Source organism: Streptomyces cinnamoneus (genome assembly GCF_002939475.1).
Taxonomy (GTDB): domain Bacteria; phylum Actinomycetota; class Actinomycetes; order Streptomycetales; family Streptomycetaceae; genus Streptomyces; species Streptomyces cinnamoneus_A.
The window spans coordinates 6,416,430-6,463,510 of record NZ_PKFQ01000001.1 but is presented as its reverse complement, the minus strand read 5'-3'; the positions used below and the strand labels follow the sequence as shown (position 1 = coordinate 6,463,510).

Annotated in this window: 24 protein-coding genes (1 of these 24 only partly in view); 4 read left to right on the top strand and 20 right to left on the bottom strand. The window is 71.8% G+C overall.

From position 1 onward, the window contains the following. The 12 genes from CYQ11_RS28285 to CYQ11_RS28230 all read right to left on the bottom strand — a co-directional run. Window positions 1–13,651 (bottom strand): non-ribosomal peptide synthetase (locus CYQ11_RS28285; protein WP_104651111.1); only part of this gene is annotated, 13,651 nt, incomplete at its 3' end. A gap of 176 nt (window positions 13,652–13,827) precedes the next feature. Beyond that, window positions 13,828–20,475, bottom strand: a complete 6,648-nt coding sequence (locus CYQ11_RS28280) for a non-ribosomal peptide synthetase (protein ID WP_099198724.1) — start codon at window positions 20,473–20,475, stop codon at window positions 13,828–13,830. A gap of 11 nt (window positions 20,476–20,486) precedes the next feature. Then, window positions 20,487–20,759, bottom strand: a complete 273-nt coding sequence (locus tag CYQ11_RS28275) for an acyl carrier protein (protein ID WP_181143816.1) — start codon at window positions 20,757–20,759, stop codon at window positions 20,487–20,489. 68 nt (window positions 20,760–20,827) lie between these two features. Continuing rightward, window positions 20,828–22,645: a fatty acyl-AMP ligase gene (locus CYQ11_RS28270; protein WP_181143815.1), complete on the bottom strand. Its 1,818-nt coding sequence runs from the start codon at window positions 22,643–22,645 to the stop codon at window positions 20,828–20,830. Between the two features lie 120 nt (window positions 22,646–22,765). Beyond that, entirely contained in the window at window positions 22,766–22,978 is a 213-nt protein-coding gene (locus CYQ11_RS28265; protein ID WP_099198722.1) for an MbtH family protein, read from the bottom strand. A gap of 52 nt (window positions 22,979–23,030) precedes the next feature. Beyond that, window positions 23,031–24,614, bottom strand: coding sequence for an MBL fold metallo-hydrolase (locus CYQ11_RS28260; protein ID WP_099198721.1), 1,584 nt, complete (start codon window positions 24,612–24,614; stop codon window positions 23,031–23,033). 188 nt (window positions 24,615–24,802) lie between these two features. Then, window positions 24,803–25,480, bottom strand: a complete 678-nt coding sequence (gene dpgB / locus CYQ11_RS28255) for an enoyl-CoA-hydratase DpgB (protein WP_099198741.1) — start codon at window positions 25,478–25,480, stop codon at window positions 24,803–24,805. Further along, window positions 25,477–26,616: a 3,5-dihydroxyphenylacetyl-CoA synthase DpgA gene (gene dpgA / locus CYQ11_RS28250; RefSeq protein ID WP_099198720.1), complete on the bottom strand. Its 1,140-nt coding sequence runs from the start codon at window positions 26,614–26,616 to the stop codon at window positions 25,477–25,479. The genes dpgB and dpgA overlap by 4 nt, the downstream gene beginning before the upstream one ends. Window positions 26,617–26,680: 64 nt before the next feature. Then, the gene (locus CYQ11_RS28245; RefSeq protein WP_099198719.1) at window positions 26,681–29,158 is read right to left on the bottom strand and encodes an aminotransferase class I/II-fold pyridoxal phosphate-dependent enzyme; all 2,478 of its coding nucleotides are present in this window, start codon (window positions 29,156–29,158) and stop codon (window positions 26,681–26,683) included. Continuing rightward, window positions 29,155–30,174, bottom strand: a complete 1,020-nt coding sequence (gene hppD / locus CYQ11_RS28240) for a 4-hydroxyphenylpyruvate dioxygenase (RefSeq protein ID WP_099198718.1) — start codon at window positions 30,172–30,174, stop codon at window positions 29,155–29,157. Before hppD ends, CYQ11_RS28245 begins: the two co-directional genes overlap by 4 nt. Window positions 30,175–30,201: 27 nt before the next feature. Then, complete coding sequence (locus tag CYQ11_RS28235; protein ID WP_099198717.1) at window positions 30,202–31,002, bottom strand: alpha/beta fold hydrolase; 801 nt, start codon at window positions 31,000–31,002, stop codon at window positions 30,202–30,204. Window positions 31,003–31,447: 445 nt separating this feature from the next. After that, window positions 31,448–32,383: a ParB/RepB/Spo0J family partition protein gene (locus CYQ11_RS28230; protein WP_240003312.1), complete on the bottom strand. Its 936-nt coding sequence runs from the start codon at window positions 32,381–32,383 to the stop codon at window positions 31,448–31,450. 544 nt (window positions 32,384–32,927) lie between these two features. On the opposite strand from CYQ11_RS28230, the gene CYQ11_RS28225 reads away from it, so the two are divergent. Then, window positions 32,928–34,742, top strand: a complete 1,815-nt coding sequence (locus CYQ11_RS28225; protein WP_398780446.1) for an ABC transporter ATP-binding protein — start codon at window positions 32,928–32,930, stop codon at window positions 34,740–34,742. A gap of 187 nt (window positions 34,743–34,929) precedes the next feature. Here CYQ11_RS28225 and CYQ11_RS28220 read toward each other — a convergent pair whose 3' ends face one another. The 3 genes from CYQ11_RS28220 to CYQ11_RS29900 all read right to left on the bottom strand — a co-directional run bounded on the left by CYQ11_RS28220 (window position 34,930) and on the right by CYQ11_RS29900 (window position 37,141). Continuing rightward, entirely contained in the window at window positions 34,930–35,922 is a 993-nt protein-coding gene (locus CYQ11_RS28220) for an ABC-2 membrane transporter-related protein (protein WP_099198714.1), read from the bottom strand. After that, window positions 35,919–36,818, bottom strand: a complete 900-nt coding sequence (locus CYQ11_RS28215; protein ID WP_099198713.1) for an ABC transporter ATP-binding protein — start codon at window positions 36,816–36,818, stop codon at window positions 35,919–35,921. Before CYQ11_RS28215 ends, CYQ11_RS28220 begins: the two co-directional genes overlap by 4 nt. A 152-nt stretch (window positions 36,819–36,970) precedes the next feature. After that, complete coding sequence (locus tag CYQ11_RS29900; RefSeq protein ID WP_181143814.1) at window positions 36,971–37,141, bottom strand: hypothetical protein; 171 nt, start codon at window positions 37,139–37,141, stop codon at window positions 36,971–36,973. A gap of 120 nt (window positions 37,142–37,261) precedes the next feature. On the opposite strand from CYQ11_RS29900, the gene CYQ11_RS28210 reads away from it, so the two are divergent. The 3 genes from CYQ11_RS28210 (at window position 37,262) to CYQ11_RS28200 (ending at window position 39,625) form a co-directional block, all read left to right on the top strand. Continuing rightward, window positions 37,262–38,419, top strand: coding sequence for a sensor histidine kinase (locus tag CYQ11_RS28210; protein WP_205041787.1), 1,158 nt, complete (start codon window positions 37,262–37,264; stop codon window positions 38,417–38,419). Beyond that, window positions 38,416–39,075 carry a response regulator gene (locus CYQ11_RS28205; protein ID WP_099198712.1) on the top strand — a complete coding sequence of 220 codons (660 nt, stop codon included), beginning with the start codon at window positions 38,416–38,418 and terminating at the stop codon, window positions 39,073–39,075. Before CYQ11_RS28210 ends, CYQ11_RS28205 begins: the two co-directional genes overlap by 4 nt. Before the next feature lie 115 nt (window positions 39,076–39,190). Next, window positions 39,191–39,625 (top strand): nuclear transport factor 2 family protein, encoded by a 435-nt coding sequence (locus CYQ11_RS28200; protein ID WP_099198711.1) that lies wholly within the window; start codon window positions 39,191–39,193, stop codon window positions 39,623–39,625. Window positions 39,626–39,835: 210 nt separating this feature from the next. Here CYQ11_RS28200 and CYQ11_RS28195 read toward each other — a convergent pair whose 3' ends face one another. The 5 genes in view from CYQ11_RS28195 to CYQ11_RS28175 are tightly spaced (each overlapping or abutting the next) and all read right to left on the bottom strand, a layout consistent with a single transcriptional unit that may run on beyond the window. After that, window positions 39,836–42,340: an acyl-CoA reductase gene (locus CYQ11_RS28195; protein ID WP_099198710.1), complete on the bottom strand. Its 2,505-nt coding sequence runs from the start codon at window positions 42,338–42,340 to the stop codon at window positions 39,836–39,838. Further along, complete coding sequence (locus tag CYQ11_RS28190; protein ID WP_099198709.1) at window positions 42,337–43,494, bottom strand: LuxE/PaaK family acyltransferase; 1,158 nt, start codon at window positions 43,492–43,494, stop codon at window positions 42,337–42,339. Before CYQ11_RS28190 ends, CYQ11_RS28195 begins: the two co-directional genes overlap by 4 nt. After that, window positions 43,491–44,633 (bottom strand): GNAT family N-acetyltransferase, encoded by a 1,143-nt coding sequence (locus tag CYQ11_RS28185; protein WP_099198708.1) that lies wholly within the window; start codon window positions 44,631–44,633, stop codon window positions 43,491–43,493. The genes CYQ11_RS28190 and CYQ11_RS28185 overlap by 4 nt, the downstream gene beginning before the upstream one ends. Beyond that, complete coding sequence (locus tag CYQ11_RS28180) at window positions 44,630–45,925, bottom strand: MFS transporter (protein WP_099198707.1); 1,296 nt, start codon at window positions 45,923–45,925, stop codon at window positions 44,630–44,632. Before CYQ11_RS28180 ends, CYQ11_RS28185 begins: the two co-directional genes overlap by 4 nt. Next, on the bottom strand, window positions 45,922–47,081 hold the 3' portion of the coding sequence (locus tag CYQ11_RS28175) for a phenylacetate--CoA ligase family protein (RefSeq protein WP_099198706.1). 112 nt of this gene lie beyond the right edge of the window; 1,160 of the gene's 1,272 nt are visible here — the last part of the coding sequence; its start codon lies beyond the right edge, outside the window — the gene reads right to left on this strand; the stop codon is at window positions 45,922–45,924. The genes CYQ11_RS28180 and CYQ11_RS28175 overlap by 4 nt, the downstream gene beginning before the upstream one ends.

Sequence of the window (47,081 nt, the reverse complement as noted above, 5' to 3'; positions counted from 1 at the left end):
GCGCGTAATCCGCGTACTGCACCGGCAACGCCGACCACCCAGGCTCGCCACCAGCACACCGCGCCGCGTACGCCACCGACACATCCCGCGCCAACGGCCCCATCGACCAGCCGTCACCAGCGATGTGGTGCAACACCAGCACCAGCACATGCTCATCCGGCGCCACCGCGAACAACCACGCCCGCACCGGAACCTCCGCAGAGAAGTCGAAGGCGTACGTGATCGCCCGCGTCACCTCGTCCGCCAGATCCTCGGCAGCCACGTCCCGCACCGACAGCGCGAATGCGGCTTCATCGGCCGACAGCACCCGCTGGTACGGCTCGCCGTCCGCGATCGGGAAGACCGTGCGCAGTGCCTCGTGGCGGCCCACCACGTCCTGCAGGGCCGCGGTCAGCGCGTCCCGGTCCAGCTCACCGCGCATCCGTAGAGCCAGTGGAATGTTGTAGGTCGCGCTCGGTCCTTCAAGCTGCGCGAGGAACCACAACCGGCGCTGCGCGAACGACAACGGCACCCGCTCCGGTCGCTGCTCGTGCGCACTCAGCGCCACGCGGCCCGGGGCGGCCTGCTCCAGGAGGGCGGCCAGGGCTGCCGGCGTCGGATGCTCGAACAGCGTCCGCAGCGGAATCTCCGCCCCGAGCACGCTGCGCATCCGGCTCACCAAGCGCACCGCTGACAGGGAATGCCCACCGAGGGCGAAGAAGTCGTCATCGACACCGACGACCGGCAGGCCGAGCACCTCGGCGAAGGCATGGCAGAGCAGTTCCTCCCGCACGCTGCCAGGCGCACGCCCCGTGGAACCCATCGCCCCCGCGTAGTCCGGCGCGGGCAACGCCTTGCGGTCGAGCTTGCCGTTGACGGTCAGGGGAAGCGCGTCCAGTACCACGAAGGCGGCCGGCACCATGTACGACGGCAAGCCCTCGCCGGCATGCCGACGCACCGAGTCGACAAGGTCCTCAGTGCCGTGATCCGACGGCACGAGGTAGGCGACCAGGCGCTTGTCGCCGGGAGTGTCCTCGCGCACCGCCACGGCCGCCTGCGCCACACCAGCGTGCGCGCCGAGCACGATCTCGGCTTCGCCCGGTTCGATGCGGAACCCGCGGATCTTCACCTGATCATCCGCACGCCCGGCGAACACCAGCTGCCCGTCCACCGTCCACCGCACCCGGTCCCCCGTGCGATACATCCGCTCACCCGGCTCAAACGGACACGCCACGAACCGCTCACCCGTCAGCCCCGGACGGCCCAGATAGCCCCGCGCCAGACCCGAGCCCGTCACATACAACTCACCCACCACACCCGGCGGCACGGGATGCAACGAGCCGTCCAGCACATACACCCGGTTGTTGGCGATCGGCCGACCAATGGGAACGGCATCACCATCCACCAGGTCCGGACGGCAGGACCAGGAGGTGGCGTTGACGGTGGTTTCCGTGGGTCCGTAGCTGTTGAACATGACCCGGCCATCAGCCGTGCACCGCTCCACCAACTCCGGCGGACACGCCTCACCCCCGATGTCCAGCACAAACCCTTCCGGCAGCACCTCGCCCGGGGGAATCGACGCCACTACCGCCGTCGGCAACGTCGCATGCGTCACCCCCTCATCCCGCAAGAAACCAGCAAGCTCCGCCCCCACCCGCCGATCAGAGGGCACCACCACCAACGCCGCTCCCGACAACAACCCCAGCAGCAACTCCTCGCAGAACATGTCGAAACCCACCGACGCGAACTGCGCCACCCGACACCCCGGACCCACCCCGAACTTCTCATGGCTCAACGACAAATTCGCAAAAGCCCCATGCGAAACCACCACACCCTTAGGCCGCCCCGTCGACCCCGAGGTGTACAGCACATACGCCGGATGACCAGCCAACAGCACACCAAGCCGGTCCTCATGCCCAACCGGCGCCCCCGACAACCCCAGCAACTCGCCACTCACCCGGGGGTCGTCCATCACCACCACCGGCACGGCCCCACCCGCACGAACGACCCCAGCCGACGTCTGGTCGGTGAGCACCACCACCGGCGCCGCGTCCCCCAGCACGAACCCGACCCGCTCCACCGGCAACCCGGCATCCACACTCAGATACGCCCCACCAGCCTTGAGCACCGCCAAAATCGCCACCAACAACTCAGGCGAACGACCCAACACCACACCGACAACCGACTCCGGCCCCACCCCACGACCGATCAACAACCGGGCCAAACGATTCGCCCGCTCGTCCAACTCCCCATACGACACCTCACGACCACCACACACCACCGCAACCGCACCCGGCGTCCGCGCCACCTGCCCAGCGAACAAATCCGGGACCGTCACCGCCGGACCCGCCACCGCCGACTCGTTCCACTCCACCAACACCCGCCGACGCTCCACCCCACCCAGAACCCCCACCGCGTCGAAACGCGCCCCAGGGTCCCGCTCCAAAGAGGTGATGAGGTTGCCCAGTGCGGCATGCAGCATCGCGCACACGTGTGCCGAGTCGACCGAAGGCACCGCGTCCACCGTGATCACGAATCCGGTGCCGTCGTCGTCGACGGCGACATCGAGGGGGTAGTTCGTGTGTTCCCTGGAGAAGAGCGCTCTGACTCCTTCGAGCCCTGAATCGGCAGCCGACGTGGCCCGGTCGTAGCGGTAGTTGATCAGCGAGGTGAACAGCGGCCTTCCGCCAGTGACGCCGCTGGCCGCCTGGGCCAGGGACAACGGGGCGTGCTCGTGCACCATCAGGTCGGCTAGCTGTCCCCGCATCCCGGCGAGGGCCTCACCGACGCCCTGCTCCCCGACCCGAACGCGTACCGGCAGGGTGTTGATGAACAGGCCGGGGACACGGTCGGCGCCCGCACCCCCGTTCATCCGCCCGAACAGCACCGTGCCGAACACCACGTCGTCACGGCCCGAAACCGTCGCCAGCACCCGCGCCCACGCCAGGTGGAACACCGTCGCCGGGCTCACCCCCAGCGACCGCGCCACCTCCCGCAACCGCCCGGCAAGCGCGTCCTCCACCGGCAGGTGGGCCTGCACGTCCGCCGTACCGTCGCCGTGCACGTCCAGCAGGCCGTACGGGGCGGTCGTCTCGGTCACGTCCCCCAGCAGTGCGGCGAAGTACCGCTCGTGCTCCTCCCGCGAAACCCCCAGCCGGGCCTGCGCCACGAACTCACGGAACGGCAACGGCTCCGGCAGCGCCTCCTCGTTCCCCGTGAGGAACGCGCGCAGCTCCCCGAGCAGGACTTCGAGCGTGGTGTGGTCCTGCACCATGTGGTGGATGCGCAGCAGCGCCAGCCACCGGCCGTCGGCGCCCGGCTCGGCCGCGACCGTCATCCGCAGCAGCGGTGCGCAACGCAGATCCATCCACGAGCCAGCAGCGTGCAGCAACTGGTCGACCGGCTCGGGGCCCTCCTCGTCGAGGACGATCTCCGTCACCGGCAGGTCCACGTGCCGGGCCACGACCTGGACGGGCTCACGCAGTCCTTCCCACACGATCGCGGTGCGGTAGATGTCGTGGCGGTCCACCACCCGCTGAAGGCCGAACGTGAAGGCGTCGAGGTGCTCGCGGGTGTCGAAGGCCAGGGCCAGGGGGAGCACGTACACGTCACCTCCGCCCCGCTCGGCCATCAGGTGGTGGAAGAACATCCCTTCCTGTAGGGGAGCCAGCGGGTACACGTCCGCCACGTTCGTGGCACCGCCCGGTACGGACGCGGTCACGGCCGCGATCTCCGCCTCGGTCAGGTCCACCAGCGGCAACATCTCCGGCGTGACCTCACCCGCACCCTCAGGGATGCGGTTCGGCGGCACCACGACCTGCCCGGGCCCGGCCACCGCCGCCAACCCGGCCGGCGTCGGCGTCGCGAACAGCGCACGCATCGAAACCGACACGCCTCGGGCCCGCAGCCAGCCCACCAGCGAGACGGCCAGCAGCGAATGCCCACCGAGAGAGAAGAAGTCGTCGTCGACACCCACGACCGGCAGACCGAGCACCTCGGCGAACCCCTGGCACAGCAACTCCTCCCGGGCATCCGCCGGGGCCCTGCCCCCACCCACAGCCGCCGCGAAATCCGGAGCCGGCAACGCCTTGCGATCCAGCTTGCCGTTCACCGTCAACGGCAAGGCATCCAGCACCACCACCGCCGACGGCACCATGTACGAGGGCAACCGCTCCGCCGCGAACCCCCGCACCGACTCGCCCAGACCACGGGCCCCCGCACCCGCCGGCACCACATACCCGACCAGCCGGGCGTCACCCGGAACGTCCTCGCGCACCACCACGGCTGCGTGCTCGACACCTTCGTGCTCCGCCAGCACGGCCCGCACCTCGGCGGGCTCGATGCGGAACCCGCGGATCTGTACCTGGTCGTCCGCGCGGCCGGCGAACACCAGCTGGCCGTCCGCAGTCCACCACGCCCGGTCGCCGGTCCGGTACATCCGCTCACCGGGCTCGAACGGGCACGCCACGAAGCGCTCACCCGTCAGACCCGGCCGACCCGCATAGCCCCGCGCCAGCTGCGTCCCCGAGACGTACATCTCCCCGGCGACGCCCGGCGGCACCGGTTCCAGCGCCTGGTCGAGCACGTAGACGCGCAGGCCCGCGAGTGCGCGCCCGATCATGCTCCCGGTCGTGCTCCGGGCGGGAGCGTCCGAACCGAGAGGCACATGGGTGACGTGGACCGTGGTCTCGGTGATGCCGTACATGTTGACCAGCAGCGGGGTGTCACCCGGGGGCCGGTCGTACCACCCCGCCAGGCGTGCCGGGTCGAGTGCCTCGCCGCCGAAGACGATGCGGCGGAGTGCCAGTTCGTCGCGGCCCGCGCCGGGAGTGGCGGCCTCCGCCTGTGTGAGCTGGTAGAAGGCGCTGGGGGTCTGGTTGAGGACCGTGACGCGCTCACGCGCCAGCAGGTCGAGGAAGTCCACCGGGGACCTGGACGTCTCGAAGGGCACCACCACCAAGCGCCCGCCGTGCAGCAGCGCCCCCCACAGCTCCCACACCGAGAAGTCGAACGCGACGGAGTGGAACCAGGTCCACACGTCCTCGGCCCGGTACTCGAACCAGTCAGCCGTCGCGCGGAAGAGCGACACCACGTTCGCGTGCGGTATCACCACCCCCTTGGGGCGACCGGTGGAGCCGGAGGTGTAGATGACGTACATCGGGTGGTGGGGTAGCAGCGCTCCGCGCCGTTCGACGTCGGCCGGCTCGGTGTCGTCGCACTCCGCCAGCTCCCCGAGCGTCTCCGGGGCATCGACGACGACCACCGGCACCGCACCCGCGTCCGCCGCCGACGCGACTGACGCAGCAGTCGCCGCCTGCGCCAGCACCAGAGCCGGGGACGCGTCGCCGATCGTGAAGGCGATCCGCTCGGCCGGGTACGCCGGGTCCAGGGGCACGTAGGCGCCACCGGCCTTGAGGACGGCCAGCAGCGCGACCATCAGCTCGGCCGAGCGGTCCATCACCACCGCGACGAACGACTCCGGACCCACGCCACGGCTGATCAGCAGCCGGGCCAAACGATTCGCCTGTGCGTCCAGCTGCGCGTACGACACCTCGGCCGACCCGTGCGTCACCGCGATCGCGTCCGGAGTCCGGGCCGCCTGGGCGGCGAAGAGCTCGGGGATCGTGACCGCCGGGGCCGTCGCCACCGCCGAGACCGTCGCTTCCGGCCCCGGCGCCGCGGGCGCGTCGCCTCCCTCGACGAGCCTGCGACGCTCGGCAGGGTCCAGCACTCCCACCGTCGCGAAGCACGTGTCCGGGGCCTCTTCCAGCGCGGTCACGAGGTTGGCGACAGCGGTGTGCGTCAGAGCGCACACCAGACCGGGGTCGACCGGGGTCGATGCGTCGACGACGAGGACGAAGCCGGACCCCTCGTCGTCGACGGCGACGGTCAGGGGGTAGTTCGTCCGGTCCTGGGAGAACACGGTCCTGATGCCGTCGACCTGGTCGCCGGCACCGGGCGTGGGCCGGGTGTGCCGGTAGTTGAAGAGCGAGGTGAACAGCGGGGTGCCGCCGGGCAGGCCGCTGGCGCTCTGGGCCACGGTCAGCGGGGCGTGCTCGTGCACCATCAGATCGGCGAGCTGCCCCCGCATCCCCGCCAGGGCCTCCCCGACACTCTGCCCCTTCACGCGGACCCGTACGGGCAGGGTGTTGATGAACAGACCGGGGACGCGGTCGGCACCCGCCCCCGCGTTCATCCGCCCGAACAACACCGTCCCGAACACCACGTCGTCACGGCCCGAAACCGTCGCCAGCACCCGCGCCCACGCCATATGGAACACCGTCGCCGGACTCACCCCCAACGACCGCGCCACCTCCCGCAACCGCCCGGCAAGCGCATCCTCCACCGGCAGCCGCCCCTGGGCGATCCCAGTCCCGTCGCCGTGCACGTCCAGCAGTCCGAAGGGAGCGGTCGTCTCCTCCACATCGCCCAGCAGCTCGGCGAAGTAGCGTGCGTGCTCCTCGCGCGCGCCGCCGGAGCGTGCCTGTGCCACGAACTCCCGGAACGGCAGCGGCACCGGAAGCTCGTCGTCCGTGCCGGAGAGGAACGCACGGAGTTCCCCGAGCAGCACGTCCAGTGCGGTGTGGTCCTGCACCAGGTGATGGACACGAAGCAGCGCCAGCCAGCGGCCCGACGTGCCGGCCTCGGCCGCGACGCATACGGTCATCAGCGGCGCACGGCCGAGTTCCATGCGCGAGCCGCCCGCCGACAACAGCTGTGTGACCGCGTCGGCCTCGGGGTCCAGGACCACTTCCTCCACAGGGAGATCCACGTGCCGGGCGACGACCTGGACGGGCTCGCGCAGGCCTTCCCACACGATCGCCGTGCGGTAGATGTCGTGCCGCTCCACCACGCGCTGGAAGGCGGCCAGAAAGGCATCGAGGCGCTCACGCGAGTCGAACTGCACCACTGTCGGCGACGCGTAGACGTCGCTGCCGTCGCCGTTGCCCATGAGGTGGTGGAAGAAGATGCCTTCCTGGAGCGGGGCCAGGGGGTAGACGTCGGCCACGTTGGCCGCGCCACCGGGCACCGCGGCCACGACCCGTGCGAGCTCCGCCTCGGTCAGCTCCACCAGCGGCAGCATCTCCGGCTTGATCTCGCTCGTCCCGATGGGGATGCGGTTCGGCGGCACCACGACCTGCCCGGGCCCGGCCACCGCGGCCAGTCCGGCCGGCGTCGGCGTCGCGAACAGCGCACGCACCGACACCGACACGCCTCGGGCCCGCAGCCACTCCACCAGCGAGACGGCCAGCAGCGAATGCCCACCGAGAGAGAAGAAGTCGTCATCGACACCCACGACCGGCAGACCGAGCACCTCGGCGAACCCCTGGCACAGCAACTCCTCCCGGGCATCCGCCGGCGCCCTGCCCCCACCCACAGCCGCCGCGAAATCCGGAGCCGGCAACGCCTTGCGGTCGAGCTTGCCGTTGACGGTCAGGGGAAGCGCGTCCAGTACCACGAAGGCAGCCGGCACCATGTACGACGGCAACCGCTCCGCCGCGAAATCACGCACCGACTCGCCCAGATCGTTGATCCCCGCACCCGACGGCACCACATACCCGACCAGCCGGGCGTCACCCGGAACGTCCTCGCGCACCACGACCGCCAGCTGACCGACATGCGGATGGAAGCCGAGCACGGTCTCCACTTCGCCCGGTTCGATGCGGAACCCGCGGATCTTCACCTGGTCGTCCGTACGGCCGGCGAACACCAGCTGCCCGTCCACCGTCCACCGCACCCGGTCCCCCGTGCGATACATCCGCTCACCCGGCTCAAACGGACACGCCACGAACCGCTCACCCGTCAGCCCCGGACGGCCCAGATAGCCCCGCGCCAGACCCGAGCCCGTCACATACAACTCACCCACCACACCCGGCGGCACGGGATGCAGCGAGCCGTCCAGCACATACACCCGGTTGTTGGCGATCGGCCGACCGATGGGCACTACGCCGGGCTCGACCGCGCCCATGTGACACGGCCACGAGGTGGCGTTGACGGTGGTTTCCGTGGGTCCGTAGCTGTTGAACATCACCCGGCCATCAGCCGTGCACCGCTCCACCAACTCCGGCGGACACGCCTCACCCCCGATGTCCAGCACAAACCCTTCCGGCAGCACCTCGCCCGGGGGAATCGACGCCACTACCGCCGTCGGCAACGTCGCATGCGTCACCCCCTCATCCCGCAAGAAACCAGCAAGCTCCGCCCCCACCCGCCGATCAGAAGGCACCACCACCAACGCCGCACCCGACAACAACCCCAGCAGCAACTCCTCGCAGAACATGTCGAAACCCACCGACGCGAACTGCGCCACCCGACACCCCGGACCCACCCCGAACTTCGCATGACTCAACGACAAATTCGCAAAAGCCCCATGCGAAACCACCACACCCTTAGGCCGCCCCGTCGACCCCGACGTATACAGCACATACGCTGGATGACCAGCCAACAGCACACCAAGCCGGTCCTCATGCCCAACCGGCGCCCCCGACAACCCCAGCAACTCGCCACTCACCCGGGGGTCGTCCATCACCACCACCGGCACGGCCCCACCCGCACGAACGACCCCAGCCGACGTCTGGTCGGTGAGCACCACCACCGGCGCCGCGTCCCCCAGCACGAACCCGATCCGCTCCACCGGCAACCCGGCATCCACACTCAGATACGCCCCACCAGCCTTGAGCACCGCCAAAATCGCCACCAGCAACTCAGGCGAACGACCCAACACCACACCAACAACCGACTCCGGCCCCACCCCACGACCGATCAACAACCGGGCCAAACGATTCGCCCGCTCGTCCAACTCCCCATACGACACCTCACGACCACCACACACCACCGCAACCGCACCCGGCGTCCGCGCCACCTGCCCAGCGAACAAATCCGGGACCGTCACCGCCGGACCCACCACCGCCGACCCGTTCCACTCCACCAGCACCCGCCGACGCTCCACCCCACCCAGAACCCCCACCGCGTCGAAACGCGCCCCAGGGTCCCGCTCCAAAGAGGTGATCAGGCTCTCCAGGCAGGTGTGCAACAACTCGCCGACGTGGGTGGGGTCGGCCGGCGGCACCGCGTCAACGGTGATCGTGAACCCCGTCGTGTCGACGTCCACGGCGACGTCCACAGGGAAGTTCGTGTGCTCACGGGAGTAGAGGGTCTGGACGCCTTCGAGCATGTCGTCCATGTCGTCCGGCTCGGGTCCGGCCTGGGGGCTGTACCGGTAGTTGAAGATCGAGGTGAACAGCGGGCTGCCGCCGGACACACCGCTTGCCGCCTGGACCAAGGTCAGCGGGACGTGCTCGTGCGCCACCAGCTCCGCAAGCAGGCTGCGCATGCTCCTCAACGCGTCGCCGACCCCTGTCCCGTCGACGTGCACGCGGACGGGCAGCGTGTTCATGAAGAGGCCGGGGATCCGGTCGGCGCCCGCGCCCGCGTTCATCCGGCCGAACAGCACCGTGCCGAACACCACGTCGTCACGGCCCGAAACCGTCGCCAGCACCCGCGCCCACGCCAGATGGAACACCGTCGCCGGGCTGACACCCCAGGAGCGGGCCGCTTCGCGCACGCGCTGTGCAAGAGCGTCCTCGACCCGCATCCGTGCCCGCACGGACGCGCTCCCGTCACCGTGTACGTCCAGCAGGCCGTACGGGGCGGTCGTCTCGGTCACGTCCCCCAGCAGTGCGGCGAAGTACCGCTCGTGCTCCTCCCGCGAAACCCCCAGCCGGGCCTGCGTCACGAACTCACGGAACGGCAACGGCTCCGGCAGCGCCTCCTCGTCCCCCGTGAGGAACGCGCGCAGCTCCCCGAGGAGGACATCGAGTGCGGTGTGGTCCTGCATGATGTGGTGCAGACGGAGCAGGGCCAGCCACCGGCCGTCGGCGCCCGCCTCCGCCGCGACCGTCATCCGCAGCAGGGGTGCGCAACGCAGATCCATCCACGAACCGGCAGCTTGCAGCAACTGGTCGACCGGCTCGGGGCCCTCCTCGTCGAGGACGATCTCCGTCACCGGCAGGTCCACGTGCCGGGCCACGACCTGGACGGGCTCGCGCAGGCCTTCCCACACGATCGCCGTGCGGTAGATGTCGTGGCGGTCCACGACCCACTGGAGTGCCGTGAGGAAACCGTCCAGCCGCTCACGCGTGTCAAAGGCCAGGGCGAACGGCAGGACGTACACGTCGCCGCTGTCCTGGTCGGCCATGAGGTGATGGAAGAAGATGCCTTCCTGGAGCGGGGCGAGCGGGTAGACGTCGGCCACGTTGGCGGCACCACCGGGCACCGTGGCCACGACCCGCGCGATCTCCGCCTCGGTCAGGTCCACCAGCGGCAGCATCTCCGGCGTGATCTCACCCGCACCCTCAGGGATGCGGTTCGGCGGCACCGCCTTCCATTCGTGGCCCGCCACCGCCGCCAGCCCGGCCGGTGTAGACGTCTGGAAGAGGGCCTGCACCGAGACCGACACGCCTCGGGCCCGCAGCCACTCCACCAGCGAGACGGCCAGCAAGGAATGCCCGCCCAGCGTGAAGAAGTTGTCGTCGACACCGACTGTCGGCAGGCCGAGCACTTCGGCGAACGCCTCGCACAGCAGCTCTTCCTGAGCGTTGGCGGGGGCGCGGCCCGTGGTGCCCGCGGCGGTCGCTACGAAGTCGGGTGCGGGCAGCGCCGAACGGTCCACCTTGCCGTTGACGGTCAGCGGGAGCGTCGCAAGCTCCGTGAAGGTGGCCGGCACCATGTACGCCGGGAGCCGGTCCGCGACGTACGTGCGCACCGCGTCCGTCAACTCGCCGTCACCGACCCCGTCGACGGGCACCACGTAGGCGGCCAGGCGCTTGTCGCCGGGTGCGTCCTCGCGGACCACCACCGTCGCTTGGCCGACCTGCGGATGGGCTCCCAGCACCGCTTCGATCTCGCCGGGTTCGACGCGGAAGCCACGGATCTTGACCTGGTCATCAACCCGACCGGCAAACACCAACTGCCCGTCCGCAGTCCACCGCACCCGGTCCCCCGTGCGATACATCCGCTCACCCGACACAAACGGACACGCGACAAACCGCTCCGCCGTCAAACCCGGACGACCCACATACCCCCGCGCCACCCCCGCACCCACCACATACAACTCACCCACCACACCCGGCGGCACAAGACACAACGAACCATCCAGCACCAACACCCGCGTGTTATCCAACCCCCGCCCCATCGGCACCACATCACCAACCACCGCCGCATCCGACACCACCCACTGCGTCGCACACAACGTCACCTCAGTCGGCCCATACAAATGCCGCACCACCACACCCGCACAACACTCCAACACCCGACGCACCGCACCCGCCGGCACCACATCCCCGCCCGTCAACACCTCCCGCACACCCACAAAACACCCAGGATCACGCTCCGCCAACACACGCAACAAACCAGCCGTCACATGCACATGCGTCAACGCGAAATCAGCAACCCACCTACGCAACACACCCGCATCAACAGCCACCGGCGGTGCCACCACCACCGTCCCACCCGACAACAACGGCACCCACAACTCATACGACGACGCATCAAACGCATGCGGCGCATGAAACAACACCCGCATCGAACCCGACGCCCCCCAGCACCGGTCCAACGCCAACCGCACCACATCACCATGCGTAGCCACCACACCCTTAGGCCGCCCCGTCGACCCCGACGTATACATCACATACGCAGCCTGACCAGCCCGCACCACAGGCAGCAGCACCCCGGCATCGCACTCGACGTCCATCTCAGCATCAGCCGACACCACCCCCACCCCACCAGCACGAGCCCACCCCACCAACCCATGACCCACCAAACCCGCATCCACCACCAACACACACGCCCCGGCATCCCCCACCACCTCCTCCATACGCCCCACCGGCCACGCCACATCCAACGGCACATACACACCACCAGCCCTCAACACCGCCAACAGCACCACCACCACATCAACAGACCGCTCCATCAACACAGCAACCCGCGACTCAGACCCCACCCCAGCCGCCACCAAACACCGAGCCAACCGAGAAACCCGATCCCCCAACTCCCCATACATCAGCGACACATCACCACACACCACCGCCACCGCACCCGGCGCCCGACCCACCCACACACCAAACAACTCCGGCACCGAAACATCCGGCACCGACACCACACCCCCACCACCCCAACCACCCAACAACACCCCACGCTCCGCCGAAGACAACACCTCGACTTCGCTGACCCGGACCCCCGGATCCGCCGACACCGCCGTCAAGACCCGCACGAACCAGCTGGCGAACCGCTCCGCAGCCCCCATGTCGAACAGATCCGCCGACACCGTCAACCCACCCCGCAAACCCGCCGGAGCACCCTCAGCGTCGAAGACCTCGCCGATCATGACTTCGAGGTCGAACTTGGCCCCGGGCCGGCCGATCGACAGGGCGTCGGAGCGCAGGCCGGGCAGTTCGACGGCCGGGCCGACGTCCAGCAGGGACAAGGCGACTTGGAACAGCGGGTGGCGGGCCGGCAGCCGGGACGGGGCCAGGGCCTCGACCAGCTTCTCGAACGGCACGTCCTGGTGTGCCAGGGCGCGTACGGTCGTGCCGCGCACCCGGTCCAGCAGTTCCGTGAACGTGGGGTCGCCGGTCAGGTCGTTGCGCATGACCAGGGTGTTGACGAAGCAGCCGACCAGGTCGCCCAGGGCCTCGTCGGTGCGCCCGGCGACCGCCGCTCCGATCGGGATGTCGTCGCCCGCTCCCGCCTTGGACAGCATCACCGTCAAGCCGGCCTGGAGCACCATGAAGAGCGTGGCCCGCCGTTCCCGGGCCAGGCTGCTCAAGGCGCGGTGTACGTCGGCCGGGACGCTGAACCCGACCATGTGCCCGCGGTACGAGGCCTGGACGGGGCGCGGCCGGTCGACGGGCAGTTCGAGCCCTTCCGGGGCGCCCGCCAGTTCTTCGCGCCAGTGGGCGATCTGGCGTGCGAGCACACTGGTGGGGTCGGTCTCGTCGCCGAGCAGCTCGCGCTGCCACAGCGCGTAGTCCGCGTACTGCACCGGCAAGGGCGAGGGCCACCGTGGCTCGTCACCGGCACACCGCGCCGCGTACGCCCTGGCCAGGTCCCTGGCGAAGGGTCCGCTCGACCAGCCGTCGCCCGCGATGTGGTGCATCACCACGACGAGCACGTGCTCCTTCGGTGCGGCCTCGAAGAGCCAGGCACGGATGGGGATCTCCGTGGTCAGGTCGAACACGTACGACGCCGCGCGGGCGACGGCGCCGGCGAGGTCCTCGGCGGGCACTTCGGCGCCCGGCAGTTCGTCCGCCGGTTCGACCATCGGCAGGTCCAGTACCTGCTGGTGCCAGGGCAGGTCGTCCCAGGCGGCGAGGCGCTGCCCCGCCCGCGCCGGGCCGCCCTCTTCGGCGGCCACGCGGACCACCGCCAGCTCCCACGGCAGGTCGTCGAGCTCGACGACGCGCTGCTGCGGTTCGCCGTCGGCCTCGGGGAACACGGTGCGCAGCACCTCGTGCCGGCCGATGACGTCCCGGAGGGCGGCGCCCAGTGCCGCGCTGTCCAGTCCCTCCCCCGTGAGCCGCACGATCATCGGGATGTTGTACGTGGCGCTGGGTCCCTCGATCCGCCCCTGGAACCACAGCCGGCGTTGGGCGAACGACATGGGACTGGCCATCAGAACTCCCCGTTCTTCCGCGTCATCTCGTGCGTGTACGACATCTCGTGCGGGGACGACGTCTCGTGCGGGTACGCCGTCTCATGCGGGTGTTTCATCTCGCGTGGGTGCTTCATCTCGCGCGTGCGCGCCGGACTCGTACCTGCGCGCCCACGCCTCCAGCTCTCGTGCGGGGGCTAGCTCTTGCGTGTCATCGGTCGCAATACCGGTCTCGCAGCGGTCTCCGTCTCCGCCGGGCTGTCGTGTCCCGCGAGCCAGGCCCCGAGTGCGGCGGGCGTCGGCGTCGCGAAGACCTCTTCGATCGGCAGTTCCTCGCCCAGGGTGGCGCGCACCCGGCTGACCAGTCGGGTCGCGAGCAGCGAGTGGCCGCCCAGGTCGAAGAAGTCGTCGTCGACGCCGACCGCGGGCAGGCCCAGGACCTGGGCGAACACGTCGCACAGGACCTCCTCGCGCCTGCCGGCCGGTGCCCGGCCGCCCTCCGCGGCGCCGCCGTGCTCCGGCGCGGGGAGGGCCGCGGGGTCGAGTTTCCCGTTGGGTGTCAGCGGCAACGCCGTGAGTGTGACCACCGCGGCGGGCACCATGTGCTCCGGCAGGCGCTCGGCGACGTGCGCGCGTACCGCGTCGGCGGGGAACCCGCCCGCCACGCTCTGACCGTCCCAGCCATCCCGGCCATCCCAGCCGTCCTGACCCTCCCCGTCTTCGATCGGCTCGGGGACGACGTAGGCGACCAGGCGTTTGTCCCCCGGCGTGTCTTCCCGGACGACCACCGCCGCCTCCGCGACGGCCGGGTGCCCGAGGAGCGCCGCCCGTACGTCGCCCGGCTCGACCCGGAACCCGCGGATTTTCAGCTGGTCGTCGGCCCGGCCGACGAACTCCAGCTGGCCGTCCGCGTTCCAGCGCACGAGGTCCCCGCTTCGGTACATCCGCCGTCCCGGCTCGAACGGGCACGCGACGAAGCGTTCGCCTGTCAGACCCGGTCGGCCCGTGTATCCCCGGGCCAGCTGTGTGCCCGCGATGTAGAGCTCGCCGGCCACTCCCGGCACCACCGGTTCCAGCATGTCGTCGAGTGCGTAGAGCCGTACGTTCGTGACCGGCCGGCCGATCGGCACCCGATCCGCCACGGTCCGGCCCGGCCGCACCTCGAAGGTGCAGCATCCGACGACCGTCTCGGTGGGCCCGTACTCGTTGACCACCACCGAGCCCGGTGCCCGGTCCAGCCAGGCCCGGACGTCGGGCCCCGTCAGCGCCTCGCCGCCCACCACCAGGCGCCGCGCGGACCGGGCCTGCTCCCCGTCCGACAGGAGCTCGGCCAGCAGGGGCAGATGGCCCGGCACCACCTTCACCACGTCGAAGCCGTCACTGCCCCGCACCAGCCGCGCCAGTCCCCGGGCACCGCCGTCGGGGCTGACCACGACGCTGCCCCCCGACACCAGCGGCACCAGAAGACTGGTCACCGTCAGGTCGAAGGCCAATGAGGAATGCAGCGGCGCGTCGACGGCCGGCGAAGACCCGGAGGGCGTTGCCGAGCGCGTTCCCGACGGGCTTCCCGACGGGCTTCCCGACGGGCTCGCAGACGGGGCCTCCGGCGCGGCCCCGTACGCCTTCGCCGCCCAGGCCACGTAGTTCGCCAGGCCCCCGTGCGTGACCATCACGCCCTTGGGCGTGCCCGACGAGCCCGAGGTGTACATGACGTACGCCACCTGGTCCGGGGATGCGGGTGGGACATCCGTCGGCCCGCTCGGGGCGGCGGCCGCCAGGCGGCTCCGCGTCAGGGGATCGTCGAGTACCAGGACCGGCGTCTTCACAGCGGCGGGCGGAGCGGTCAGTGCGTCGAGGGTCTCCGTCGTGCTCACCAGCACCGTGGCCCGGCTGTCGGCCAGCATGGACGCGATCCGGGCGGGCGGGTACTCGGGGTCGATCGGCAGGTGGGCGGCTCCGGCCTTCCACGCGGCCAGCATCGCGACGACGGCCTCCGGGCCCCTGGGCAGGCAGAGCGCGACCACGGATTCCGTCCCCACGCCCGTGTCGCGCAGGCAGTGCGCCAGCCGGTTCGCGCGCGTGTCCAGCTCCGCGTACGACAGCTCGCGGTCCACCGCGCGATCGGCCTCACCGCACACCACCGCGATCGCGTCCGACGTCTGTGCCGCCCGGGCCGCGATCAGGTCGGGGACCGTCGTTGCGGGCAGCGGCCCGGCTGTGCCGCGGCCCTCGTCCAGTGCCCGGCGGCGCGTCGCCTCGTCGAGCAGGCCGACCGCCGCGAACGGGAGGTCCGGGGTGTCGGTCAGGGCGGTGACGAGGTTGGCGAGGCCGGTGTGCAGCATCGAGTGGACGAGGGCGGGGTCCGCCGGCGCTGCCGCGTCCACGGTGATGAAGAATCCGGTCCCGGTGTCGCCGACGGCCACGTTCAGGGGGTAGTTGGTGTGTTCGGTGACCTCGGCCACGCCGACGCCGGCGAGGCCGATGTCGGTTTCGTGGACGGTCTGGCTGTGCCGGTAGTTGAAGATCGAGGTGAACAGTGGTCCGCCGCCGGGTATCCGGGCCGCCTGCTGGGCCACGGCGAGCGGCGCGTGTTCGTGTTCGAGCAGGCCCACCAGTTGCCGTCGCACGCCGGCCAGCGTGTCGGTGACGGTGCCGTCCTTGAGGCGCACGCGCACGGGCAGGGTGTTGAGCAGCAGGCCCGCCACCCGGCCGGCGCCCGCGTTCATGCGGCCGAGCAGCACCGTGCCGAACACCACGTCGTCCCGCCCCGACAGCGCCGCCAGCACCCGTGCCCAGGCGAGGTGGAAGACGGTGGCCGGGCTGACGCCGAGCGTGCGGGCGAGGTCCCGTACCCGTGCGGCCAGGTGGTCGTCGACCGGTGCGTGCGCGCGCGACAGGTCGGTGCCGTCGCCGCGTACGCGCAGCAGGCCGAAGGGTGCGGTGGTCTCGGTGACGTCGCCGAGGAGGCCAGCGAAGTACCGGGCGTGCTCCTCGCTCGTCATGCCGAGCCGGGTCTGTGCGACGAAGTCCCGGAACGGGACGGGGGCGGGCAGCCGGTCGCGCTGCCCGGCCAGGACGGCGCGCACCTCTTCGAAGAGCACTTCCAGCGTCGTGTGGTCGCGTATGAGGTGGTGCATGCGCAGCAGGGCCAGGCTTCGTCCGCCGTCGTGTCCGGCGGCGGTGTGGACGTGCAGGAGCGGTGCGCGCCGCAGGTCCATCCACGACCCGCCGGCGGCGCGCAGCCGTTCGTTCGCGTCGGGCTCGCGGGGGTCGATCCCGCTCTCGACGACCGGCAGGCCGGCGTGGCGCAGGACGACCTGTACGGGTTCGCGCAGTCCTTCCCACACGAGGGCGGTGCGGTAGACGTCGTGGCGGTCCACGACGTGGCGGAGGGCGTCGAGGAAGCCGTCGAGCCGTGCCCGCGTGTCGAATTCGAGGACCGCGGACATCATGTAGACGTCCGTCTCGTCCTGGGCGCGGGCCAGGTGGTGGAAGAAGATCCCTTCCTGGAGCGGTGTGAGCGGGTACACGTCCGCGATGTTGGCCGCGCCGCCGGGCACGGCGTCAGTGATCCGTGCGAGTTCGGCTTCGTCGAGGTCCGCCAGGGGCAGCATGGCGGGGGTGAGTTCGGTGGCGCCGTCGGGGATGAGGTTCTCGGGGACCGGCACCGGGCGCGGGCCGGCCAGTGCCGCCAGCCCGGCCGGGGTGGGGGTGGAGAACAGGGCGGGTACGGAGACCGCGACGCCCTTGGCGCGCAGGTGCTCGACCAGGGTGACGGCCGAGAGGGAATGGCCGCCCAGGGTGAAGAAGTCGTCGTCCACGCCCACCGTGGGCATGCCGAGGACCTGCGCGAAGGTCTCGCAGAGGATCTCCTCGCGGATGCTTCTCGGCCCGCGCCCGGATCCCGTGTCCGTCCCGAGGACGGGTTCGGGCAGGGCCCTGCGGTCCAGTTTCCCGTTCGGGGTCAGGGGCAGTGCGTCCAGGACGACGTAGGCGGTGGGCAGCATGGGGGCGGGCAGTCGTTCGGCGGCGTGGTCGCGCACGGCGGCGACCAGCCTGGCCCCGGCCTCCCGCGCGGCCTCGCCGGTGTCGGTGTCGGGGCCGTGGTCGGCGGGGACCAGGTAGGCGATCAGTTGTTTGTCGCCGGTGTCGTCCTCGCGGACCACCACCGCCGCCCGGTCGACCCTGGCGTGCGCCGTGAGGACCGCCTGTGTCTCGCCCGGTTCGACGCGGTGTCCGCGGATCTTGACCTGGTCGTCGGTGCGGCCGGTGAACACCAGCTGTCCGTCCGGGGTCCAGCGCACCCGGTCGCCGGTGCGGTACATCCGCTCACCGGGCTCGAACGGGCACGCGACGAATCGTTCCGCCGTCAGTCCGGGGCGGCCGACGTACCCGCGGGCCAGCTGGGCGCCGGTCACGTAGAGCTCGCCGGGGACGTCGCCGGGCACCGGTCGCAGCGCGTCGTCGAGGACGTAGGCCCTCGTGCCGGCGGCCGGTGTCCCGATCGGCACGTCGCCGTCGGCCAGCGCCGCCTGGTCCAGGCGGCCGGTGATCACGCCGATGGTCAGTTCCGTCGGCCCGTAGTGGTTGAACACCGGCCGGTCGCCGGCCGCCGTCACCATCTCCCGCACCCACGCCAGCGGTGCGGCCTCCCCGCCCAGGACCAGTGAGCGGGCGGGGAGCACGGCCGGCCGGCCGGCGACGGCGGCGAGCGCGGCCAGGTGGGACGGCACGGCCTTGAGGTGGTCGATCCGGTGGGCCGACAGGTAGTCGGCGACCGCGGCCGGGTCCACGGCGGCGTCGGCGTCCAGGACGTGCAGCTCTCCGCCCGTGGTGAGGGCGGTGAAGAGCACCGTGTTGCCGAGGTCGGTGTGCTGTGGCTGGAGCAGCGCGTAGCGGCTGCCGGGTGCTCCGAGGCCCAGGCGCGGCGGCACGGAGGCGACGTAGTTCGCCAGCGCGCCGTGGGTGACCGCGACGCCCTTGGGCCGGCCGGTCGATCCCGACGTGTAGATCACGTAGGCGACCGCCGCGGGCCGCGCCGGCACCGCGGGCGCCGTCGGGGGCTGCGCCGCGAGCTGCGCGATCTCGGCGGGGTCGTCGAGGGCGACCGTCAGCGCCGAGGTGACGGGCAGTTCGTCGAGCACCTCCTCGTGACCGACCAGCACGGTGGCGCGGCTGTCGGCGAGCAGGTAGGCGATCCGGTCGGCGGGCATCCCCGGGTCGACGGGCAGGTACGCGGCGCCGGCCTTCCACGTCGCCAGGATCGCCGCGACCATCGGCGTCCCGCGCGGGAGGCACAGCGCCACCACGGACTCCGGCCCGGCGCCGCGGGCCCGCAGCAGCCGTGCCAGGCGGTTGGCCCGCTCGTCCAGTTGCGCGTAGGAGGTGCGCACGCCGTCGTGGACCACGGCCGCCGCGTCCGGGGTGCGGGCCACCTGGGCCTCGAAGAGGGCCGGCACGGTCTCGGCGGCCGGGGTCGCGGCCGAGGCCCCGCTCCAGTTGATGAGGACACGTCGGCGCTCGTCCTCGCCGAGGAGGTCGAGGGCGCCGACCGCGTCGGTGGGCGAGGAGGCGGCCAGGGCCCGGAGCGTGTGCAGGAACCGGTCGGTGACGCGGGCCCCCGTGCCCGGGTCGTGCAGGTCGCGGTTGAACTCGACGGCGGTCTGGATCCCGCCGTCGCCTCCCTTGTCGTAGACGTCGATCTTGAGGTCGTCGGCGGGGCCGCTGGACAGGCCGGTGCGCACGGCGGTACAGGCGCCGAACATGGGGGGCCGGGCGAGCGACATGACGTTGACGATGAGGGCGCACGGGGAGCCGCCGCCGACCAGCCGCAGGTCGCCGAGGATGTCGCTGTACGGATAGCGCTGGTGACGCAGGCTGTCGCGCAGGGACTCGGCGGTCTGCCGCATCAGCCCGGCGACGGTGAGGTCGCGGCCGATCGGGAGGCGGACCGGCAGGATGGTGGAGGTCATGCCGGGGATCCCGAACTCCCGCCGGGTCGTGCGGCCGCCGGCGGAGACGCCGAGCACGATGTCGCGCTCCCCGCTGACGCGGTGGTGGTGGACGGCCGCCGCGGAGATGACCAGGCCGGCGAAACCGGTGCGCAGCCGTCGCGCGGCCGCGCGCAGTCCGGCGCCCTCGGCGGGACCGAGGTCCCGGGTGTGGATCGCCGCGCGCTCGGCCATGTGACGGCGGGGGGTGCGGCGGTGCGGGCCGGTCGCGTCCGGCAGGTCGGCCAGGGCGTCGAGCCAGTGCCGCCGGTCGAGGTCGTACTGGGGTGAGGCGACGTAGGCGCGGTCGGCGTCCAGCAGGACGGACAGCGGTCCGAGGGCGCCGTCGTGCGGGGCCCGGCCCGCCGAGAGGGCGGTGTAGACGTCGGCCACCCGCGCGGCGAACGCCGCCATGCTGCGGCCGTCGAGGATCGCGTGGTGAACGCGCTGGTACCACCGGACCCTGCGCGGTGCCAGGACGAGGACGGCCTGTACGGACAGCGGGCCGTCGAGGAGGTCCATGGGCCGGTCGAGGTCGGCGCGCATCCACGCCTCGGCGGCCGCCTCCGGGGCGGCCTCGGCGCTCAGGTCGACGACCTCGACGGGGTGGTCGCAGGCGTCGTGGACGTACTGCCGGGGTGTCCGCCCGTCCAGGACGAACCTCAGCCGGTACGCCTCCGCTTCGTCGAGGCCGCGGCGCACCGCCTCGACGAGCAGGCCGACGTCCAGGTCGCCGTCGATCTCCAGGTACTCACCGATGGTGTACGCGGGGTTGCCGGGGTCGAGCTGCTGGGCGTACCAGATGCCGAGCTGACCGGACATCAGCTCCAGGGTCATCGTCGGGGCCGTCGTCATGTCCGTCCGCCTCACCGGTTCCGCAGGTCCGCGAGCCGCGCGCCGAGCACGGCGAGCGTGTCGGCCTCCCAGACCAGGTCCGGTTCGACGGCCAGGCCCCAGGTGTCCTCGATGTCGCCGCAGAGCACGACGGCGTACAGGGAGTCGAGGCCGTACTCCAGGGGCGAGGCGTCGGGGTCGATCTCCTCGACCGGCAGCTGGACGTAGTGGGCGACGCGCTCGACCAGCCAGGCCCCGATGCTTTCGGGTGCGCGCGCAGCGGGCGTCAGGTCGGTCTGGGTCACGACGGTTCCCTTCTCGGCGCCGAAGCGCCGGGCGGTCGGATCACGTGGGTCTCGCGGGGGCGGCGGCGTCACGCGGACGCGCCGGCACCGCTCGGGGCGAGCCGCCGCACGGCGGGCTCGACCTCGGCGTGCAGGGCGGCGATGCCGCCCGTGAGGAACCGCTGCCGCATCTCGGCGCGTTTGATCTTGCCGCTGGTCGTCCGGCGCACCGCGCCGCGGCGCACCAGGACGACGTTGCGCACCGGCACGCCGAGGTCGAGCGTGAGTTCCCGGGCGACGGTCGTGGCGACGGTGGGCAGGTCCCCGGCCGGGACCTTGGGGCTGACCTCGTGCACGAGCACGATGCGCTCGTCGGGCGCCTGCACCCCGAAGGCCGCGCCGAAGAATCCGGTCAGGGCCTCGTGGGCGGCGCGGGCACGCTGCTCGATGTCCTGCGGGAAGAGGTTGCGCCCGCGGACGATCAGCAGTTCCTTGAGGCGTCCGGTGACGAAGAGTTCGCCGTCGAGCAGGGCTCCCAGGTCGCCGGTGCGCAGCCAGCCGCCATCGCCGGGGGCGGCGTCCGCGAGGCGGGCGGCGAAGACCCGCGCGCTCGGTCCGGGCTGGTTCCAGTAGCCGCGGCCGACGTTGGGGCCGCGCAACCAGACCTCCCCGATCGCGCCGGCGGGCAGTTCGTGGCGGGTGTCCGGGTCGACGATCCGTATCTCCGGGGTGCGGGGCCTGCCGACGCCGGTGAGCTGCCTGCCGGGTCCGTCGGAGAGGGGCCGCAGTGCGGGGCGCCCGGCGGACTCGAGGTGGTGGGGGTCCACGGTGAGCACCGTGGGGGGCGTCCCGACGGGGTGCGTCGACGCGAACACCGTGGCCTCCGCCATGCCGTAGGCGGGGCAGAGGACGCCGGGGGCCAGTCCGGCGCGGGCGAAGCGCTCGGTGAACGCGGTCATGGTGGGTACGTGGATCGGTTCGGATCCGTCGAAGGCGACGCGCAGCGAGGACAGGTCGAGTTCGCCCAGGCTGTCGTCGGTGGCGAGCCGTGCGCACAGTTCGTAGGCGAAGTCGGGGGCCGCGGTGACGGTCAGCCGGTACCGGTCGATCATCCGGAACCATTCCATCGGCCGGCGGAGGAAGTCCGCGGCGGGCATGAGCACGATGGGGGCTCCGAGCAGCAGCGCCGCGGTGAGCTGGCCGAACAGTCCCATGTCGTGGTGCAGCGGCATCCATATGCCGAACGAGTCGTCGGGGCCGAGGCCGGTGGCCTCCTGGAACGCGGCGGTGTTGGCGAGGATGTGCCCGTGTTCGAGCATCACGCCTTTGGGGTCGCCGGTGGACCCCGAGCTGTACTGGAGGACCGCGAGGGTGTCCCGGCCGACGCCCGGGACGCGGGCGTCGTCGCGTCGTCCGCGGCCCGCGTCCGCGCCGCCCTCGAAGGGCCCGGCGTCCTCGACGGGCGGGGCCGCCTCGACCGGTAGGGGTCCGAGGCCGTGCTCCCGCAGGCTCACGGCGAGCGCCTCCCGGTCGTCCCCGACGGTGACGGCCAGGGCCGGGGCACAGTCGCGGGCGATCGCCGTGACGCGGTCGGCGGCGGTCGTCGAGCCGCCGGGCGCGGGCACCGGCACGGCGACCAGCCCGGCGAACAGGCAGGCGAGGTAGACCTCCACGAACTCCGTACCGGTCGGCAGGGCGAGGAGCACCCGCTCTCCCGGCGCCAGTCGTTCACCGAGGTGTCGCGCGCGGGCCTGCGCGCGGGCGGCGAGCTGCGCGAAGGTGAGCCGCTGCGGGGGCGCGTCGCCGGACGCCCGGTGGATGGTCAGCGCGGTCCTACCGGGGTGCGCGGCGACGCGTCCGGTGAACGCCTCGCCCACGTTCCGGTATTCGGAGAGATCGCATGTCACGGCATTTCCTCCGCCCACCAGCCTGCGCCGGCTCCGGAAAGGTTGTTCACCGAAAGGGGTTCTCCACCGGGGGCCGGCACCGGTTGCGTTCCGGTGCCGGGAGCCGCGGGCGGAGTGGCGTCAGTTCTTCTCCATGGCCTCGATGAGGCTCTTGGGGCGCATGTCGGTCCAGGACTTCTCTATGTAGTCGAGGCAGTCCTGGCGGCCGGCCTTTCCGAAAACCGCCCGCCAGCCCTCGGGAACGTCGGCGAAGACCGGCCAGAGGGAGTGCTGGTTCTCGTCGTTGACCAGGACGAGGTATTCGGCGTCGGGGTCCTCGAACGGGTTCGTCACTGTCTTTTCCTTTCCGTCGCCCGTGCTGGGGAGTCGTCGAAGAGCGGGTCTTTCACCAGCGCCATTCACGTTTGTTGAGGAGGTGCTCGGCGGGTATTCCACGGTCGGCGCACCAGGTGAGGAACTCGTCGATCTGCTGGAGCTGGTAGGTGTCCTCGTCGTAGGTGGTGGCCATGACGTGGCCGAGCCACTCCTCCTCGCCCATGGCGTAGACGTACGCCTCACGGGCGCCGAACTCCGTCATGATGGCGGCGGCCTGCGCGGCGTCGGAGCCGGAGAGCTTGCGGGAGCCGCTCATCTTCTTGGGCACCGGCCGGGTCAGCAGGGCCCGGTAGAGCCAGGTGAGCGGGGCGCCGTCGCACTCCATGCCGAGGAAGGCCATGTCGGCGGTGCCCAGGTGCTCGCGCACGTAGCGGTAGAGCCCGGGGTCGATGCCGGAGGAGTCGGCGCCGACGTAGACGGACTTGCCGGCCAGCCGCACCCAGTAGGTCGACTTGGCGCGGATGTCCAGGTCGCAGTGCTCGCCGAGGAAGGGGGTGGCCACGACCTCGCCGCCCGGGAAGGGCACCTCGTCGAAGTCGTCCACCTCGACCACGGGAAGGCCCAGGTGCCGCAGGTAGAGCCCGACGGAGGGGTCCACCAGGTTGCCGCGGGAGGCCCGCGGGACGACGACCGCGCCGACCCGGCCCCGCAGCTGGAGCAGGGTCTCCAGCACGATGTGGTCCTGGTGGCCGTGGGTGATGAGCACCAGGTCGATGTGGTCGGGCAGGTCGTCGTAGGTGAAGCGGTCGCCGTGCGAGCCGTCGGCGCTGATGAAGGGGTCGGTCAGGATCGCCGCGCCGGGGCTCTGCAGCAGCAGGCAGGCGTGGCCGAAGTAGCGGATCCGGCCTCCGGCGTCGATGTGCCGGTCGGGAGAGCCGGCCGGCTCGTCGGCCAGCAGCCCGGGCAGCAGCGCGGCCTGCGCGTCGTCCAGTTCCAGGGCCTCGCGCAGGGCGGCCTCGGTGGTGGGCCGGATCCGCGCCCGGAAGAGGTCCGCCAGGCCCTGGTGCCGGAAGGGGACGGCCAGTTCCAGGACGTCGGGCGCGGGCAGCCGGGGGGTGCTCAGGATGAACGGGCGCTCGACGCCCGGTTCCAGGGACAGTTGCACCGACTGCCGCTCCTCGGTGTACGCCGGGCTGTGGTACGCGAGGGGCTCGACGAACCGCACCGAGGCCTGGTTGCCGGTGTCGTACGCCAGCTCCACCAGCCCGGACAGGGCCTTGGGCAGCTTGGGGTAGAGGGGCGTCAGGTCGAACCCGGTGGCGTTCTGCCGCAGCAGTTCCTCGGCCTCGGCGACCGCGGCGGCGAATTCGAGCATTCCGGCGCGTTCCTTGCGGATCGAGTCGAGCAGCTCGCGCACCTCGTCGCTGCGCTCCTCGGGGATGTTCACGAAATAACCGCCGCGCAGGTCGGGGTTGTTGCTGGCCACGACGTGGCTCTCGGGGGACTGCAGATACGACTCGAGAAGCGGAACCTGGAGTCGTGCCAGGTTCATCGAGGCCTGGACCGGCGCCACCGTGTGGAACCACGCGTAGAACCGGTCGACCAGCGGCTCAATGATGACGCGTGATTTCAGGAATTTCTCGCCGCCTTGCATTTCAGTACCACCATCCCGGGATTCCGATGACGCGGCCTGTCACACTCAAAGGTGTTTTCGAATGAACTCTGTCATGGCGCGCCGTACTCGATCAAGATGTTCGGGCCTGGGCACTTCCGCCGCCGTGGCCCGGTGTTTCCGTCAGCCGTGAAGCCCGGCGGTGGCGGCGCGGCGCCGGACGATCGCCGTCATGGCGCCGTTCCCGCGTCCGTCTGCCGCAGCGCGCGGTCGCACGCGGCCAGGTGCGCGCCGAGGGCCTCCTCGAAGCCGACGCTGGACGCGTCGAGCATCAACTGGCGTCGTATCGCCAGTTCCGCACCGGGCACCCGCCCGGCCAGACCGTCGGCCGCCTCCAGCGCGCCCGGCAGGTCGTCGCTGACGGCGTGCACCAGGTGCAGCGCCAGCGCGTCGGCCGCCTCCAGGGGAGCGCCGAAGAGGATCGCCCGGCGGACCGCGCCGGTGCCGCCGCCCTCCCGCACCAGCCGGTAGAGCGCCATGCCGGGCCAGGGGGCCCCGGCCGCCACCGGCAGCACCAGGCGGGTGTCCGGGGAGACGACGCGGTGGTCGGCGGCGAGCAGGGCGTCCAGGGCCGTACCGCCGCAGTCGCCGGTCGCGACCGCGACGGTGGCGGCGGGCAGCCGTTCCAGCCGGCGCAGAGCGCGCTCCCACTTGCCGACCAGTCCGGGCGTCAGACCGCGGGTCCACTCCCCGTCGGGAGCGCCCGACGCCTCGACGACCACCCGCGTGGGCGTGCCGCGGTCCTCCACCCGCTCGCACGCCGCGGTGACGGCGGCGACGAGGCCGGCCGACGGCGGCCGGGTGCCGTCGATCCTGATCACCTGACGGCCGGTGGACGGGGCCGTCACCACTGGACCAGCGCCGTTTCGATCGTCGATCCGGGGCCCATGGTCATCAGCACTCCGTAGTCGCCGGGCGCGGCGACGCCTTCGTGGAGCAGCCGCTCGTAGGAGAACAGGAAGGAACCGCTGGAGAGGTTGCCGTAGTCGCGCAGCACGCCGGTGGTGTGCCGCACGTCGTGGCGGGTCAGGCCGAGGTTGACGCGCACGGCGTCGATGACCTTCTTGCCGCCCGAGTGCACGAGCCAGTGGGCGACGTCCCCGCGGCGCAGGCCCGCGTCGGACAGCAGCCGGTCGACGACCCGCTCGGCGTGGGCGCCGACCACATAGGGGATCTCCGGGTCGAGGAAGAAGCTGAACCGTCCCTGCCGGTCGTCCCAGTCGAAGCGCATCGCGTCGACGGCGTCGGTGATGAGGTGACTGGCGAAGGACAGCACGCGCGGGCCGCCCGCTCCCCCGGCCGCCGTGGGCGGTGCGTCCTCGTCGTCGGGGGTCAGGAGGGCGACGGCGGCGGCGCCGTCGCCGAACAGGCTGTTGACGACCGCGGTGCGCATCGAGTCGTCGATGACGTACGCGGCGGAGCACGCCTCGGCGCACAGCATGACGGCGAGCCGGCCGGGGTGGGCGGCCGACCAGGCGGCCGTCGCGTTCAGGGCGTTCAGGCCCGCGTTGCATCCCATGCCCACGACGTCCACGCGGTGGCAGGCCGGGTCGATGCCCAGCTCGCGGATCAGCAGGGCGCTGAGTCCGGGGGTGAGGAAGCCGGTCGTGGTCACGCAGCACAGGTAGCCGAGCCCGGAGAGGTCGAGGCCGGCGTTCTTCAGCGACTCCTGGAGCGCACGCCCGCCCATGTCGAGGGCGAGCCTGCGGTGCTTGGCCAGCAGTTCGCCCTGGAGTTCGGGAACGGGCGAGCCGTCGGCGTCGCTCGGGGGGACCGACAGGAAGCGCCGTTCGATGGCGCTGTGGGAGAAGACGGAGCGGACCTTCGGGTCGCTGATCGCGAACAGGTCCAGTAACTCGCCCTGGGAGTAGGGGTTTCCGGCGACAGCGGTGCCGACCCCGGCGATCACCGGGTCCGGGCGCCGGTGCCGGCGGCCGGTGGGCGGCGCGGCCGGACGGTCGTCCGGGGTGACTGTTGCGCTCATCGGAACGTCCACCCCCACATGCGGGGCTTGCTGCGCGGTGGGAACCCTGCGCGGACCATGACGATCATCCTTCCTCGACGGCGTCGGCGGATGCGCCCGACGCGGTTTCGCTCTCGTGCTCGATGAACGCGGCGAGCCGGCCGACGCCCTCGTCGATCTCGGCCAGGCTCAGGTAGCTCACGGACAGCCGGATCTCGTGCTCGCCGCCGCCCTGCGGGTAGAAGTACGCCATGGGCGTCCAGATCACGCCGAAGTCCTGGGCCGAGCGCGCCAGCGCCGCGTTGTCGGCGACGAAGGGGACCTTGACGACGAGGAAGAACCCCCCGTCCGGCTTGTTCCAGCGGACCTTCAGTCCGGCGCGGCGCGGTTCGGCGAAGCACGCGTCCAGCCGCCGCAGGGTGGCGCGCATCGCCTCGCCGTAGTGCGCCGCCGTGCCGGCGTTGAGCTGCGAGGCGCGTCCGCCCGCGGCCAGCAGCATGCCCGCCACGGCGGCCTGGCTCAGCGGCGAGGTGTTCACCGTGACCATGCTCTTGAGCTTGGAGAGCTCGTCGGCGAGCAGCCGGGTCGCACCCGCCCGGTCGGTGACGGTCTGGTCCGCGACCGCGAATCCCACGCGTGCGCCGGGGAAGAGCGTCTTGGAGAACGAGCCGAGGTGCACCACCCGGCGGTCACGGTCCAGGGACTTGAGCGTGGGCAGCTGGATCCCGGGGCTGACCAACCGGTAGGGGCTGTCCTCCAGCACCAGCAGGTCCAGCCGTCCGGCGAGCTCCAGGAGCTCGTGCCGGGCCTCCAGCGACATCGTGTTCCCGGACGGGTTGGCGTGGTCGGGCACCACGTAGAACGCCCGGGGCCGGCGGCCGCGCGCCCGCTCGGCGCGCACCACGGCCTCCAGGTCGGCGGGATGGAAGCCGTCCTCGCGCTCGGCGACGGGGGTGGGGTCGATGTCGAGCAGCCGGGCCGCCCCGGTGATCCCGACGTAGCAGGGGCTGGCGACCAGCAGCGCGTCCCGGGGGCCTTGGACCAGCGCCCGTAGCGCGAGGACCATGGCCTCCTGGCATCCGACGGTGACGACGATGGACTCCGCGGGCACGTCGATGCCCTCGTCGGCGCGCAGCCAGTCGGCGATCAGGCCGCGGATCCTGCCGCTCGTGGGGCCGTACTGGAACAGGGCGTCGCGGATCTGCTCGGGCGTCTGTCCCTGCTCGGCGAGGTGGTCGCAGTAGCGGCGCAGGGACGTGAAGACCTGTTCGACGTCGAAGAAGCGGTCGTACGGGCGGCCGGGGGCGAAGGAAACCGCCTCCGGGTAGCGGTGGGTGATCTCGTTGAGGAAGTTCATCGTGTCGAGCACCGGGTCCCGCAGGCTTCCGTGCAGGTCCTCGCCGCGCAGGTCGCCGGTCCGCGGCGCCTCCGGGTCGTCGGCGCTCCGGGCGGGGGCGGGCGGCGGCGGTTCCGGGGCGGCGGTGCCGGTCGCGAGACGGACGAGGCCGGGTGTGGCGTCCGCGACCGAGCCGAGGCCGGAGAGGCTCATCGCGTCGGTCAGTTCGCCGACGAGGATGTCCAGGACCCGGGCGACGCCTGACGCTCCGTCCACGGCCAGCCCGTCGAGGACCGGCCGTCCCAGGAGCACCGCGTCGGCGCCGAGGGCGAGCGCGGCCAGGACGTCCACGCCGCGGCGCACCCCGCCGTCGAGCAGGACGGGGCAGGCTCCCGCCAGCGCGGCGGTGATCTCGGGGAGGGCGTCGAGCGTCGCGACGGCGCCGTCCAGCTGCCGGCCGCCGTGGTTGGAGACGACGACGCCGGCCGCTCCGGCCTCTACGGCGCGGCAGGCGTCCGCGGCCGTGAGAACGCCCTTGACCAGCACCGGCAGGGAACTGACGGACCGCAGCCACGCCACCGCTGACCAGTCGAGGCCGGGGTCGAACTCCATGAGGGAGTGGTCCCGGGGGGAGGCGAAGCCGGCGCCCTCCAGGTTGGCCGGGCCGATGCCGGCGGGCAGCCGGAAGCCGTTGCGCAGGTCGCGCAGCCGCCGGCCCAGGTGCGGGGCGTCCGCGGTGAGGACCAGGGCCTCGAATCCGGCGCGCTCGGCCCGTTCGACCAGGCGCCGGGTCACGTCGCGGTCGCGGAAGCAGTAGACCTGGAGCCACAGGGGGGCGCCGGCCGCGGCGGCGGCGACGTCCTCCAGGGTCCGCCCGGCGAAGGTGCTCACGATCAGCGGCAGCCCGGCCCGTCCCGCAGCGCGGGCCGTCGCGGTCTCCCCCTCCGGGTCCGCCATCGTGTGGTAGGCGAGGGGCGCGATGCCGACCGGTGCCGCCCAGTCGCGGCCGAGGATCCGCGTCATGGTGACGGGTCGTCCGGCGCCGGTCAGCACGCGGGGCAGCAGCCGCACCCGCCCGAAGGCGGCGAGGTTGGCCGCGAGGGTGCGTTCCTCGCCGGCGCCGCCGGCGAGGAAGTCCCAGACCGCCGCGTCCATGCCGCGCCGCGCCAGGTCGGCGTAGTCCGCCAGGGTGAGCGCCGCCGGGGCCGCGACGGCGTGGCCCTTCATTCGGCGGCCACCCGGTCGAGCTCGATCGCCTCGTACAGCGACCGGATGTTGGAGCTGCCGAACCCGCGGGAGCCGCGGCGCTGGACGAGCTCGTAGAAGAGGGTGCCGCGTGCGTAGGGCGAGCGGGTGAACAGCTGCAGCAGGTATCCCCACTCGTCGCGGTCGGCCAGGACGTCGGCTCCCTTGAGGTCCGCGATCTCGCCGGCCATCTCGGGGAAGCGCCGCTCCAGCAGGCCGTAGTACGCGGCGGGGGTGCTCAGGAAGTCCACCCCGCGCCCGCGCAACTCGTGCACCGCCGGAACGATCTCGTCCACCAGGAAGGCGAGGTGCTGCACGCCGGGGCCGTTGTTCTTGTCGAGGAACGCGTCGATCTGCCCCGCCTGCTTCTTCTTGTCCGGCTCGATGAGGGTGAAGGTGATGCCGCCGGACGCACTGCGCACGACCACCGAGTCCATGGCCTGGTCCCCGAAGGCGACGTACTCGCCGGAGTAGCGGCCCAGCCCGAAACCGCGCTCGTAGAACTCCGTGTGGTCCTGCAGGGTGCCCGCTTCCAGCACCACCGCGACGTGGTCGAGGACGGAGATCCGCTCGACCGGTCCGGCGGCTGCGGACAAGGGCGTCCACGCGCGCCCGGCCGGCAGTCGCGTGGCGGCGTCCGGCCCGTCGGGGAACAGGGTGTGGCGCACGCCGCCGAAGCCGGTCACGGCCGGGCCGCCGACCGCGTCCCCCAGCTCCCGGGCGCCGGCCGCCGTCGCCGACGCGAGCGTCCCGGCGACGTCGTCGCAGCGCAGTGCCATGTCGGCGACGCCGTCGCCGTGTTCCTCCAGGAAGCGCCCCGCCGCCGGGCCGGTGGAGACCAGGACCTGCACGGTGCCCTGGCGCAGCAGCACCGTCTCCAGGCCGGGGCGCCCGGCCCGCGCGACCCTGCGGAATCCCAGGGATCCCGCGAGGTAGCCGACCGTAGCTGCTTCGTCATGTGCGTAGAGCTCGACGTACTCGATGTCCAGCGCGGCCATGGCACGACCTCCCACGAAGTGGAATGGCTAATGTTTGTCAAGGAATTCGATGATCGACGCGTTGACCTCCTGCGGCCGTTCCAGGTAGCCCAGGTGGCCGCAGGACGGGATCTCCACCAGATCGCAGTCCGGGATGGCGTCGGCCACCTCGGCGCACAGCGCGGGCGGGGTGATGACGTCGTCGGTGAAGGAGATGACACGGCACGGTGCGGAGACCTTCCGCAGCTCCTCGCGCCGGTCGCTGACGATGTCGGCCCAGGCCTGGCCCGCGGCCGTGTGGCCCGGGGCGGACAACTCGAAGAGGTCCAGCCACCGTTCGACCTTCTCCTCGTCGTTCCGCGTGGCGGGCGAGAGCATCTGCAGGACGGACACGAAGGCCTCGTAGGCGGGCGGCATGCGGACGCCGCTCTCGATGAGGGCGCGCTGTGCCGTCACCTCGGCCCGCCGGAACTCGTCGGCGCGGCCCCGGGTGCCCAGCAGCACGGCGCAGCGGACGGATCCGGGGCTCTGGATCGCCAGTTCCTGGGCGATCATGGAGCCCAGGGAGGTGCCGACGATGCGGCACGGCGCCAGGTCCAGCGCGTCGATGAGGCCCTTCGTGTCGGCGACCATGTCGTCGAGCGTGTACTTCCCGGGCGGCGCGTCGGACGGCGGAACCCCGCGGTTGTCGAAGGTCACGGACTCGTAGCCCGCCCGGGCCAGCGCGGGCGTCTGATGCGTCGTCCAGACCCGGCCGGGAGAGGACGAGCCCATGACCAGCAGAACGGGCTTTCCCCCGCCCGAGCGGCTGTAGGAGATCCTTATACCGTTGGTGAAGACCTGCTGCATATCATGCCCGCATCATTCTCGTCGTCGAGATCCCGGCCGGCGCGAGCATTTCCGCGCATCCGTCAAAGCGCCGGTCCCGCTGTTAATTTCATGAGGCACAGAACTATGACACCGTCTCGGAATCCGATCAACGTCGAACAGGGTGCGCGCGAATGCCCGTGCGGCGGGGCCGGGTAGGAGAGTTCGCGATCCCTCCCTTTTCCGGGAAGAGGCGGACGACGCCACGGCGACGGCGGGGCCCACGCCCTTATGGCAGCGCACGCCCCACATCGTCGTCACGAAACGCACACACTTCGCGAAAAGACGGCACGCAGCCGGAGTGAGGAATTCCGGCACGGGCGCCCGAAGGGCCCGTCCGACACCGCACCGAAAACAGCCGCGTGGCACCGCACGAGGGCCGAATCGTCACCCGGTGGCAGATCACCCAGCCCGGCGGAAGCCCGCGTCAGGAGTCGGCGCGGTCGTCCAGCTCCCTGGCGAATTCAACCCACATCTGCGCGAATTGCACGGCGAGCTGCCCCACCAGGACCTCGCAGTGCGCCGGCACCGCGGCGGACAGCTCCGCCCAGTCCTCCGCGCCGATGGCGTTGTGCCGCAGCAGCCGCAACAGCCTCCGGCCGCCGTCGTTCAGCCGCAGTGACGGGTCGCGCAGGAGCTTCTCCAGCACGACGGTGGGGTTGGTGTGGGCCTCGCGGATCGCCCGACGGGCTTTGCGGCGGGCGAGCTGGGCGCTGCGCGAGTAGGCGGCGCCCTCGCTCGCCGCGGCGCGGGTGGGCACGGGCTCCTCGCCCCGTTCGAGCCGCTTGCGCACGTCACTCGCCGTGGCGAGGGAGATCCCGGCGACCCTGGCCACCTCCCGCAGCGACGCTCCGGGGCGTTCGGTCATCACTTCGGCGGCCTTGCGGCGGCCCTCCACGCTGCTGAGCGGGCGGACCCTGCCGTCCCTGCCCACCCGGCTGTTCGACTGCGTCGTCGCGTCGGTCGAACAGCGCCGGATGGTGGCGACGGCCTTGGCGCCGAGGCCCGCCGCCTCGGCTATGACGCGGTCCGACAGGTGCGGATGGGAGGCGATGATGCGGGCGGCGGCGGCCCGGCGGTCGGCCGGGGAGAGCGGGAAGCCGTGGGAGACGTTGGCCCGCACCGCACGCAGAAACGCTTCTGCCTGCGATCCGTCGAAGTACTCGACCTCGATGGTCTCCAGCCCCCTGCGCTTGGCGGCCTCCAGCCGGTGCATGCCGTCGATCACGCGCCGGGTGCACCGGTCGACGAGGATCGGCGGCAACGGCGAGTCGAGCTGCGAGAGTACAGCGATGTGTGCGTGATCGAGGCCCTGGAGACGGGGGGACTCCCCCGGCAGCAGCGAGGCGATCCGCACGGTCACGACACCCCATTCGGGAACCGTATCGGATTCGGGAAAACCAACGGCCGAGCTGTCTTGTACGATTCCGACGGCTCCGGAGTTCGTCGGGTCTAACACTGGCAACGTCTCCCCCGCGTGAGTACCTATTGTGCTTGGCGCCTTTCCTCGGGAGGCTGAGGCATCGGTTCCCGCTTCTTCACGTATGCGCGTCTTCATAGGTGTTCGCGATTACCACAATCCGTGTCGGGCGCTGGGCCCCTCACTCGATGTGTCACGCCGAAGCCGGTCCGGCGTCCCGTCTCCGTCAGGCTCTCGCACACGGCCAGGTTTTAAGGTACTGATACTAAGCAAGGCAACAGCCGCCCCGTCAATGGCTTTGCGCCCCTTCGAGGCATGAACCGCAGCCCCAGGCACCCGACACGGAAGGTTTCGCATGCGCATCTCGGGATCGCTTCTTCCCAGGATCGGTGATGAAATCACCGACCAGAAGATCAAGCCCGGCACCGTGAGACGGATCCTCCCGTATGCCAGGCACTATCGCGTCGCATTGGTCATATTGATAGTGATGACCGTGCTGGACGCGGTGATCACCGCGGCGAGTCCGCTGGCCCTCAAGGCGGTCATCGACGAAGGCATCGTCCCGGAGGAACTCGGGGTCGTGGTGTGGCTGTCCCTCGGGGTCGCCGGCCTCGCCCTCGTCGACGCGGTGGCGGTCTACGCCCAGACCTGGTTCTCCGCCCGGATCAGTCAGGGGCTCGTCTACGACCTGCGGACCACCGTGTTCCGCCATGTCCAGCGCCAGCCGCTCGCGTTCTTCACCCGGGCACAGACCGGATCGCTGGTCAGCAGGCTGAACACGGACGTCATCGGAGCCCAGGAAGCCGTCTCCTCCCTGCTCTCGCAGACAGTCTCGACGGTCCTGACCGTCACCCTCGTCATCGCGGCCATGTTCTACCTGTCCTGGCAGATCAGCATCGCGGCGCTGGTCATGATCCCCTTGTTCCTCCTACCCGTCAAGAAAGTCGGACACAGACTTCAGCGACTGGCCCGGGAGAAGATGCAACTCGACGCCGAGATGGGCTCGATGATGAACGAGCGGTTCAACGTGGGCGGGGCGATGCTCGCCAAGCTCTACGGCCGGCCCGCACGGGAGTCGGAGCAGTTCGCGGCCAGGGCGGGCCGGATCCGGGACATCAGCGTTCTGGAGTCCCTGTTCGGACGCTCCTTCCTCGTGCTGGCGACCCTGCTCGCCTCCTTGATGACCGCCATGATCTACGGTCTGGGCGGGAGCCTGGTCGTCCACGGCACGCTCCAGATCGGCACGCTCGTCGCCATGGTGACACTGCTCGCCCGGCTCTACGGTCCCATCAACCAACTGTCCAACATCCAGATGGACTTCATGACGGCACTTGTCAGCTTCGACCGGGTCTTCGAGATCCTTGACCTCGAACCGCTGATCATCGAGCGGCCCGGCGCCCGCGCCCTGCCGGCCGCCGCCGGCGCGGCCGGCGACGGCCGGAGCCGTGCGCCCGAGGTCGAGTTCGACCAGGTCTCCTTCCGGTACCCGGCCGTCGGGGAGGTCTCGCTCGCCTCCCTGGAGTCGATCGCGCTGCCGACTCCGGAACGCGACGGCGACACCATGGTGCTGCGGGACCTGAACTTCCGCATCCGTTCCGGGCAGATGACCGCTCTGGTCGGCCCGTCGGGCGCCGGCAAGACCACCATCACCCACCTGGTGCCCCGGCTCTACGACCCGGTCTCCGGCGTCGTGCGGATCGACGGCCACGACATACGGGACGTGACGCTGGAGTCGCTGCACCAGACCGTCGGCATCGTCACCCAGGACGTCCACCTCTTCCACGACACGATCCGCACCAACCTGCTCTACGCCAGCCCGGACGCCTCGGAGCGGGACCTGCTCGACGCCTGCGACGCGGCGCTGATCGGCGAGACGGTCGCGGCGCTGCCCGACGGCCTCGACACCGTGGTCGGCGATCGCGGCTACCGGCTGTCCGGCGGTGAGAAGCAGCGGCTCGCCCTGGCCCGGCTGCTGCTCAAGAACCCGCCCGTCGTCGTCCTCGACGAGGCCACCGCGCACCTCGACTCCGCCTCGGAGGCGGCGATCCAGCAGGCGCTGAAGACGGCGCTGGCCGACCGCACCTCGCTCGTCATCGCCCACCGCCTGTCCACCATCCGCGAGGCCGACGAGATCCTGGTGATCGATTCGGGCCGGATCGGCGAGCGCGGCACCCACGAGGAACTGCTCGCCGCGGACGGTCACTACGCACGGCTCTACCGCACCCAGTTCGCCCGCCAGAACGGCGACGGCGACCCCCGCCCGGTCGGCAGGCCCGCGGCGAACCCGGCGGCGGCCGGCTAGCGGGACCGGGCCGGCCGGCGGCCGGAGCACGGAGCACGGAGCACGGAGCACGGAGCCCGGCGAGAACGACCACGGCCTTCCGGTGGGTGCGGGCTTGACGCCGCGCATCCGGCCGGAAGGCCGTGGTCGTACGGGGGAACCGCCTCCCCCGCCGTCGGCCGTCGGCCGACGGGGGGGGGAAGCACCGTCAGTTGAGCCGGCCGCGGATCCGCCAGAAGGACAGTCCCGCCATCACGGCCGTGACCAGGGCGAACAACCCGGCCTCGTACCACTGGAACTTCCAGTAGCGGCTCGCGGGCTGTTCCTTGACCTCCACGTGCAGGTCGGCGTCCGCCAGGCACTTGAGCATCGAGGACTGGACCGAGTTGTTGATGCAGTTCGCGTACATGGCCGTGTGGCCGATGTTCTTCCCGGCGGAGTTGAGCATGGGGCTGGTCTCCACCACCCAGTCCCCGCTGGGCACCTTCAGGCCGCCGATGTCGCCGTACTGGCCGAGGAAGCTGAGGGATTCCAGCGCGGTCGGCGTGAGCTTGACCGTCGAGCTGACGGGCGTGACGAGGTTCGGCCGGATCATGTTCGGCATGGCGACCTGCACCACGCCGAACAGCACCAGCGTCACCGCCATGGCCGCCAGGGTGCGGCGGATGAACAGGCCCAGCGTCACCCCGAGCACGAAGGCGAAGGCCGCGTAGGCGACCGGCACGATGTTGCGCGCGGCGAACGGGATCGGCGTGAACCGGTCCGCCTGGACCTGGTCGAACGGGCCGGCCGCCCACGTCAGCAGCAGGCTGAGCGCGCCGGTCACGGCCATGCTGCACAGGCCGACGAACCCGAGCTTGACCGCCAGCCAGCGCTTGCGCGTCACGCTCTGGTTCCACACCAGGCGGTGGGTGCCCAGTTCCAGCTCGCGGGTGATCAGGGGAGCGCCCCAGAACATGCCGATGATGCCCGGGATGACGATCAGGAGGTAGCCCAGGATGGAGACCTGGACGTGGAACTGGTCCGTGAACGAGGCCAGCAGGCTCGGGCAGTTGCCGTGGCTGCGGCACTGGTCGAGCACGCTGTCGTGCTTGTCCCGGATCTGCATGCCGAGCGTCACCAGATAGATCCCGATCACGGCGACCACGGCCAGCGCGGCCAGGATCTGGGTGCGGAACTGGCGCCAGGTGAGCCAGATCATCGCTGCGCCTCCGAAGCCATCGAAGCGGGACGGACGGAACCGGAGTTCGCCCGGGTCATGTAGGCCAGCACCAGCTCTTCCAGCTCGATCTTCTCGACGTTCCAGCCGACGGGCGGCAACGGCCCGTCCGCACGCACGATCACGGCGCTCCCGCTCAGGGTGTTGTCGGTCTCGATGGCCTCGACCCCGGGGGGCAGGCTGGTGAAGTCACCGCGGCTGCCGGTGAACCGGTAGTGGGCGGCCAGCAGGTCCTGCACCGTACCGGCGACCTGGACGCGGGACTCGGACAGCACGATCAGGTAGTCACAGACGCGTTCGACGTCGCCGAGCAGGTGGGAGGACAGGATGGCGCTGGCGCCGAGGTCGGCGACGAACTCCATCAGGTTCTCCAGGAACGCGTGCCGGGCGAGCGGGTCGAGCGCGGCGGCGGGCTCGTCGAAGATCAGGAGTTCCGGGCGCTTGGCGGCGGCGATCGTCAGGGCGAGCTGGGCGCGCTGACCGCCGGAGAGCCGGCCCGCCTTCTGCCGGGGGTCCAGGCCGATCTGGGCGATCCGCCGCTTGGCCAGCGGCGCGTCCCAGGAGGGGTTGAGCTTGGCGCCCATCCGCAGGTGTTCCGCGACGGACAGCCCGGCGTACACCGGCGTGTCCTGGGCGACGAAGCCGACCTTCGCCAGGTGCGCCGCGTCGGCGGCGGGGCGCGCACCGAGCACGCTGATCGTGCCCTCGGTCGGCGCGATGAGCCCGCAGGCAAGCTGGAGCAGCGTCGACTTGCCCGCGCCGTTGGGCCCCACCAGGCCGACGACGCGTCCCTGCGGAATGTTCAGGTGGCAGTCGGTCAGGGCCTGGCGACGGCCGTACCGTTTGCCGAGCCCATGGGCTTCCAGTACCGGAGTCATTGTGTTTCCTCGAGTCGGTTGCGGGGGTCCTGGTGACCGGGACCCCGGCTGGTCGGATCGGCCCCGCTCCGCCGACCCGGCCCGGTCGGGCCGGCGGCGTGGTCCCGCAGCGGCCCGGGGCGAGCCGACGCGGTGTCCGGTGACGACCAGGATCACGATCCGCCGCGCGAGCGGCGGTCCTTGAGCCGCAGCAGGAAGCGGCCGACCGTGAAGAAGACGATGAAGCAGGCGATGACCACGACGCCGCAGAGGATGTAGAACAGCGGGCTGTAGTGGACGCCCGACTCGGCGGCGAGGACGCTGGATGCGTGCGAAGTAAGCATGGGATCAGCGTGCTGTGCGCGGCCCGGCCGTCGCACCGGCCGAAAGCACGGTTGGGTGGTGAACGGATCGTACTTTCGGCTACTCCGGCGGGCCTTGGGCGGTCCCGTAGCCTGAACGGCGTGAGTGTGAACACTGGAAACCGGCCGGCCGTGCGGCTGTGGACGCTGGCGAACACCGGACTCGGCCTGGCCTTCGCGGTGACGCTCGCCGTCTTCGCCCGGCAGATCGCCCGTGAGGACCGCGAGTGGCTGTTCGGCTTCTGCGTCAGCCTGGTGGTGTGCGCGGCCGCCCTGGTCCGCGAACGGCACCGGGTGGGCGCGGCGGTCGTCGGCATCGTCGTCGCCGGGGGCGCGGGTGTGGTCGCGAAGGTCGCGGACCTGCCCCGTGAACCCGGTGCGGCCTCCGCGCTGGCCCTGCTGGTGCTGGGCGGCAGCGCGGTCCGGGCGCTGCCGCTGCGCGCGGCGGCGGCGGTCGCGGTCGGCGGCGTCGCGGCCATGGCGGTCGACTGGCTGAGCATCGACCCGGAGTCCGGGGTGTGGCAGGGGCCGTTCCAGCTCGGGGCGGTGGGCTGGGCCGTCGCGCTGGGCGTCGGCGCGTGGCTGCGGTGGCTGGACTACCGCCGCCACGCCGCCACCGAGGCGGTGCGACGCGAGGAGCGCCTGGCGCTCGCCCGGGAGCTGCACGACATCGTCGCGCACCACGTCACCGGCATCGTCCTGCAGACCCAGGCCGCCAAGATCGTCAGCCGCAGCAGACCGGAGGCCCTCGACGAGACGCTGACCGGGATCGAGCAGGCCGGTACGGACGCGCTGACCGCCATGCGCCGCGTGGTCGGCCTGCTGCGGGACACCGACGACGGGGCGGGGACGACGCCGGGGCCCGAGGGGCTCACCGAGCTGGTCCGGCGCTTCGAGGGACACGGACACGGTCCCGCCGTCCGCCTCAACCTGCCGGAGGAGAAGGCGGCGTGGTCGCCGGAGGTCACCACCACGGTCTACCGGATCGTGCAGGAGGCGCTGACCAACATCGCCCGGCACGCGCCGCACGCGCGGACGGCGACCGTCGACGTGCTGCACGCCCCGGACGGCATCACGGTCGAGATCACCGACGACGCCCCGCCGGCCCCGGCCCGGTACCCGCACCGCGGCGGGTTCGGCCTGATCGGGATGCGTGAACGGGTCGAGACCCTCGGCGGCACGCTGCGGGCCGGTCCGGGCTCCGAGGCCGGCTGGTCCATCCACGCCACCCTGCCCGTCGCCGCCGGGGAGCGCCCGTGAGCATCAAGCTCCTCATCGCCGACGACCAGGCGATCGTGCGCAGCGGTCTGCGCCTCATCCTGGAGGACCAGCCCGACATCACCGTGATTGCCGAGGCTGCCGACGGGGCCGAGGCGGTCGACCTGGCCCGCCGCCTGCGTCCCGACGTGTGCCTCGTCGACATCCGGATGCCCCGCCTCGACGGCATCGAGGTCACCCGTGCGCTGGCGGGCCCGGGCGTCGTCAACCCCCTGCAGGTGGTCATCGTGACCACCTTCGACCTGGACGAATACGTCTACGGGGCGCTGCGCTCCGGTGCGGTCGGCTTCATCCTGAAGGACGCGGGGCCCACCCTGCTCATCGAGGCCGTCCGGGCCGCGAGCACCGGGGAGGCGCTGATCTCCCCGTCGATCACGGTACGGCTCCTCCAGCACCTGGCACCGGTGAAGCCGTCGAAGACGGCGACCCGGCCCGTGAAGCGGCTCTCCGAACGGGAGATCGAGGTCATCAAGGCCATCGCCAGGGGCCGGACCAACCAGGAGATCGCCGCCGAACTGTTCATCTCGTTGAGCACGGTCAAGAGCCATGTGGCGAGCGTCCAGACCAAGCTCGGGCTGCGCAACCGCGTCGAGATCGCGGCCTGGGCCTGGGAGAGCCAGCTCATCCGCTCGGCGTGATCCGTCGGGACGACGGCGGCCCGGGTTCCTCCGCCCGGCCGGTGGGGGTGGGGGCCGCCGCCAGGGGGTGTCCGTTGGGGCAGCACGGGCCATCGGACACCCCTAGAGTTGCCCCATGTCGGAACTCGAGCGGCACCCCAACATCGAGACGGCCGTGCGCTATCACCAGGCGGTGGCGCGCTGGGCGACCGGCGAGGAACTCGCCCGGTTCTTCCACGAGGACGCGGTCCACCGGGAGTTGCCGAACGCCCTCTTCCCCGACGGCGTCGTCCGTGAACTGCCGGAGATCCTCGCCGCCGCGGAGCAGGGCCGCAGGGTGCTCTGCCGGCAGCACTTCGACGTGGTCAACGCCGTCGCCATGGGCGACCAGGTGGCGCTGGAGGTCACCTGGTCCGGCACCCTCGCCGTGCCGCTGGGTGAGCTGCCCGCCGGGCACGTGCTGCGGGCCCACATCGCCACGTTCCTCCGGTTCCGCGACGGCAGGATCGTCGCCCAGCACAACTACGACTGTTACGAGCCGCTGACGTCTGTCAGCCGTCCGTCTCCTTGATGTCGGAGATGAGCCTGGTGCTCAGGTCCGACTGCACACTCAGGTAGGTGTACGTGGGGCTGCTGTCGTCACCCCAGGTGAGGCGGACATTGACGCGTTTCCCACGCGTCGCCCTTCGGGTGCGGGCAGGGCCGTCCCCCTGCTCGCACCCCCCGGCTGCCCGGCCCGGACCGCGCCGGTCGCCTCGGGCCGGGCAGCCCCGTCCGTCGTCTACAGCCGGCTGTCCACCACCGCCCGCAGCTTCCCGCTCGCCGCCGTGCGAGCGAAGCCGGCCGGGTCCGCCGTCTCCACGGCGAGGTCCAGCAACCGCTCGTCGACGGCCGAGCGCAGCTCGGGGTATCCCGCGAGGAGGGCCGCGCGCAGCCGCTCCGGGGTGGTGTCCGTGCGCTCGACGCGCACGGTGAGCCGTTCACGGGAGCCGTCCGCCGCGAGCAGCACCTGCGTCTCTCCCACGTATCCGCAGGTCTCCTCCGCGATGGCGACGAAACGCCGGTAGTTGAGGAAGTACGTCGCCACCCGCATCACGTCCCCGAGCCTGCCGAGGAGCTCGAAGCGCGGGGCGCGGCTGCCGCAGGCGCAGGGGCCGGGCAGGGCGCGGCCGAGGTCGCCGATGACGTACCGGCCGAGGTTCTGGCCGCGGCGGGCGTGGGTGGTGAAGACCAGCCGGCCGGTCTCGCCCGGGGGCACGGGCCGGTCGGCGTCGACGTCGAGGATCTCCAGGGTGTGCAGGTCGGCGTGCAGGTGGTGGACGCCGCCGGCGGACTCGGTGCACTGGTAGCCGAGCGGGCCGAGGTCGGTGCTGCCGTAGGTGATGGAGCGGATGACCTCGATGCCGAAGGTCTCGGTGAGGGTGCGGCGCTGTTCGGCGGTGAAGTGCTCGCCCCCGTAGAAGATCTTGCGGATGCCGCCGTACGAGCGCAGCAGGTCCGCCTGCTCGTGGAGGAGCTGCCACAGGTAGGAGGGCATGCCGAAGAGGGTGTCGACCTCGTAGGCGACCAGGGCCTCGGCCGTGGCGCGGTGGTCGGTGCCGGCCGCCATCGGCATCTGGACGCCGCCCAGCCGCTCCAGGATGGAGAAGAAGCTGATGAACCCGCCGTACATGCCGCCGCAGTAGAAGAGGTTGGCGGTGCGGTCGCGGGCGGGGTCGTAGCCGGCGGCGAGCAGGCCGCGGGCGGCGGCGTGCATCTGGGTGTCGTAGTCGTCGTAGGTGAACAGCGACAGGGCGGGGGTGCCGGTGCTTCCGCCGCTGCGGAAGTACAGCTCGGCGTCGCGGCGGTCGACGGAGTCGTTGAGCTCCTGGACGGCGGCCTTGTCGAGCAGCGGTCCGGCCGGCGGCGGGAAGGACGCGGGGCGGGTGAGGTCGTCGAGGCAGGCGGTGGTGGCGAAGCGCTCGTCGGCCCGTACGGCCACGCGGCGGCTGTAGCGCTGGAGGGCGTAGACGCCGTCGTGCGGCTCGCCGGGGTAGCTGCCCAGCATCTCGCCGAGCGGGGTGACGCGCGTGGCGCCGGCGGCCAGGGCGAGGCGGGACAGCTCGGCGATGTCGCCGCGGCTGCCGGCGATGCCCGCGGTCTGCAGGTAGCGGCGCATGGGGCGCAGCGTGCGCAGAACGCTCTTGCGGGGCAGGGGCTTGACCCACACGCTGCGGTGCAGCGGGGAGGCGGTGAGGGCCGGCCGGGTGTCCGCCATGACGCGCCAGGAGCCGTCGGGGGCGGTGATGACGCGGGTGAGGTCCAGGTGTTCCTCAAGGCGGGCGATCAGCTCGGTGGTGGTGAGCTCGGCCTCCTCGGCGGCGTCGAGGGCGTCCGCACGCTCGGCGGGCGGCACGTCCGCCAGCACGGCCGCGAAGCGCTCGGCGAAGGCGAGGACCTCGTCGCGGTCCTCGGTGTCGAGGTAGACCACCTGCGGGCTGGAGCACGCCTGCTGCTCGTGGAGGCAGACGTCGCGGGCCAGCGCGGTCAGGGCGGCCGGGTCCTGCCAGGCGTCCCGGGTGAGGTAGGCGAAGGAGATCTTGTGGCCCCACTCCACCAGGCGGCAGCCGGGCGGCACGTGGGCGGCCACGCCCTCGACGGCGGCCTCGCCGCCCCAGACCGCGACGGCGTCGGCGGCCGCGCACATCAGGCTCAGCCAGTCCTGCCGGGAGGAGGAGAAGCGCAGCACGATGACGCGCTCGGCGACGGCTCCCGTGGGGTCGAGCGCGGCGAGCTCGGCGAGCAGGTGCTGGGCCAGGAGGGTGTCGCCGCCGCTGGTCTTGAGGACGTTGACGTTGCCGGCCAGCAGGCCCTCCACGAGGCTGAGGGGTGCGACGGTGGCGGCGTTGCCCGGGGCGATGTGGGCGACCATGCCGACGGGCGCCCAGGCCTCGTAGACGGTCTCCTTGGCGTCGGGGCGGTTCAGCCGCTGCGGTGCGGTGCCGCCGAGCTCGCGGCGGAGCTTGCGGGTCAGCTCGGCGCGGCTGAGGAAGGCCGCCAGTTCGGTGAGGAGGGCGCCGTCCTCGCCCTCGGGCAGGTGCCCGGCCAGCCGGAGGTGGGTGGGGTGGGCGGGGTCGGCCAGGACCGCCGCGAGCCGTTCGCAGGCGGCGAGGACCGTCTCGGTCTCCAGCGGCGCGGCCAGCGCCGCCTCCACGGCGGCGGGCAGATCCGCGAGGCGGCGCTCCGCCTCCGCGTCGTCGATGAACGCGCCCTGCCAGTAGTGGTGTTGCACGGTCGGGGTCGTCACGACATGCCCTTCATCAGTTCGGCGGCGGCCACCGCGCAGCTCTTGTTGCGGCTCACCCCGGCTCGGCCGTGGAGGGTGAACCAGGGGGTGTTCAGCTCGCACCCGCACTCCTCGCCCGGGTGCAGCGAGGCGAGGTCGCCCATGACGACGCTCTGCGCCGGTACGGAGGTGATGTAGGGCGAGACGAGGTGCAGGTAGCCGGTCTCGCCGTACGGCAGGGGTTCGAGGGTGCGGGTGGAGCGGATGAACACCCGTGACCAGACCGGGGCGTGGAGGCGGTGGCGGTCGCACTCGATGTACGGGATGCAGTGCTCGACGGAACCGAAGGTGTCACGGATCCGCTCGGAGGGGATGCCCAGCTGCTCGGTCACGCGCGCGTACAGCTCGTCCTTGCCGATCTGCTGGTCGGTGTGGCCCTTCCAGCCGCCGCCCAGGACGATCAGGGAGCCCTCGGGCAGCCGCAGGGGCGGCAGGCCCATGGCGCGCATGCGCTCCAGGGTGAACCAGAGGAACGCGGGGAAGCCCAGGATGCGCACGGGGGCGTCGTCCTGCTCGAAGCGGCGCAGGGCGGCGACGCAGCCGAAGGGGTCGAACTCGTGCCCCTTGCCGGTGTGGCGCAGGGCGTACTCGACCTGGCGGGCCGGGGCGAAGTCGCACAGGTAGTTGTCGGTGAACGAGGTGCCCAGCTTCAGGTCGCGGGCGGGCTCGTAGCTGTAGAGCAGGTAGTTGACGGGCTGGTCGGGGATGATCCAGCCGTTGCGTTCGAAGATGCGGGCCACCATGCGCTGGGCGGAGCGGATGGTCCACTGGTCGAAGAACATCTGCGACTTCTGGCCCGTGGTGCCGGACGAGGTCAGGTGGAGATGGACGTCGTCGCGGGGTATGGACAGCACCTCGTGGCGCTTGAAGAAGTTGGCGTGCACCAGGGGCGCGCGGAACGGTTCGGCCGGGGACGTGCGCTCGTACAGGCTCCGGAAGAACGGGGAGCGTTCGGCGTGCCAGGCGTGGGACTCGGCCATGGCCGCGGCGAACAGCTCGTCCACGGCCGGCCCGCCGGCGTAGGGGTCGGTCAGGTCGCACAGTTCCTGGACCGCGGCGAGCGCCGCCGGGTCGGGTACGTCGACCGGTGCGAGGTGGGGGTTGATCGGGTTCATGGGGCGACCTCGAGGGTGGGCAGGTAGGTGGCGGCCCAGGCCGACACGTAGGCGTCCAGGTAGGGCTGGAGCGGGGCGTCGACGACCACGCCGCGGAAGTCGATCTGTTCGGCGGTGCGGGTCATGACCACGTAGTCGTGGAAGCCGTCGCCGTCGGTCTCCGGGCGCATCGCCGGGTACAGGGCGCTGGGGATGAAGCCCTGGGCGAGGAACGCGGACAGCAGGCCGTGCTGCGCGAGCGGCAGCAGCGCCTCGACGTAGCCCGTGCCGGCCCGGGTGAGGGTGCGGGTGATGGGTTCCAGGTAGTCGGCGGCGGCGGCCGGGCCGGGGTGGGCCGCGACCAGGGCGCAGTAGCGGCCGGTGCGGTTGAGGTAGGCGTAGACCTCGAAGCGGCCGTCGTCGGCGACCAGCAGCGCGTTGGGCGTGTGCAGCGGGTAGAACCACTGGCCGGCGTCGGGGAAGCGCTCGTGGAAGCGGCGGCGGACGAAGCCGGGTGCCTCGATCATCTCCAGCCGCCCCGCCGGGGGCGCGCCGGGCGCCGCGAGGGGTGCGGTGGCGCGGGTGTGGGCGTAGTCGACGCCCAGGGTGCGCTCCGCGGTGCGCAGCAGCGGGACGAGCGGTGCGGGGACCTCGGGGACGGGGACGCGGCGGTCCAGCACACCGGGAGAGTGACGCGCGTAGAGTGCGAGGCTTTCACGGCTGCTGAGGTCGACGGCGTTGGGCAGGACGCCCATGGGGCGGAAGCCGTTGCGCGAGACGACGCGCTGGGGACCGGCACTGACGGTCCGTACGGTGGCGTAGACGGAGTCGAGGCGGCCTTCGCCGAGCGTGCGCCGGCACAGTTCGTCGGTCAGGGCACCGGCCAGCCCGCCGGCGCGGTGCTCGGGGTGCACGGCGAGGCCTTCGAGACGGCCGATGCGGCTGCCGGGCTCGCCGTGGACGGCCGCCGAGCCGGCGAGGCCGCCGGTGCGCGTGCAGCGGGCCACGAGCCACAGGGTGTGCGGGTCGGCGATCAGCCGGGACATCTCTGCGGGGTCGGTGCCGAGGGCGGTCGGGTAGTGCGGGCCGTAGACGGCGTAGTAGAGCTGGCGCAGGTCGGCGATGTCGGCCGGGGTGGCGCGGTCGAGGGTGGTGGTCATCGCTCTCCTCCGGTGGCCACGAGCGGTTCGGCGCCCGATGGTTGTTCCTCGGGGCCGGCGCTGTCGGACCCGGTGCGCAGCAGTGCCAGCGCGAGGGCCGCGGGCAGGAGCCCGGCCGCCTGGACCAGGCACAGGGTCTGCGCCGAGAGGTGGTCGCCGAGCAGCCCGAACAGCAGGGAGGCGACGGGGAAGGTCGCTCCCAGCACGGCCTGCATGACGGCGAAGAAGCCGGGCTTGTCGGCCGTGGGGACGAGCCGCTGGAACAGGGCCACGAAGCGCACCCCGATGACGCCGACGCACCAGCCGGCCACCACCAGGCTGCCCGCCATCACGGGCCGTCCGGCGGCCAGTCCGGGCACCGCGAGGGCCACGGCCATCGCGCCCAGCAGGTACGAGCCGAGCACGGTGGGGCGGCCGGGGACCCGCGCACCGGTGAACGAACCGATGAGCGTGCCCGTGCCGAGCGACGCCTCCAGCAGGGCGACGGTGCCGCCGCCGTCGTGCAGCACCGACTTGGTGTAGAGCGGGATGACGACGAAGACGGCCGTGGTGAAGAGGTTGGCGGCGGTGAAGCAGATCAGGATGCGGCGGACGAAGGGCAGGCCGGCCAGGATCTGACGGAGCGTCCGCCGGGGCGGCGTCCCCGAGCCGTCCTCGCCGGCCGCGTCCGGTGCGGCCTGCGAGCGGAAGCGGACGGTCGCGAGGAGCAGCGCGGCCGCCAGGTAGGCCGAGGCGCAGCCGACGGCCAGGCCGGCGATCCCGGCGCCGTCGACGATCAACGCGCCGAGCAGGGCACCGCCCAGGCTCGCCAGGGACTGGGTGGACAGCTCGAAGCCGGTCGCGGCCTCGATGTCCTCGTCGTCGACGAGTTCGGGCACGGAGGTGGTCAGGCAGGGGTCGAAGAACGCCTGGCACCCGGCCAGCGCCAGCGTGGCCGCGTAGGCGGCGGCGAGCGGCAGGTCGCTCGCGTACGCCCAGGCGGCCAGCGCCGTGGCGGCCGCGGCCGCGGTGCCGGCGGCGGCCCGCAGCACCGTGCGGTGGTTGACGCGGGCGACGGTCCGGGCGACGACGGGCGCCAGGGCCACGGCCGGCAGGGTGCTGACGGCCATGAACAGCCCGGAGGCCAGGCCGCGGCCGCCGTCGACGGCGTAGGCGACCAGCCACCAGGAGACGCCGACCTGGAACATCCGTACCGCGGCCTGGGTGAGGACCTGGCCCAACCAGACCGTGCCGAAGACGCGGTTGCGCAGGACGAGCGGCAGGCGGCGCGCCGGGGTGGTGGGGGAACTCATGCGGTCGGCCTCTCGTCGATGACGCGGACGAGCTTGCCGGAGCGGGGGTTGACGACCAGGTCGCCGTGGCGGGCCCACTCGACGGCGAGCGGGTGGACGTGGCCGGCGCGCACGCTGTCGGGGTACAGCGGCCGGGCTTCGTCCAGCTCGGTGACGACCGCCTTGGCGAGGACCTCCAGGCCGGCCGGGTCGTCGTCGCCGGGGGCGGTGGCCAGGCGCAGCACGAGCCCGTCGCGGCCGTCCCAGCGGCGCACCACGAGCTGGGTGCCGGTGATGCGGCCTTCGGTGTCGGCCTCGGCGACGGCGTCGAGGGCGTCCTGGGAGTACAGGGACACGGGGCCCACCCGCACGCCTTCCTCGGCGCGGCCGAGGATGCGGAAGTGCCCGGCCTCGGGGTCGGCCCATTCGGCACGGTCGCCGGCGGGGTAGCGGATGACGGGCATGAGCTTGCGGTAGAGCTGGGTCACCACGACGCGGCCGGGGCGGCCGGGCTCGTCGATGACCTCGCCGGTCGTCTCGTCGAGGATCTCGACGACGGTGTGCGGGGTGAAGGCGCGGTGCACACGGGGGTCGGGGCCCGGTACGGGGCGGCCGAGGAGGCCGGCGTCGACGCTGGCGTAGCCGAGGGACCGCGCTTCGGCGTGCGGGAAGGCGGCGGCGAGCAGACGGCGCTGGTCGTCGAAGAGCGCCTCGCCGCCGAAGAACAACAGCTCGACCGAGGGAAGCTGACGTCCCGTCGCGATCACGTGCTCGGCGAGCCGGCACAGGGTGGTCGGGGTGCCCGCGACGACCTCGGCGGCGAAGTCCTCCAGCGTGGGGACGGTGGTCTCCAGGGGTGCCCCGCCGCCGATGGGAAGGCGCACGTTGTCGACGGGGGCGTGGGCGAGCGAGTCCAGGACGAAGAGGAAGCTGGCGTAGAGCTCGCCCGCGTAGAACAGGTCCGCCACCCGGTGGCCGGGGCGCAGGCCCGCTTCGACGAGCCCCTGGCCGAAGGCGGTGACGAACTCCCGCCATTCCTCCCGGGTGTAGCAGGAGAACTTCGGCGCCCCGGTGGTTCCGCCGGTCTTGTAGACGACCGCTTCGGCGAGGGGCCCGGTCAGGACGCGGTTGCCGTGGAGGGTGTTGGCCTTCCAGAAGGCGTCCTGGTCGACGACGG

Excerpts from the sequence above, each read along its gene's own strand:
- CYQ11_RS28180 (WP_099198707.1), bottom strand. The coding sequence starts at position 45,925 with ATGAGTTCCCCCACCACCCCGGCGCGCCGCCTGCCGCTCGTCCTGCGC.
- CYQ11_RS28185 (WP_099198708.1), bottom strand. The coding sequence starts at position 44,633 with ATGACCACCACCCTCGACCGCGCCACCCCGGCCGACATCGCCGACCTG.
- hppD (WP_099198718.1), bottom strand. The coding sequence starts at position 30,174 with ATGGCCGCGCTGGACATCGAGTACGTCGAGCTCTACGCACATGACGAA.
- CYQ11_RS28280 (WP_099198724.1), bottom strand. The coding sequence starts at position 20,475 with ATGACGACGGCCCCGACGATGACCCTGGAGCTGATGTCCGGTCAGCTC.
- CYQ11_RS28260 (WP_099198721.1), bottom strand. The coding sequence starts at position 24,614 with ATGCAAGGCGGCGAGAAATTCCTGAAATCACGCGTCATCATTGAGCCG.
- dpgA (WP_099198720.1), bottom strand. The coding sequence starts at position 26,616 with ATGAGCGCAACAGTCACCCCGGACGACCGTCCGGCCGCGCCGCCCACC.
- CYQ11_RS28235 (WP_099198717.1), bottom strand. The coding sequence starts at position 31,002 with ATGCAGCAGGTCTTCACCAACGGTATAAGGATCTCCTACAGCCGCTCG.
- CYQ11_RS28215 (WP_099198713.1), bottom strand. The coding sequence starts at position 36,818 with ATGACTCCGGTACTGGAAGCCCATGGGCTCGGCAAACGGTACGGCCGT.
- CYQ11_RS29900 (WP_181143814.1), bottom strand. The coding sequence starts at position 37,141 with ATGCTTACTTCGCACGCATCCAGCGTCCTCGCCGCCGAGTCGGGCGTC.
- CYQ11_RS28245 (WP_099198719.1), bottom strand. The coding sequence starts at position 29,158 with ATGAAGGGCCACGCCGTCGCGGCCCCGGCGGCGCTCACCCTGGCGGAC.
- CYQ11_RS28200 (WP_099198711.1), top strand. The coding sequence starts at position 39,191 with ATGTCGGAACTCGAGCGGCACCCCAACATCGAGACGGCCGTGCGCTAT.
- CYQ11_RS28190 (WP_099198709.1), bottom strand. The coding sequence starts at position 43,494 with ATGAACCCGATCAACCCCCACCTCGCACCGGTCGACGTACCCGACCCG.
- CYQ11_RS28225 (WP_398780446.1), top strand. The coding sequence starts at position 32,928 with ATGACCGTGCTGGACGCGGTGATCACCGCGGCGAGTCCGCTGGCCCTC.
- CYQ11_RS28220 (WP_099198714.1), bottom strand. The coding sequence starts at position 35,922 with ATGATCTGGCTCACCTGGCGCCAGTTCCGCACCCAGATCCTGGCCGCG.